General features: G+C 60.4%; 55 protein-coding genes (1 of these 55 running past the window's edge). 24 read left to right on the plus strand and 31 right to left on the minus strand.

Annotated elements, in window-relative coordinates:
- Positions 1 to 93: 93 nt before the first annotated feature.
- The 6 genes from Q666_RS38270 to Q666_RS38295 all read right to left on the minus strand — a co-directional run bounded on the left by Q666_RS38270 (position 94) and on the right by Q666_RS38295 (position 6392).
- Positions 94 to 1293, minus strand: a complete 1200-nt coding sequence (locus tag Q666_RS38270; protein WP_023002281.1) for a thiolase family protein — start codon at positions 1291 to 1293, stop codon at positions 94 to 96.
- Positions 1290 to 2744 carry an AMP-binding protein gene (locus Q666_RS38275; protein WP_023002282.1) on the minus strand — a complete coding sequence of 485 codons (1455 nt, stop codon included), beginning with the start codon at positions 2742 to 2744 and terminating at the stop codon, positions 1290 to 1292. Before Q666_RS38275 ends, Q666_RS38270 begins: the two co-directional genes overlap by 4 nt.
- A gap of 26 nt (positions 2745 to 2770) precedes the next feature.
- On the minus strand, positions 2771 to 3325 hold the full coding sequence (locus Q666_RS38280) for a BioY family transporter (RefSeq protein ID WP_031269905.1): 555 nt from the start codon (positions 3323 to 3325) through the stop codon (positions 2771 to 2773).
- Positions 3326 to 3470: 145 nt separating this feature from the next.
- Positions 3471 to 4079 carry an energy-coupling factor transporter transmembrane protein EcfT gene (locus Q666_RS38285; RefSeq protein ID WP_023002284.1) on the minus strand — a complete coding sequence of 203 codons (609 nt, stop codon included), beginning with the start codon at positions 4077 to 4079 and terminating at the stop codon, positions 3471 to 3473.
- The gene (locus Q666_RS38290; RefSeq protein ID WP_023002285.1) at positions 4076 to 4855 is read right to left on the minus strand and encodes an ABC transporter ATP-binding protein; all 780 of its coding nucleotides are present in this window, start codon (positions 4853 to 4855) and stop codon (positions 4076 to 4078) included. Before Q666_RS38290 ends, Q666_RS38285 begins: the two co-directional genes overlap by 4 nt.
- A gap of 127 nt (positions 4856 to 4982) precedes the next feature.
- Positions 4983 to 6392 (minus strand): PLP-dependent aminotransferase family protein, encoded by a 1410-nt coding sequence (locus Q666_RS38295; protein ID WP_208993968.1) that lies wholly within the window; start codon positions 6390 to 6392, stop codon positions 4983 to 4985.
- Positions 6393 to 6498: 106 nt separating this feature from the next.
- On the opposite strand from Q666_RS38295, the gene Q666_RS38300 reads away from it, so the two are divergent.
- The gene (locus Q666_RS38300) at positions 6499 to 7095 is read left to right on the plus strand and encodes a LysE family translocator (protein ID WP_023002287.1); all 597 of its coding nucleotides are present in this window, start codon (positions 6499 to 6501) and stop codon (positions 7093 to 7095) included.
- 13 nt (positions 7096 to 7108) lie between these two features.
- Here the strand turns inward: Q666_RS38300 and Q666_RS38305 are convergent, their stop codons facing one another.
- Positions 7109 to 7981 (minus strand): DUF1295 domain-containing protein, encoded by an 873-nt coding sequence (locus Q666_RS38305; RefSeq protein ID WP_208993969.1) that lies wholly within the window; start codon positions 7979 to 7981, stop codon positions 7109 to 7111.
- Here Q666_RS38305 and Q666_RS38310 point away from each other — a divergent pair.
- Positions 7961 to 8488 (plus strand): TetR/AcrR family transcriptional regulator, encoded by a 528-nt coding sequence (locus tag Q666_RS38310; protein WP_051990070.1) that lies wholly within the window; start codon positions 7961 to 7963, stop codon positions 8486 to 8488. The genes Q666_RS38305 and Q666_RS38310 overlap by 21 nt on opposite strands.
- Before the next feature lie 111 nt (positions 8489 to 8599).
- Here the strand turns inward: Q666_RS38310 and Q666_RS65845 are convergent, their stop codons facing one another.
- Entirely contained in the window at positions 8600 to 8836 is a 237-nt protein-coding gene (locus Q666_RS65845; protein ID WP_152533273.1) for a hypothetical protein, read from the minus strand.
- 95 nt (positions 8837 to 8931) lie between these two features.
- Here Q666_RS65845 and Q666_RS38315 point away from each other — a divergent pair, with 95 nt between their 5' ends.
- Positions 8932 to 9858, plus strand: coding sequence for a LysR family transcriptional regulator (locus Q666_RS38315; RefSeq protein WP_023002291.1), 927 nt, complete (start codon positions 8932 to 8934; stop codon positions 9856 to 9858).
- A 100-nt stretch (positions 9859 to 9958) separates the two neighbouring features.
- On the opposite strand, the gene purU is transcribed toward Q666_RS38315, so the two are convergent.
- From purU to Q666_RS38330, 3 genes are all read right to left on the minus strand, one after another.
- Positions 9959 to 10816 carry a formyltetrahydrofolate deformylase gene (gene purU, locus Q666_RS38320; protein ID WP_023002292.1) on the minus strand — a complete coding sequence of 286 codons (858 nt, stop codon included), beginning with the start codon at positions 10814 to 10816 and terminating at the stop codon, positions 9959 to 9961.
- A 72-nt stretch (positions 10817 to 10888) separates the two neighbouring features.
- Positions 10889 to 11698, minus strand: a complete 810-nt coding sequence (locus Q666_RS38325) for a 3-keto-5-aminohexanoate cleavage protein (protein WP_023002293.1) — start codon at positions 11696 to 11698, stop codon at positions 10889 to 10891.
- A gap of 2 nt (positions 11699 to 11700) precedes the next feature.
- The gene (locus tag Q666_RS38330) at positions 11701 to 13017 is read right to left on the minus strand and encodes an aspartate aminotransferase family protein (RefSeq protein ID WP_031269910.1); all 1317 of its coding nucleotides are present in this window, start codon (positions 13015 to 13017) and stop codon (positions 11701 to 11703) included.
- A 188-nt stretch (positions 13018 to 13205) separates the two neighbouring features.
- Between Q666_RS38330 and Q666_RS38335 the strand changes: the two genes are divergently transcribed.
- Positions 13206 to 13622, plus strand: a complete 417-nt coding sequence (locus tag Q666_RS38335; protein WP_023002295.1) for a D-Ala-D-Ala carboxypeptidase family metallohydrolase — start codon at positions 13206 to 13208, stop codon at positions 13620 to 13622.
- 64 nt (positions 13623 to 13686) lie between these two features.
- Here Q666_RS38335 and Q666_RS38340 read toward each other — a convergent pair whose 3' ends face one another.
- A complete protein-coding gene (locus Q666_RS38340; RefSeq protein WP_023002296.1) occupies positions 13687 to 14046 on the minus strand; it encodes an ArsC family reductase in 360 nt (119 codons plus the stop codon).
- A 273-nt stretch (positions 14047 to 14319) separates the two neighbouring features.
- Here Q666_RS38340 and Q666_RS38345 point away from each other — a divergent pair, with 273 nt between their 5' ends.
- The 9 genes from Q666_RS38345 to Q666_RS38385 all read left to right on the plus strand — a co-directional run bounded on the left by Q666_RS38345 (position 14320) and on the right by Q666_RS38385 (position 27438).
- A complete protein-coding gene (locus Q666_RS38345; RefSeq protein ID WP_031269912.1) occupies positions 14320 to 16098 on the plus strand; it encodes an adenylate/guanylate cyclase domain-containing protein in 1779 nt (592 codons plus the stop codon).
- Positions 16099 to 16135: 37 nt separating this feature from the next.
- Positions 16136 to 17305: an acetylornithine deacetylase gene (gene argE / locus Q666_RS38350; RefSeq protein ID WP_031269914.1), complete on the plus strand. Its 1170-nt coding sequence runs from the start codon at positions 16136 to 16138 to the stop codon at positions 17303 to 17305.
- Positions 17306 to 17421: 116 nt separating this feature from the next.
- Positions 17422 to 19005 carry an ABC transporter substrate-binding protein gene (locus Q666_RS38355; protein WP_031269916.1) on the plus strand — a complete coding sequence of 528 codons (1584 nt, stop codon included), beginning with the start codon at positions 17422 to 17424 and terminating at the stop codon, positions 19003 to 19005.
- A gap of 79 nt (positions 19006 to 19084) precedes the next feature.
- Positions 19085 to 20059, plus strand: coding sequence for an ABC transporter permease (locus Q666_RS38360; RefSeq protein WP_023002301.1), 975 nt, complete (start codon positions 19085 to 19087; stop codon positions 20057 to 20059).
- A gap of 14 nt (positions 20060 to 20073) precedes the next feature.
- Positions 20074 to 21051, plus strand: coding sequence for an ABC transporter permease (locus Q666_RS38365; protein WP_023002302.1), 978 nt, complete (start codon positions 20074 to 20076; stop codon positions 21049 to 21051).
- Positions 21052 to 21058: 7 nt separating this feature from the next.
- Positions 21059 to 22780: an ABC transporter ATP-binding protein gene (locus tag Q666_RS38370; RefSeq protein WP_023002303.1), complete on the plus strand. Its 1722-nt coding sequence runs from the start codon at positions 21059 to 21061 to the stop codon at positions 22778 to 22780.
- A 774-nt stretch (positions 22781 to 23554) separates the two neighbouring features.
- Positions 23555 to 24958 (plus strand): HAD family hydrolase, encoded by a 1404-nt coding sequence (locus Q666_RS38375; RefSeq protein ID WP_031269917.1) that lies wholly within the window; start codon positions 23555 to 23557, stop codon positions 24956 to 24958.
- A gap of 115 nt (positions 24959 to 25073) precedes the next feature.
- Positions 25074 to 26873, plus strand: coding sequence for an IlvD/Edd family dehydratase (locus tag Q666_RS38380; protein WP_023002305.1), 1800 nt, complete (start codon positions 25074 to 25076; stop codon positions 26871 to 26873).
- Positions 26874 to 27156: 283 nt separating this feature from the next.
- Complete coding sequence (locus Q666_RS38385; RefSeq protein WP_023002307.1) at positions 27157 to 27438, plus strand: SCP2 sterol-binding domain-containing protein; 282 nt, start codon at positions 27157 to 27159, stop codon at positions 27436 to 27438.
- A 306-nt stretch (positions 27439 to 27744) separates the two neighbouring features.
- On the opposite strand, the gene Q666_RS38390 is transcribed toward Q666_RS38385, so the two are convergent.
- From Q666_RS38390 to modB, 9 genes are all read right to left on the minus strand, one after another.
- Positions 27745 to 29349 (minus strand): TRAP transporter large permease, encoded by a 1605-nt coding sequence (locus Q666_RS38390; protein ID WP_023002308.1) that lies wholly within the window; start codon positions 29347 to 29349, stop codon positions 27745 to 27747.
- A gap of 10 nt (positions 29350 to 29359) precedes the next feature.
- Entirely contained in the window at positions 29360 to 29980 is a 621-nt protein-coding gene (locus Q666_RS38395) for a TRAP transporter small permease (RefSeq protein WP_023002309.1), read from the minus strand.
- Positions 29981 to 30105: 125 nt separating this feature from the next.
- Positions 30106 to 31113 (minus strand): DctP family TRAP transporter solute-binding subunit, encoded by a 1008-nt coding sequence (locus Q666_RS38400; RefSeq protein WP_023002310.1) that lies wholly within the window; start codon positions 31111 to 31113, stop codon positions 30106 to 30108.
- Positions 31114 to 31386: 273 nt separating this feature from the next.
- Entirely contained in the window at positions 31387 to 32301 is a 915-nt protein-coding gene (sigJ, locus tag Q666_RS38405) for an RNA polymerase sigma factor SigJ (RefSeq protein ID WP_023002311.1), read from the minus strand.
- 1 nt (position 32302) lies between these two features.
- Positions 32303 to 32734 carry a carboxymuconolactone decarboxylase family protein gene (locus tag Q666_RS38410; RefSeq protein WP_031269919.1) on the minus strand — a complete coding sequence of 144 codons (432 nt, stop codon included), beginning with the start codon at positions 32732 to 32734 and terminating at the stop codon, positions 32303 to 32305.
- A 147-nt stretch (positions 32735 to 32881) separates the two neighbouring features.
- Positions 32882 to 34216 (minus strand): sigma-54 dependent transcriptional regulator, encoded by a 1335-nt coding sequence (locus Q666_RS38415; protein ID WP_023002313.1) that lies wholly within the window; start codon positions 34214 to 34216, stop codon positions 32882 to 32884.
- 16 nt (positions 34217 to 34232) lie between these two features.
- On the minus strand, positions 34233 to 36029 hold the full coding sequence (locus Q666_RS38420) for an ATP-binding protein (RefSeq protein WP_023002314.1): 1797 nt from the start codon (positions 36027 to 36029) through the stop codon (positions 34233 to 34235).
- A 43-nt stretch (positions 36030 to 36072) separates the two neighbouring features.
- Entirely contained in the window at positions 36073 to 37194 is a 1122-nt protein-coding gene (gene modC / locus Q666_RS38425; protein ID WP_023002315.1) for a molybdenum ABC transporter ATP-binding protein, read from the minus strand.
- The gene (gene modB / locus Q666_RS38430; RefSeq protein WP_023002316.1) at positions 37187 to 37894 is read right to left on the minus strand and encodes a molybdate ABC transporter permease subunit; all 708 of its coding nucleotides are present in this window, start codon (positions 37892 to 37894) and stop codon (positions 37187 to 37189) included. The genes modC and modB overlap by 8 nt, the downstream gene beginning before the upstream one ends.
- Positions 37895 to 38130: 236 nt before the next feature.
- Between modB and Q666_RS38435 the strand changes: the two genes are divergently transcribed.
- A complete protein-coding gene (locus tag Q666_RS38435) occupies positions 38131 to 38553 on the plus strand; it encodes a GNAT family N-acetyltransferase (protein WP_023002317.1) in 423 nt (140 codons plus the stop codon).
- A 100-nt stretch (positions 38554 to 38653) separates the two neighbouring features.
- Positions 38654 to 39121: a DUF1203 domain-containing protein gene (locus tag Q666_RS38440; protein WP_023002318.1), complete on the plus strand. Its 468-nt coding sequence runs from the start codon at positions 38654 to 38656 to the stop codon at positions 39119 to 39121.
- On the opposite strand, the gene Q666_RS38445 is transcribed toward Q666_RS38440, so the two are convergent.
- Positions 39122 to 39769 carry a pyridoxamine 5'-phosphate oxidase family protein gene (locus tag Q666_RS38445; RefSeq protein ID WP_035907901.1) on the minus strand — a complete coding sequence of 216 codons (648 nt, stop codon included), beginning with the start codon at positions 39767 to 39769 and terminating at the stop codon, positions 39122 to 39124.
- On the opposite strand from Q666_RS38445, the gene Q666_RS66350 reads away from it, so the two are divergent.
- Genes Q666_RS66350 through Q666_RS38455 form a run of 3 tightly spaced genes read left to right on the plus strand, consistent with a single transcriptional unit; the run spans position 39768 to position 41311 of the window.
- Positions 39768 to 39947: a hypothetical protein gene (locus tag Q666_RS66350; RefSeq protein ID WP_187306622.1), complete on the plus strand. Its 180-nt coding sequence runs from the start codon at positions 39768 to 39770 to the stop codon at positions 39945 to 39947. The genes Q666_RS38445 and Q666_RS66350 overlap by 2 nt on opposite strands.
- A gap of 47 nt (positions 39948 to 39994) precedes the next feature.
- On the plus strand, positions 39995 to 40840 hold the full coding sequence (locus Q666_RS38450; RefSeq protein ID WP_023002320.1) for an isocitrate lyase/phosphoenolpyruvate mutase family protein: 846 nt from the start codon (positions 39995 to 39997) through the stop codon (positions 40838 to 40840).
- 6 nt (positions 40841 to 40846) lie between these two features.
- Positions 40847 to 41311 (plus strand): GNAT family N-acetyltransferase, encoded by a 465-nt coding sequence (locus Q666_RS38455; protein ID WP_023002321.1) that lies wholly within the window; start codon positions 40847 to 40849, stop codon positions 41309 to 41311.
- Positions 41312 to 41418: 107 nt separating this feature from the next.
- Here Q666_RS38455 and rsgA read toward each other — a convergent pair whose 3' ends face one another.
- Both rsgA and Q666_RS38465 read right to left on the minus strand, forming a co-directional pair.
- Entirely contained in the window at positions 41419 to 42513 is a 1095-nt protein-coding gene (gene rsgA / locus Q666_RS38460) for a ribosome small subunit-dependent GTPase A (RefSeq protein WP_023002322.1), read from the minus strand.
- 199 nt (positions 42514 to 42712) lie between these two features.
- Positions 42713 to 43882 (minus strand): citrate/2-methylcitrate synthase, encoded by a 1170-nt coding sequence (locus tag Q666_RS38465; RefSeq protein WP_023002323.1) that lies wholly within the window; start codon positions 43880 to 43882, stop codon positions 42713 to 42715.
- Positions 43883 to 43958: 76 nt separating this feature from the next.
- Here Q666_RS38465 and Q666_RS38470 point away from each other — a divergent pair, with 76 nt between their 5' ends.
- Entirely contained in the window at positions 43959 to 45062 is a 1104-nt protein-coding gene (locus Q666_RS38470) for a citrate synthase/methylcitrate synthase (protein WP_031269921.1), read from the plus strand.
- A gap of 21 nt (positions 45063 to 45083) precedes the next feature.
- Here the strand turns inward: Q666_RS38470 and Q666_RS38475 are convergent, their stop codons facing one another.
- On the minus strand, positions 45084 to 46022 hold the full coding sequence (locus tag Q666_RS38475) for a LysR family transcriptional regulator (RefSeq protein WP_023002325.1): 939 nt from the start codon (positions 46020 to 46022) through the stop codon (positions 45084 to 45086).
- A 149-nt stretch (positions 46023 to 46171) separates the two neighbouring features.
- Here Q666_RS38475 and Q666_RS38480 point away from each other — a divergent pair, with 149 nt between their 5' ends.
- Genes Q666_RS38480 through Q666_RS38490 form a run of 3 tightly spaced genes read left to right on the plus strand, consistent with a single transcriptional unit; the run spans position 46172 to position 48818 of the window.
- The gene (locus tag Q666_RS38480) at positions 46172 to 47347 is read left to right on the plus strand and encodes a cytochrome P450 (RefSeq protein WP_023002326.1); all 1176 of its coding nucleotides are present in this window, start codon (positions 46172 to 46174) and stop codon (positions 47345 to 47347) included.
- A 50-nt stretch (positions 47348 to 47397) separates the two neighbouring features.
- On the plus strand, positions 47398 to 47721 hold the full coding sequence (locus tag Q666_RS38485; RefSeq protein ID WP_023002327.1) for a 2Fe-2S iron-sulfur cluster-binding protein: 324 nt from the start codon (positions 47398 to 47400) through the stop codon (positions 47719 to 47721).
- A 29-nt stretch (positions 47722 to 47750) separates the two neighbouring features.
- Positions 47751 to 48818: a TRAP transporter substrate-binding protein gene (locus Q666_RS38490; RefSeq protein WP_228148085.1), complete on the plus strand. Its 1068-nt coding sequence runs from the start codon at positions 47751 to 47753 to the stop codon at positions 48816 to 48818.
- A 159-nt stretch (positions 48819 to 48977) separates the two neighbouring features.
- Here the strand turns inward: Q666_RS38490 and Q666_RS38495 are convergent, their stop codons facing one another.
- Positions 48978 to 49721, minus strand: coding sequence for a tellurite resistance TerB family protein (locus tag Q666_RS38495; protein ID WP_023002329.1), 744 nt, complete (start codon positions 49719 to 49721; stop codon positions 48978 to 48980).
- Positions 49722 to 49872: 151 nt separating this feature from the next.
- Here Q666_RS38495 and Q666_RS38500 point away from each other — a divergent pair, with 151 nt between their 5' ends.
- The gene (locus Q666_RS38500) at positions 49873 to 50412 is read left to right on the plus strand and encodes a hypothetical protein (RefSeq protein ID WP_145903837.1); all 540 of its coding nucleotides are present in this window, start codon (positions 49873 to 49875) and stop codon (positions 50410 to 50412) included.
- A 4-nt stretch (positions 50413 to 50416) separates the two neighbouring features.
- Here the strand turns inward: Q666_RS38500 and Q666_RS38505 are convergent, their stop codons facing one another.
- Entirely contained in the window at positions 50417 to 50884 is a 468-nt protein-coding gene (locus Q666_RS38505) for an Lrp/AsnC family transcriptional regulator (RefSeq protein ID WP_023002331.1), read from the minus strand.
- Positions 50885 to 51011: 127 nt separating this feature from the next.
- Between Q666_RS38505 and hppD the strand changes: the two genes are divergently transcribed.
- Complete coding sequence (gene hppD / locus Q666_RS38510) at positions 51012 to 52124, plus strand: 4-hydroxyphenylpyruvate dioxygenase (protein ID WP_023002332.1); 1113 nt, start codon at positions 51012 to 51014, stop codon at positions 52122 to 52124.
- Positions 52125 to 52665: 541 nt separating this feature from the next.
- Here the strand turns inward: hppD and Q666_RS38515 are convergent.
- The 4 genes from Q666_RS38515 to rsmI form a co-directional block, all read right to left on the minus strand.
- A complete protein-coding gene (locus Q666_RS38515; protein ID WP_023002333.1) occupies positions 52666 to 52995 on the minus strand; it encodes a hypothetical protein in 330 nt (109 codons plus the stop codon).
- Between the two features lie 97 nt (positions 52996 to 53092).
- Entirely contained in the window at positions 53093 to 54037 is a 945-nt protein-coding gene (gene gshB, locus Q666_RS38520; protein ID WP_023002334.1) for a glutathione synthase, read from the minus strand.
- 368 nt (positions 54038 to 54405) lie between these two features.
- Complete coding sequence (locus Q666_RS38525; protein ID WP_023002335.1) at positions 54406 to 54810, minus strand: YraN family protein; 405 nt, start codon at positions 54808 to 54810, stop codon at positions 54406 to 54408.
- Positions 54810 to 55529, minus strand: partial view of a 16S rRNA (cytidine(1402)-2'-O)-methyltransferase gene (rsmI, locus tag Q666_RS38530; RefSeq protein ID WP_031269925.1) — the 3' portion only. The gene runs 195 nt beyond the window's last position; the window shows 720 of its 915 coding nt (coding positions 196-915); the start codon falls outside the window, past its right edge; its stop codon occupies positions 54810 to 54812. Before rsmI ends, Q666_RS38525 begins: the two co-directional genes overlap by 1 nt.

Genomic DNA, 55529 nt, shown 5'->3' on the forward strand with positions numbered 1-55529 from the left:
CAACCCGTCAACACCGGTTTTCGAAAAAAATCAAAAAAAGCGAAAAAACTTTCATCAAACTCGAAAAGACATAATATTTCAGATACTTAATAGTTATCCACCTTTGCGCACAGCAGGCGAAACCACTATCCCAGAGCCCAGTCCACCAGCTGCCGCAATGAGCGCCATGCCCACGTTCCGGGCACCTTCCGCAGGGGTCTCCTTGCGTGTCAGCACTTCAAACAGGTGCACAGCCAGAATTGCTCCTGATGCGCCGATCGGATGCCCCCTTGCAAGTGCGCCGCCCATCCGGTTCAGACCTTCAGATTCAAGACCCAGGTGCGCTGCTGTCACCTTTGCCTGAACCGCATAGGCTTCCATGAGTTCTGTTGCAGCCAGCTCCGTCGCATCCATACCCAGTTCTGCGAACATGGCCTTCGCCACCTCTATCGGAACCAGAGCCGGTTCGGCGGGGTTACCGCCGGCACTTCGGCTCGCAAGTATTTTCAGGCCTGTCATCCGGCTCTCACTTGATTTCAGATGAAAGCGTTCTTGAAAGGCCCCCTCGGACATCAGCAATACGGCGGCAGCGCCGTCTGCCTCGCAGGCAATCGTTGCGGCACTGAGACCGGTTTCCTGATCGCCGTTCAGAAGCGGTGCCCTGAGGGCTGTCTTGAGCGAAAGGTGTCTCGTGAACCCGTCCTCTTCCGGAAGTTTCCCTCCGGCATTGACCAGACGTCCGCGAAGGTAGTCCCTTGCCGACCTCGCCTTGTCGTGTGAGGTGACAGCAAAGACCGCCTGATCTTCTCGTGACGTTCCCGTTTCAGCGGCGAGCCTTGCAGCTGCATCTGCAAGATCCGGGTCGCCGAATGGCGCGGGCGCGAAAGCAGGACGGTCGTAAGCAACGGGTGGAGCTGCCGGATCGACAGGTCTGGTCATCCGGATCGGCGACCGGCTGAAGCTTTCCGCTCCTCCTGCCAGAACAATGTCCGCCGCACCTGCCTCGATCAATCTTGCGCCCATGACGATCGCATCAAGTCCCGAGCAGCACTGCGTATCGATGGTGAGAGCGGGAACCGTTTGAGGCAACCCGGCGCGAAGCGCGGCAAGGCGGGCCGGATTGCCGCCACCATAAAGAGCATTGCCCAGAAAGACGCAGTCGACCTCTTCTGGCTCTATTCCGGCGTCAACGACGAGCTGTGCAAGAACGGGTGCGGCAAGCTCGTCGGCCTGAAACAAGGCAAGTGCGCCACCGCGCGGGCAAACCGCCGTCCGCCGTGCTGCTGCGATCACTGCCTTGCGTGTCTGCGTCACCCGCTGCCTCCGGTTTTCGCCAAATCGGCCACGACCTTCCGAATATCCGGCTTGCCCCCTGGCGTCAGCGGCATCTTTGCCCTGATGTGAATATGCCTCGGCACCTTGCCGGGTGCGAGACGTTCGCGGCAATGGCGCAGCAAGATCTGCTCTGACCCCGCCAAAGGCGCACCCAGCTCAACCACCGCCTCCAGCCGGTGACCGCGCACCTGATCCGCTACCCCTGCGACGACTGCAAGGGCAACGGAGGGATGCTCGGCCAATACGGCCTCAACCTCTTCCGGATAGACATTCAGCCCGGAAGTGATGACCATGCGGTTTTCCCGTCCTGTCAGAAACAGGAAGCCTCGCTCATCGAGAAAACCGTGATCGCCGACGGTGAGCCAACCGTCCCGCCAGAGCGTGTCCGGGGATGTGCCGCTTATATAGTGCGAAAACAGCAGTCCGCTCCGCACCCAGACCGGCCCGGCCCGGCCAGGGGCAGCGGGGGACGAAGGGTCACCGATCACGATATCGACCCCTTGCGCGGCACACCCGACCGAGCCTGCAGGGACATTGTCCTCAGGTGAGGACAGCGTGATGAAGCTGGTTTCCGAAGCCCCGTAGAATTCGAAAAGGCGTGCCTCGGGGAAAACCGACTTCAAGGCCTGCCGGTCGGCTTCACGCCATTTGGCCCCGCTCGCAAGAACCTGTTTCACCGCAGCGATGGGACCGCTGCGCCGGGCAGCCTCGGCCAGAAAGTGCAGCTGGGTCGGCGTTGCATAAAGGACAGAGCCTTCGGGGGCGCTGCCAAGCTCTCTCAGGACGACGCGCGGATCGAACCGCGGCGTGAGCACCACCTGCTGGCCGCAGGCGAGGCCGCAGACAGCGCCATAAAGGTGAAGTGAATGCGTGAGCTGCCCGGGCAGGACGACGCGGCTGCCTTTCGAAATACCGAAGGCCTGTGCCGACAGTTTGAAGCTTTCGAGCCACGATCTGTGAGAGCGCACATAGCCCTTGGGGACACCGCTGGAACCGGAGGTGAAGCCTGCATAAAAGAGGTCGTCTTCGTCCGGCAGGATCTCAGGTGGAGTTTCCGGTGATCTTCGTGTTTCAGTGGAACCGGTACCAGCCGTCAGCAACACCGGCAGTGACTGGTCATCGATGACGAGATCTGGCCCGATCGCTTCCAGAACTGCTGATGCCTGGGCCGAAGGCCAGTCCGGGTCCATGACCGTGGCGACACGCCCGGTGCGGGCGCAGGCAAAGAAGCAGACGACCAGGTCCGCAGGGTCCCGAAGACGCAGAACCACATAGCTTGCATGGTCGGTCCGATCACAAAGCACTGCCTCGATCCGGTTGATCCGGACTGCAAGCTCCTGCCAGGAGAGAGAATTCGGACCGCATGTGAGTGCGGCCCCAGTGGCTTTCTCACTGGCAAACCGGTCGAGACTGTCGCCGACGAAGGCCATGATGTGGCCTTGCTGGATCTTCGGACTTAAGACCGGGACAACACGGCACCCGGCAGGCCGCGTGCGACGGTCTGAACGATGAGCGCCGTAAGTGCGACCTTGACCAGGTCACCGGGAATATAGATTGCGCTGCCAAGCGCGGCTTTCGGAAGAGAAAGTCCGGCCATGATGGCAACGCCCGGGATGCCGAAAGCGTAGACCACCAGAATGCCGCCGACCGCAGCCGCTATTGCCGAAGACACCAGAATGTTCAGCTCGCGGGTCGACTGCATGATCAAGCCGGCCACGAGAGCTCCGACCGGCCAGCCGATCAGAAAACCGACCGACGGACCCATGAAGACGCCAAGACCACCGCGGCCGCCGGACAGGAACGGCAAGCCCAGCGCGACGAGAAACAGGAATAGCAGCACGGCAAGCGCACCGCGGATGGGGCCGAGCATGACACCGGCCAGCATGACACCGAGGGTCTGCGCCGTGATCGGCACACCGCCGAGAAAGGCGATCGCCACCGGCGGAACCAGCCCCAGGGCGGCAATCAGCGCGGCATAGAAAGCAACGTGCACAAGAGACCTGTCAGCCATGATGAAATCGACCTTCTTCTCGTTAACAAGGGCGCTGCCGTTCAACCTCGCGCGGATCTTACCACATGAGGGTCAGGCAACGTCATCTGTGGGCGGGATATCCCAGTTTTTGGCCGAATGCCAGCCATATGGAGCTTCTTTTCGGTCATCTTGACAAGCCTTCCGAGCCGCCGCGCGCCTTCAATGCCTCGGCAACGTGATCCGACATGCTCAGGGACTGAATGGCGAAAGGCGCCAGCAGACGCCACGAATTTCGCGTGCCTGTTCGCGCCTGCCAGGCTTCGCGTAGTTGACCGAAAACGACGAGCATGTAGGGCGCGAAGCGAAGCACCAGTGCAACGCCCAGCGCCGGTTTGCGAGGAGAGAAACCGAGGAACTCGAGCGGCCTGAACAGCGGCTGGACGGCATTCAGCATATCGTCCATGCGGGTGGTCACCGAAACGAAGTTTGCAGCCAGGATCATGATCGCAAGCCGCAGGATGATCGTAACCCCTTCCAGAAGGCTTCCGGACACCCAGTGAAGCGCCAGCAGCACGGCAAGCAGAAACGACATTGCCCGCAGGAGCTTCAGTTGCGCCAGTCCCTCGCGCCCGAGGGAGGCATAACACAGGAGAACACCTGCAAGAGCCGGCAGCAGAACCCAAAATGATGTGTATCGCAGCAGCAGCAGGCTGGCGACGGCAACAGCCAGAAGCTTCAGGCCCGCGGGCATCCGGTGGGCCCAGCTGTTGCCCTGGAGATAGACCGACATCATAGCTCGGCAACCTCCACATTCATGCCCTGCCGCGAGACGACGTCTTCCTGAAAGGCCGCCCGAACCGCATCCGGCGCGCCATCCATGCGCAAACGTCCGTCCTCCAGCCAGAGCAGTCTGTCGAAACCGTCGAACTGGCTGAGATCGTGACTGACGAGAACGATCTTCTGCGGCAGTGACAGGATTTTCTGGCGGATCCGCACTGTCGTCAGTGCATCGAGGCTGGCCATCGGCTCGTCCAGCACCAATAGGCGCGGCTCCATGACCAGAACCGCCAGGATGCAGACGAGCTGTTTCTGACCGCCTGAAAGTTCCGTGATCGGTTTGCCGGCCAGCCCCTCACAGCCATGCAGGGCGAGGAACGCCCGCGCGCGGCTGCGGCTTTCTTCCTTGCCGGCCCCGAGTTGGGTGAGGCCAAAGGCGATCTCTTCTTCCACCGTGGGAAAAATGGCCTGATGATCCGGGTTCTGGAACACGAAGCCGACATGACGCGGCAACTCCAGTTCCGCCTCGGCGGAGGGGGCTCCAAAAAGCGTGAGGTCGCCGCTCGTCGGCGTACGCAACCCGTTCAACAGGCGTACAAGAGAGCTCTTGCCGGACCCGTTCAGGCCGATGATGCCGATCCGGTCTTCGGCAAGCTGCAAGGTGAGATCCTGCAGGATATGCTCCTTGCCGACACTCAGGCCAACCCGATCGAAGACCGCGTAGGGACTGGCGTCGGGATTACAGACACTGGGCCTGTCCTTGAGTTTCCTGCTTTTGGGCCAGAATGCCATGTCACCTCGTCGCGGACGGCACTCCTTGCAAGGGCCGGTCCTGTTTTGCGCGCAGCTTATCGGTCGGATCTGCCGGCTTGTCAAAGACTGACAGGTGCCTGGCAAAATCACACATTACCGCAAGGCCTTACCCTACCGGGCGGGTGAGATCGGGCAATTCGGCCAATTGGCCGATGGTGGATCTGATGCGCTGGAGGGCCCAGCGGAAACGGTCGTCGGACTGTTCGGATCCGAAGGTCAGGCGCAGATAGGGCGCCGGCAGGTGGTCCTTCGCCTGAAAATACCGGGATGACAAGACCGAAATGCCCTGGTGTCCGAGCGCGTTCTGAAGCGCGTCGGGATCGACGGTTTCCGGCAGGCGCAGCCAGCCGAACACCTTGTTGACGTCGCTCTGCAGGAAATGCGGCGCGAGCAATTCACGCGCTGCCAGGAACCTTGTGCGGTTTGCCTTGCGCTTCAGGCGCAGCGTCTTGAACAGATGTCCCTCGCGCACCCAGCCGGCAATCAGTTCTGCCGTGATGGGGGAGGCCATCCAGGTGCTTTCACCGATCTTGTTGCGAATGCTGTCACCGAAAGGCCCGGGCACATGGACGAAGCCAATCCGGCTTCCGGGTGAACAGACCTTGGAGATACTGGCGATTGAGGCCGTGCGCTCCGGCGCCAGCGCACCGAAGGCGGGCAGGGCTTCCGGCAGAAAAGGCGTATAGGGATCGTCCTCGACGATCTTCAGGTCGAATTGCCGGGCAACCGCCACCAGATCCTGCCGTTCTTCGACAGACATGGTGTGGGTGGTCGGGTTCTGCATGTTCGGCATCAGGAACACGCCCTTGACACCATGCGTCTTCGCAGCCTGGGCAAGCGCTGCCGGATCCATGGCACCGAAGCCGCCATCGGCCCGTATCAATGCGGGCAAAGGCACCGGCTTCAGGCCGATGCTGGCAAAGGAACTGAAGATTGACGGATAGGTGAACCGGTCGACGGCAACCGCATCGCCCGGGCGGAACAGGGCCTGGCAGGTGACCTGAATTCCGTGCTGCGCGCCACAGGTAACCGCGACCCGGTCCGGATCGGCTTCCAGACCGTAGTCCTTGAAGACGAGAGCCCCGGTTTCGCGATGCGCCTTCAGCCCTTCAGACGGTACGAACCCGTTCAACCGGTCGATCCCCACCGTGCGCGCCATCCGCGTCAGCCCGTCGGAAAGACTCGGGTTGAGATGCGGATAGGCAAAGTTTCGCGCCAGATCGCAGGTTTCCGGCTCGTCTTCCTTCGGGGCAAGGGGCGAAACCTTCTGGGTTTCAGAGGCAATGTAGGTGCCCCGTCCGGTTTCTCCCTTCACCAGCCTGCGCCGCTCCGCTTCGCCGTAGGCTCGGGTAATGGTGCCGAGCGTCACGCCAAGCTGATAGGCGAGTTCGCGCTGCGGCGGCAGCCTGTCGCCCTGGGCAAGCGCCCCGGTCTTGATGTCGGCTTCCAACGCGTCCGCGATCGCCAGATAGATCGGGCCACCGGCCGCTTCGATGTTCGGGATCCACATTGTCATGAGAACAATGTTATCATTGACTGATACAATACCTCAAGACAATTAGTATCTCCGCTATTTTGTATCGATTGTATCGAAACACTCGATACTGTGTCTGGAGATACCCATGGATTACGCCACGTTCCTCGCCTTCGCGGTGTTCGTCATCGTCATGACCGGGACACCCGGTCCGGGCAACCTGACCTTTCTGGCCATCGGCGCATCCGCAGGGTACCGCACCGCCTTTCCCGTGATTGTCGCCTCGCAGATCGGATCTTTGCCGCTCAAGCTCAGCGTTGCCTATGGCCTTGGCCATGTGATGGCCGGAGGCGGCACGGTGGTGACTGTCTTCAAGGTGCTGAGCATGGCCTATATGACCTATCTTGCCTGGCGGATCGTTTGCCTCAGCGTCAAGCCGAAGGGCGAGGTCGCGCTGCCCAGTTTCTGGGAAGGGTTGCTGATACACCCGCTCAGCCCGAAAACCTGGGCCATGAACCTGGTTGCCTTTTCAACCTTCCTGGCCGGCAACGGGCTCGGGATACACGAAAACGCGATGATCCTGGTGGCGGGCTTTACCCTTGGCGGGATGGTGTTTCATTCCCTTTGGGCCCTGGTTGGCGTGTCGATTCTCGCCCTGATCGGCGAAGGCCCGCTCATGCGAGCCATTACGGTGACCATGGCAATCGCCATGTTGGCGGCGACTGTTTGGGCATTGCTGATCTGAGGCTGCATGTCAGTCAATAAACAAACGGGATGAACTTGCGCGTGCTGGCTGCATAGGCGTCGAATTGCGGGCCATATCTCCGCGAAAGATAGGCATCGAGCGCCGGGATATGAAAGACCACGAAGGAAACCGCCATGAATGCCGGCACGGCAAGTGCCGCAAGATTGTGGGTGAGCAGAGCCCAGCCTGTGAACAGCACCGTGTCGCCGAAATAGTTGATATGCATCGATGAGGCGAAAAGGCCCCCGGTGTAGCATTGACCGTGATGGGCGGGATTACGTTTCCACCACTTGCGCTGCAGTTCCGACCAGCTGTTGAGAAGCGAACCGCCGACCACCATTGCAAGCGCCACACCATCGAGAACAGAGAAGGGTACGGCGGCCTGCCGAAAGGCGCCGCTGCCGAGCAACAAAAAGCCGATTTCGAAGAAGGCGATGAAGGCCCCCAGTCCAAAGACCTCCGGAAAAGCCACCTTCCGGGCAAGCAGGTAGAACAGGGTCAACATATGGCGGGCAAAATAGAGCAGAGTGCAGGCAAGCAGGAGCAGACCACGCTGCGGATCGGCGAGGGTGAGTTCCAGCCCGAACCAGGCACCGACCCGTACCCATCCACCGCCCAGAAGAAGCCAGATGCTTAAGAGCACACAGATGAGGTGAAGTGCTGCGAAGACACATTTTTGCAGCAGGGACCTTTCGTGCTCGCGGCTCACGCCTCCAGATTGCGCCATGAATACTCCTTCGATCCGACAGCTCGATTTTTTGAGCTTGTGGACCGTCAATTTATTTTCGTCCAACTGGACTAAAAAGAGATCTAGACGACGCACCTTCAGGTGGTCAATATGTTTATCGACCAACTGGACGAAATAATGCCGAAACAGATCGATCACGAGGCCTACCGGCTGGAACTTGCGCGCAGGGCTGCGCCGCTTTTTTCCGAACTCGGCTACTCCGGCCTTGGCATGCGCCGCGTTGCGGAAGCCCTGGGATTGTCGAAAAGCGCGCTCTATCACTACTTTCCAAACAAGAAGAGCCTGTTCCTGGCCTGCACCGAAACAGTCATGGCGCAGATGACGTCAGAGGCCGGCGCGAATGATGCTTCACAGGTGCCCGCGTCAGCACTGGTTGACTTTGCCCGGAGCCTGGAGCCTGGATTTGCAGCCGAAATCTCGCTGCTGTTCGACTACCTGCGCGGCAAGACGGGGGAAGAAATCGCCAGTGACCCGGCAATGAAGCTCGCCAACGACCAGCTGCGCGGGCACGTTCGAAGCCTGGCGGGGAGCGAGGCGGCCGACAGCGTGCTGTGCCTTTTAATGGGCACCTTGCTGATGCGCCATTTCACCGGCGGCACGCTGGATTATGAGACCATTCTGCCGGCGCTCAAGAAACTGACCTGACCGGAGGCACTGCGTGAAGCGAGACAGATCCGGCAGCATGCGCCTGCCGGATCTGCCCGACCGGCCACAGGGGAGACCGCGGCCGGGTGAAGGTCAGGCAGCGGGTAAACTCTACCGCTGCAGGTCCTTCAGTTCCTTTTGCCAACGCGCCTCGAACGACGTTTCATGCGGGTTGGGGCCAAGCCCGATATCCCGGCGCAGCTCGTCCGGCAGATGAGCCACGTTCACACGCTTGCGGCCACGGGTTGCCATCTTTGCGAACAGAGAACCGATAAGCGACCTTAATGAAAAGCCCAAGTCTTGCTGATGGGTCGCGCAGCCCGATTTCGTCTGGGAGAGCCTGAACACGTCTATAACTCCTGTTTCTTGTGAGTTACATATCGGCGGGTTCCGGTTGTCTTACCAACGAAAATTCGATAGACACGCATAAGGGAGACTTATGCATGTCAGTGAATTTGCCACCACTTTCCGCAATCCGGGCCTTTGAAGCTGCAAGTCGGCACCTGAGTTTTACCAAGGCCGGCGACGAGTTGGGCATGACCCAGGCGGCTGTCAGCTACCAGATCAAGATCCTGGAAGATCGTCTCGGCTTTCAGCTGTTCACCCGCAAGGCCCGCAAGATCGAGCTGACTGACAATGGCGGGCAACTGGCGGCGCGGGTGGTGGATGCGTTCTCCTCGCTTCGCAGTGCCTTCGAGGATATTTCCGAAAAGAATGCCGGCCAGCTTGTCGTCTCCAGCAACACCACGTTTGCGGTCAACTGGCTGTCAAATCGCCTGTTCGAGTTCCAGATGCAGAACCCGGACGTGGGCGTGCGCATCGTTCCCTATGGCCCGCATGCTGAACCGGAGTTCAACGAATCCGACGTCGTGATCTCCGCCTGCAAGGCCCCTCCGAAAAACTGGCTCGCCCATGAAATCGTGCGCGCGGACTTTACACCGATGCTGAGCCCGAAGCTTGCGGACACGATCGGCGGCGTCAAAAAGCCCGAGGACATTCTGAAATTGCCGCTGGTCGATCCTCAGGACCCGTGGTGGCAGATGTGGTTCGAGGCAGCGGGACTGCCGAATGTCGACCTGAGCGGTCACCCTAGCTCGCGCATGGGGTCACAGGCGCTCGAGGCCAACCGGGCGATCGCAGGACAGGGCGTCGCGATCCTGACCCCTTATTTCTGCAAGACCGCCCTTGAAAACGGCCAGCTGATCCAGCCGTTCAAGCTGACCTGCCATGCCGATGACGAAAGCTGGTACATGAGTTACCCGCCCGCCCTGCGCACCAGCCGCAAGGTCCGCCTGTTCCGCGACTGGGTTCATGCGGAACTGAAGCGCGACGGCATGCCTGTCACCGCGCCGATGGCAGTGGTTGCCTGAGGACACTCGTCCTCCCAACCCAAGCTTCCGGATTATGAAAAAGCCCCGGCCATCCATCGGACGACCGGGGCCAATTGCTTTTCGGGCACCAAGGCCTGCCTTACGGCGTAAACACGATGGTCTTGTTGCCGACGATCATCACCCGGTTTTCCAGGTGGTATTTGACGGCACGGGCCAGCACGCGGGATTCGATGTCGCGGCCACGGGCGACGAAATCGTCCGCGGAGAGCGCATGGCTTACCCGTTCGGCGTCCTGCTCGATGATCGGGCCTTCATCGAGATCCGGCGTCACATAGTGAGCGGTGGCCCCGATCATCTTGACGCCGCGAGCATGCGCCTGGTGATAGGGCTTAGCGCCCTTGAAGCTCGGCAGGAAGGAGTGGTGGATGTTGATGATCTTGCCGAACAGACGCTTGGAAAGGCTGTCGGAAAGCACCTGCATGTAGCGGGCGAGAACCACCAGATCGGCTCCGGTTTCCTTGACCAGCTTCAGCAGTTTCTCTTCCTGCTCGGCCTTGTTTTCCTTGTTCACCGGCCAATGGTGGTACGGAATGCCTTCGTGCTCGGCCGTGCGCTGGCTGTCGGTGTGGTTGGAAACGATCGCGACCACTTCGGCATCCATCCAGCCGACGCGGATCTGGTAGAGAAGGTGCAACATGGCATGGTCGAATTTGGACACCATGACGATGACCTTCGGCCGTTTGGCCGTGTCGACCAGTTTGGCCTTCATGTCGAAACGGCTGATGACCGGGTCAAGCGCCCTCTGAACGCTTTCCAGGGTCACGCCTTCCGGAGCCAGAATGGCAATACGCAGGAAGAACTGGTTGGTTACCCGGTCCCAGAACTGGTCACTTTCGGCAATATTGGCACCAAAATCCGCCAGTTCCGTCGTGACTGCCGCCACAATGCCAGGCTTGTCCGCGCAGGACAGCGTCAGAACGTAAAGGCTATCCGCCATGATTTTCCAGTCTCCAACCTTGAGGGCCGCAGCCCGCTGATTTTGCTTCGTGCCGGATGCCGGCCCGAACGATCAGGCAGGCATCAGACTGTGTTCCTTCAGGGCCGATACCAGATCGCTGACCCGGTCGGCATTGTCTATCGCGCGTTCTCCGGTCCTGTTCCACAGGCCGTTTTCAAAACCGATCCTGGTCTTGCCGCCCCGCCGGACCGCCTCCACCAGACACTCCGTCTCGCGGTGTCCGAAAGCGCAGACCGCCCAGTCCAGCGACTGCCCCTTGCCGCGTTCCGCGAGCTTTTCCAGAAACGGCACCAGATCTTCCGGTGCGCTTTCCTGGCCTGCCGCATAGCGCCCCAGAACGAACAGCAGCTGATGGCTTTCCCCTGCCAGGGTGCCGGCTGCCGCCAGGTCGAAAAACCGGTCCAGATCATCCGCGCTGTAGACGATATGCTGGACCGCACATTCATGGTCGAACGCCCAGTGGTAAAAGGCTTTTGCCTGGTCTTCCCCGCCTTCCGGAACCATCTCGCGGATCGCGACGGAGACCGCATCCGGCTTGACCCTGTAGACCAGTTCGCGTTGCTCTTCCGGAGTGTATTTTCCAACAGCTTCCGTGGTGATTTGAACCTGCATTTGCGGCACCGCAACACGCATTTCCGACAAGAGTTCACGATAAAGCCCGGCGTCAAGCACATGGGCACCGGTAAGGTCGCGTACGTGGGCATGAAGCGCACCGGCTCCAACCTCAAGACACGCCTTTGCCGCCACCACCGTTTCAGCGATGGTCATCGGCAGGGCGGAATGATCCGCCTTGGTCCGGCGGGCACCGTTGGGAGCCACCATGATCAATGACAAAGGAGGCGGAACAAAAAGCGCACTCATGTTCAGAAGACCGCCTTGAACGCCTGGTTGAGCTTGTCGGTGATCTCTCCGACATGGGTGTCCTGAAGAATGAAAGGCGGCGCCAGCAGGATATGGTCGCCGCTCACCCCATCAATCGTCCCGCCCATCGGGTAGCAGATTAGACCGGCCTCGAATGCTGCCTTCTTGAGCGCCTTGTTGACGCCCTTCTTCGGATCAAACGGCGCCTTGCTGGCCCGGTCCTCGACGATTTCGATGCCCCGGAAAAGTCCGCGGCCGCGAATATCACCAACATGCGGGTGCTGACCGAAAGCATCGTTAAGCGCCGTCGTCAGTTTCTCGCCCATCGGCATCACCTGGTCGGCAACGCCGCCGGTCAGTTTCCTGAACACGGCGAGCGCGGCGGCGCAGGCGGTCGGATGGCCGATGTATGTGTGGCCATGCTGGAAAAAGCCCGATCCGGTCTCGATGGCTTCGTAAATGGCAGCGGTGCACAGCATGGCACCGACCGGCTGATAGCCGGCTCCGAGCCCTTTCGCGATGCATAGAATATCCGGCGCGACACCATCCTGCTCACAGGCGAACAGGGTGCCGGTGCGGCCCATGCCGCACATGACCTCGTCCAGGATCAGAAGCACGCCGTAATTATCGCAAATCTCCCGGATCCGCTTGAAATAACCTTCGACCGGCGGCAGGGCACCCGCCGTCGCACCGACAACCGGTTCTGCAACGAAAGCCATGACGTTTTCCGGCCCGAGCCGAAGGATTTCCGCCTCCAGTTCGTTGGCGATCCGCTGACCGTAGTCGAAGGCGGTTTCCCCCTCGCGGCGATCCCGATACTCGTAACAGGGGGCAATATGGGTGGTATCGATCATCAACGGTGCAAAAGGCTCCCGCCGCCACTGGTTGCCGCCGGTTGCCAGCGCACCAAGCGTATTGCCGTGGTAGCTCTGCCTGCGGGCAATTACCCGGTGCCGCGACGCTTCACCCTTCTCCAGGAAATACTGACGCGCCAGCTTCAGCGCCGCCTCCATGGCTTCCGATCCACCGGAGACGAAATAGACGCGGTCCAGATTGCCCGGTGCTTTTCCGATCAGGAGATCCGCCAGTTCCTCTGCAGGTTCGCTGGTGAAAAAGCCTGTATGGGCGAAGGCGATCCGGTCCACCTGGGCCTTGATGGCAGCGATCACATCCGGATCGCTGTGCCCGAGACAGGAGACCGCGGCGCCGCCGGATCCATCGAAATATTTCTTTCCGGACCGATCGAGAATGTAGCAACCATCCCCTGTTACTGCGACGGGGAGATCGGCTTTGGTGTGGCGGGGAAAAACATGAGACATCGCAAACGCATCCGACAACTGACGGGACAGCCCGCATTGGGTTGACGCATTTGTATCAGAAAATGTTAGTTCCTGAAACATTTGTTTCGAAAGCGCGTTAACCACGTTTTTCATTAGAATTTTAATAAAATTCAATCAGCCTGCGCGCGGGGGACGAGATTGTAATCAGTAACCGAAGGCCGCCCGTCATGCGTCAGCGCCTCACCGCCTGGATCGTATTCCTAGGATTGACAGTCACACTTGCCGGCTGCGGAACCGTCGCCGGTGTTACCGGCATGGGCTGGATGACCGCATCCCACAATTCCATCGACTATAACGACAGTTCCTGGTGCGTGCCGCGCAAGCTGAAGAAGGTTCTAAACCGGGTTGCATCCCGCTATGGCAAAGTGACTGTCAGCTCGACCAAGCGCTGGTGGCTTGAGAACTGGTGGAAGGGTGGCGCCAGGGATTCCTATCACCTCAACTGCCGGGCGGTCGATTTTTCGGTCCGTGGCAACCCGTCGTCCGTCATTGCCTTCTTGAAATCACAGCCGGAAGTTGGCGGATACAAGCACTATTCTTCCGGCCACTACCACATCGACACCGGCCCGCGCCGGACCTGGTAACCGCCTGGCAGGCAAAAGCCCGGCCCGGTATCTACCGGGCCTGATTGGCCAGTGGCGGCAAACGCTACTTCAGTTCGCCCAGTTCCAGTGCCATTTCCCAGGCGACAGGGTCAAAGCCGACGAAATTCTTGGTTTCGCCTGCCACGATCGGCCTTTTGATAACGGACGGGTTCTCGATCATCACGTCGAGCGCGCTCTTGGCGTCGACAACGCTGTCCTGTGTTGCTTCGTCCAGGCGCCGCCACGTGGTGCCGCGCTTGTTCAGGATAGACTCCCATCCGAATTCACCGACAAAGCCGGCAAGTCGATCGGCATCGACGCCATCCTTCTTGTAGTCGTGGAACTCATAAGGCACGCCGGCCTCTTCCAGAAACTTCCGCGCCTTCTTGACGGTGTCGCAGTTCTTGATGCCGTAGACCTTCATCGCCTCTTCCCGGTTGTTGGATGTCCGGCCCGGAATGTGCCGACTGACGCCCGGGATGCAAGGTCATAGCCGAAGAAAACCCGAAATTTTGCGAAATTTGACCTGACAGTGCTCGCATGCCGAGGAGTTTTCCACGTTGCGCGTGCCTTCACGGGCAGTTCACCGCATTTCCTTTTTGCCTCCTTGACCTCGGCTGCCCCCCGCGCTTCAAGTGGCAATTGACAGGGCAGACCGGCAGAAGGCCGGAACGGCCAGACCGGAGACTGAAAATACATGCAGGAAGAGGCCCCCGGCACAAGCCGGCCAAACAGGCCCGCGACGGCCGCCAAATCTTCTGAAAAGTCCGCTTCGGCTGCAAGACCGGGCAAGAAGTCCGACAGTGTCATGGTCGCCGGAGGGAACTGGCGTCAGCGGCTCCGGCTGTGGAGCGGCCTGATCCTGTTCACTTTCTGCCTCAGCCATTTTTCAAATCACGCCCTCGGCATCATTTCCTTCCAGGCCATGGACCAGGCCTCGGTCTGGCACTACTGGGTCTGGAGAAGCCCGCTTGGCGAAACTATCCTCATCCTCGCCGCGCTGACCCATGTGCTGCTCGCCTTGTGGCGGACAAGCAAACGGCGAACGTTGAAGATGTCCCGTTGGGAGCTTCTGCAGCTCGCCCTCGGTCTTTACATTCCCTGGCTCCTGATACCGCATGTCACCACGACCATGGGCGTTGCCAAGGAGTTCGGCTTCCTGCCGCTCTACGAGCAGATGCTGACGCTGCTGTGGCCGAATGCGGCGGTCAATCAGTCTATTCTGCTGCTCATGGTGTGGACCCACGCCATGATCGGCCTGCACTTCTTCCTGCGCCTTTATCCAGTTTACCAGAAGCTGAAGCCGTTGGCGGCCGGGTTTGCCTTTGCGATGCCGGTGCTTGCCATCTGGGGCTGGATTGAAGGTGCCCGCCGGCTGGCCCTCAGCCGTGAGGTAACTCTCCGAATCACTCCGGACCAGCAATTGTGGGCCAGCGAGGTCGTCGTTCAGTTCCGGGCGGTCGTGTTCGGCCTGATTGCCGTCAGCCTGTTGGCCATCCTGATCCGTTACCTTCTCAGCCTGAAAGCGCGCAGCCTGACCGTGGTCTATCCAGGCGGACTGACGGTGAAGGCGCAACCGGGCGCAACGCTGCTGGAAATCAGCCGCATGAACGACATACCGATCGCATCGGTGTGCGGCGGGCGGGCCAGATGCTCCACCTGCCGAGTAAAAATTCTGGAGGGCGGCGAAACCTTGCCGAAACCGAGTGTTGCCGAAGCTGCGGTACTGACGCGGATCGGCGCGGGAAGCGACATTCGGCTGGCCTGCCAGGCGCGCCCGGAAAGCAACGTGGAAGTGCAGCCCCTTGTACCGGTCAAGGCCAGTGCAATTATCGGCGAACACCTGAAGGACGCCTATTACTGGGGCGTCGAGCAGGATGTGGTGGTCATGTTCGTGGACCTGCGCAATTTCACCGGCATCACCGAAAGCCAGCTCGCCTATGACGTGGTTTATCTGCTCAACAGCTATCTGGACCAGGCCTCCGCCGCGATCCGGGAGGAGGGCGGCTATGTCGACAAGTTCATTGGTGACGGCATCATGGCCATCTTCGGCATGGACAGCAACGCGGAAACCGGCGCCCGGCAGGCTCTTGCCGCCTGCCGCCGTATCGAGAAGGTCATGAAATCACTCGACAAGGAGAAGGGTCCGCAGTTTCGCGATCCGATCCGGCTCGGCATTGGCCTGCATCTGGGGCCCGCGATTCTTGGCCGCATCGGCGCCGCCGGAACAGCAGGCAAGCGCGGTGGGCTGACTGCGCTTGGCGACGTGGTCAACACCGCAAGCCGGCTGGAAACGGAGAACAAGAACCACGGCAGCTTCATGGTTGTTTCCAAAGCTGTTGTCGATGCCGCAGGCGCGCGGATTGACGGTGCCGAAGAGGCCGAGATCAAGGTGCGCGGCAAGGAAATCCCCTTGCAAATCCTTGCGGTGAAAAGCTTAGATGGTCTCCATCTCGCTGACGCCGTTCCCGCCTGAGACCAATCCTCCCTGTCACAAAACCTCTGGAGACCACGTGAGCCGGACCTACACGCCTCGGGAAATGCTGGAGAAGCTGATCTCCTTCAACACCGTTTCGGATCGAAGCAACCTCGATCTGATCACCTTCGTCGAAGACTATCTCAGCCAATGGGGTGTCGCTTCAGGGCGGGCGCTGGATGAAACGGGCCAAAAGGCCGCTCTTTATGCCCTCATCGGTCCGGATATCGACGGCGGAACGGTCCTGTCCGCCCACACCGATGTCGTTCCGGTGGCGGGTCAGAACTGGTCTCAAGATCCTTTTTCCGCCTGGGAGGAAAACGGCCGCCTCTACGGCCGTGGCGCGGCAGATATGAAAGGCTTCGCGGCAACTGTGCTTGCCAAGGTCCCGGATTTTCTGAATGCACCGCTCAGACGGCCCATCCATATCGCGCTGTCCTATGACGAGGAAACCGGCTGCGACGGGGCCAGGGTGCTGATCCCTGAAATGCTGGCAAACGGCCCGCGCCCTTCGGTGGTGATTGTGGGCGAACCGACCAGCATGAAGGTCGTTACGGGCCACAAGGGCATTACGGTACTGAAGACGCGCATCCAGGGTCACCCGGTCCATTCCAGCCAGTTGCACCGGGGTGTTTCGGCGATTTCGGCAGCGGCCAGGCTGATCGGATGGCTGGATGCCAGAACCGCGGAGAACCGGGCCAAGGCCGATCCGGACTGCCCGTTCGAACCGCCCTACACCACCTTGCATTGCGGCACCATTTCCGGCGGCCAGGCGCACAACATCACGGCCCAGCACTGCGAATTCGTGACTGATATCCGTCTGCTGCCGGGTGAACACGCGAAGGACTGGGTCGCCGCCTACCGGGCGTTCATCGAAAATGAGGTTCTGCCGGGAATGAATGCGATCTCGCCGGACTGCGCCATCGAAGTAAGAGAACTTGCCTATGTGCCCGGGCTGGGAGAGGAACCGGACGGACTGGCGGAAACGACCGCCAGGCGTCTGACCGGCGACAACAGCCGCAACGTCGTGGTCTATGCCACCGAAGGCGGGATCTTCCAGGATCACGGACTTTCGACCGTGGTCTGCGGTCCCGGATCCATCGATCAGGCCCATCAGCCCGACGAATTTATCGAGCTTTCCGAACTCGACCGCTGCGCCGCCTTCCTCGACAAGCTGATTGACAGAATGTCGCAATTTGACAGCTAAACGGGTTTGAACACAGAGATTTACGATGTCATAGTCGTTTTTGACAACATGGCCGCATGGTCCTGGCAGGGGGGTGCGGCCGTGGAGCAAAGCCGAAACCGGAAAACGAGGGGACTATGAACAAAAGAAAAATTGTCATCGCCGCAGCGCTGTTTGCGGCGGGAACGGGGACTGCTGTTCATGCTGAAACGCTGAAATTTGCCTTTCAGGGTGCACTGAACGCGCTTGATCCCTACAGTCTCAACGAGACCTTCACCCTGTCGTCGCTCGGCAATACCTATGAAGGCCTGACGCGCCGTGGTCCGGATCTGGCCATTGAACCGGCCCTGGCCGAGAGCTGGGAAATCGTCGATCCGAACCGCTGGCGTTTCCACCTGCGCAAGGGCGTAAAGTTTCACAACGGCAGCGATTTCACTGCCGAAGACGTTGCCTTTTCCGTCGACCGCGTGCGCTCGGAAGGGTCTGACCTGACCACCCGCGTCCCGGCTGATGCCAAGGTCGAGATTGTTGACGACTACACGGTCGATTTCGTTCTCACCGGTCCGAACCCGATCCTGCATTACGAGTGGGACACGTTCTACATCATGGACAAGGAGTGGACGACGGAGAACGACGCGGTGAAAGTCACCTCGGCGTCCGACACTTCTGCGAACCATGCCGCGCTCAATGCAAATGGTACCGGCCCGTTCAAGATCGTCAGCCATGAAGCCGGCGTGAAGACCGTCTATGAAAAATACGACGGCTGGTGGGACGAAGCCAAGCACAACATCGACACGGTGGAATTCACGCCGATCGGTTCCGATGCAACGCGCGTTGCCGCGCTGCTGTCCGGCGAGATGGACATGGTCTACCCGATCCCGGTGCAGGACATCAAACGCATCAACGACAATGCGGGAACCAAGGCGCTGACCGGCCCGGAACTACGCACGATCTTCCTTGGCATGGACCAGATGCGCGACGAGCTGCTCTATTCCGACGTCAAGGGCAAGAACCCGCTCAAGGATGCCCGGGTGCGCAAGGCCTTCTACCAGGCGATCGACATCGAGGGGATCAAGAAGAAGGTCATGCGGGACCTGTCCAACCCGTCTGCCCTGATGGTTTCGCCGCTGCTGTTCTCCAAGTCGGCCGATTTCGAGCGTTATCCCTATGACCCGGAAGCCGCCAAAGCACTGCTGGCCGAAGCCGGCTATGCAGACGGCTTTTCCATCGGCATGGATTGCCCGAATGACCGCTACGTCAACGACGAGGCAATCTGCCAGGCGGTTGCCGCCATGCTGGCCCGTATCGGCGTGAAGGTGAACCTCAACGCCCAGCCAAAGGCGAAATACTTCGCCAAGATCCTTGCTTCCGGTGGTTACGATACGTCGTTCTACCTGCTTGGCTGGACCCCCGGATCCTTCGACAGCTGGAACGTTCTGGACAACCTGATGAACTGCCGCGACGAATCCGGCAAAGGTTCGCCGTTCAACAACGGTGGCTTCTGCGACGAGAAGATCGACCAGCTGACCGATGAAATCCTGGTCGAGATCGATCCGGAAAAGCGTGACGCCATGATTGCTGAAGCTTTCCGCATCAGCCACGAGAACGCCTACTACCTCCCGCTGCACCAGCAGAGCCTGGCATGGGGCGTTTCCGACAAGCTGGACCTTGTCCAGCGTGCCGACAACCAGTTCCAGTTCCGCTTCGTGACCAAGAACTGATCCTGAAGCACAGCAAATGACGCTCCCGGCAACTCCGCCGGGGGCGTATTTTCATGACTAAAGCATTCAAAGAGCCGAAATGATTGGATTTGCAACGCGCCGCATCGTGCAGGCGATGATTGTCATGCTGGTGGTCGCCCTTCTCGCGTTCACCATGTTCCGCTTTGTCGGCGATCCCATCAACCAGATGGTCGGCATCGAAACCTCGATCGAAGAACGGGAGGCCCTGCGCGAGCGCCTGGGTCTGAACGACCCGGTTCCGGTCCAGTTCTTCCGTTTCGTCACCAAGGCCGCGCAATTCGATTTCGGCACGTCCTACCAGTTCCGTCAGCCGGTTTCCGAGCTTTTCGCCAAGCGCATCCCAGCCACACTCGAACTCAGCTTCGCGTCTGCGGTGTTTGCGCTCGTTGTCGGCATTCCCATGGGCATCTACGCCGGGCTCAATCGGGAATCGCCCGTTTCCAAGCTGTTTCTGTCAGTTTCGCTGATCGGCATTTCGCTGCCGACGTTCTTCATCGGTATCCTGCTGATCTTCCTGTTTTCCGTTACGCTGCAGTGGCTGCCGAGCTTCGGACGCGGCGAGACCGTGCAGATCGGATCCTGGTGGACGACCGGCTTTCTGACCATCTCCGGCCTGAAGGCGCTGATCCTGCCCTCCATCACGCTCGGCCTCTACCAGATGACCCTGATCATGCGGTTGATCCGAGCCGAGATGCTGGAAGTCATCCGGACCGATTACATCAAGTTCGCCCGGGCGCGCGGTCTGCCGGACCGGCTGGTGAACTTCCGGCATGCCCTCAAGAACACGCTCGTTCCGGTCATCACCATCACCGGGCTGCAGCTTGGCGCGATCATCGCTTTCGCGACCATCACCGAGACCGTTTTCCAGTGGCCCGGCATGGGCCTGATGTTCCTGCAGGCCGTGCAGAACGTCGATATTCCGATCATGTCCGCCTATTTGCTGCTGACTGCCTTCCTGTTCGTGACGATCAATTTCATCGTCGACATCCTTTACTTCTTCATCGATCCGCGTCTGCGGGTCGGTCGGCCATAAGGGAGACCGACGCCATGCCTTTCGTCACCAACGAAGAAGCAAAATCCAGCGTCCAGGACAGGGCGGCGCCGGTCAAGGAACCGGGGCGAATGGCCCGCGCTCTCGACAGCGACCTCTTTCATTCGTTCCTGAAATCGAAGGTCACCGTTGTCGCTGCCACCGGCACGGCAATCCTGTTCCTCCTTGCGTTCCTGGCGCCGTGGATCGCTCCACATGATCCGTTCGACCTGGCATCGATTTCCATCATGGACGCCCGCGTTCCGCCGGTCTGGATGGAATATGCCGATCCCCGTTTCCTCCTGGGAACGGACGATCAGGGCCGCGATATGCTCTCCGGCATCTTCTACGGCATGCGAATTTCGCTGATCGTTGGCTTCTGCTCTGTTGTCGTCGCCGCCTTCATCGGCATCTCGCTGGGGCTGGTCGCGGGCTACATGGGTGGGCGGGTAGATGCGATCATCATGCGGATTGCCGACGTTCAGCTGACGTTTCCGGCCATTCTGATCGCCCTTCTGATCGACGGTGTCGCGCATGGCATTTTCGGCGCGATCGACCGGGAGGTCTTCGCCTTCTACATTCTGATCGTGTCGCTGGCGCTGTCCTTCTGGGTGCAATATGCGCGCACGGTTCGCGGTTCCACCATGGTGGAGAAGAACAAGGAATATGTTCAGGCCGCCCGCGTGATCGGCATTCCCTCGGTCATCATCATGGTGCGCCATATCCTGCCGAACGTCACCGGACCGGTGCTGGTGATCGCGACCATCAACCTGGCACTTGCCATCGTGACCGAAGCGACGCTCTCGTTCCTGGGTGTCGGCATGCCGCCTACACAGCCGTCCCTCGGCACATTGATCGCCATCGGCAACGATTTCCTCTATTCGGGGGAGTGGTGGATCGCGATCTTCCCGGGCCTTGCACTGGCCCTGCTGGTGCTGAACGTCAACCTTCTGGGCGACTGGCTGCGCGACGCCCTCAACCCGAAACTCAGGTGAGGCCGGTATGAGCGTTCTCGATATCAAGGACCTGAGGGTCGAGTTTCCGGGCCGAAAATCCGTCTTCGTCGCCGTCGATGACGTTACCTTGAGCGTCGATGCCGGCAAGGTTCTCGGCGTCGTCGGAGAATCGGGTGCAGGCAAGTCGACAGTCGGCAACGCGGTGATCGGGCTGCTGCAGGAACCCGGACACATAGCCGGCGGTGAAGTCTATCTTCACGGCAAGCGCATCGACCAATTGCCTTACAAGGAAAAGCGTCGTTTGCGCGGCCGAAAGATCGGCATGATTTTCCAGGATCCACTGACGTCTCTCGATCCGCTGCAGACGGTGGAAAGCCAGCTTGTGGAGACGATCCGCACCCATTTGCCGCTCTCAGGATCGCAGGCCCGCCAGCGCGCGATCGAACTGATTGAGGCCGTGGGCATTCCAGATGCGCCCGAACGCATCAAGCAGTATCCGCATCAGTTTTCCGGCGGCATGCGCCAAAGGGTGGTCATCGCGCTTGCGCTGTGTGCGGAACCTGAACTGGTGATCGCGGACGAGCCGACAACCGCGCTCGACGTTTCCATCCAGGCGCAGATCCTTGAACTGATGAGGAAGCTTTGCCGGGAGCGTAACGTCGCCATGCTGGTGATCACCCATGACATGGGCGTGATTGCCGACATCACGGACCATGTGGCGGTGATGTACCACGGTGAACTGGTGGAATACGGCGAGACGACCCAGGTGCTGGGCGCTCCGGAACACCCCTACACCCAGAGCCTGATTTCCGCCGTGCCACGCCCTGATATCAAGGTCGAGCGGTTTCCCGTGGTCAACTACATCGAAAAGGCCGGCACGCCACAGAAGCAGATCGACATCGCCACACACTGGCTCGGCAAGGCACGTGACTATGAAAAAGTGTCCGGCCCGCTGGTCAAGGCAACGGACCTCGACATGCGGTTCGAGACCCGTGGCTCGATCTTCCCGTCCAAGCGCAAATACTTCCAGGCGGTCAAGAAGGTCAGTTTCGACATCAACGAAGGCGAGACCTTCGGTCTTGTCGGCGAGAGCGGGTCGGGCAAATCGACCATCGCGCGCCTGATCACCGGCCTCTACCAGCCGACCGGAGGGTCGATCCTGTTCGGCAAGACCGAGCTGACGTCGCTCAAGAATCGCAAGGACGTCCTGGCGATGCGCCGCCAGATGCAGATGATCTTTCAGGATCCCTATTCCTCGCTGAATGCCCGCATGCGCGTCAGCGACATCATCGCGGAACCGATCAAGTTCCACCGTCTGGCGTCAAGCAATGCGGAAGTGCGCCAGATCGTCGATGACCTGCTCGATCATGTCGGTCTGGGCGCGGCGGCCGGCAGGAAATTTCCGCACGAGTTTTCCGGCGGTCAGCGCCAGCGCATCTCCATCGCGCGAGCGCTCGCGACGCGGCCCAGGTTCCTGATCTGTGACGAGCCCACCTCGGCACTCGACGTGTCGATCCAGGCACAGATCCTGAACCTTTTGAAGGATCTTCAGGAAGAACTTGGGCTGACCATGCTGTTCATCAGCCACGATCTGGCCGTGATCCGGCAGATGTGCAGCCGCATCGGCGTCATGCGCCATGGCGAGTTGTGCGAGGTGGCAGACTGCGACCAGCTCTTCGAAGCGCCGCAACACCCCTATACACGCGAACTCCTGAACCTGATGCCGTCACTGGAGTTGCTGTCGCGGGCAAACCTCGCAACGGCCTGAAATGTCCGGCGGCGTTGTCGCCGGCCTTCCCAAGTCTTTGTAGATGAGTCTTTTTTCGGATTCGGCCGAGTCGCTGACTTGACTCCAAGCCCCACCCCGATTCTCCGGTGACCGCAAAACGTTAGTCACAATCCAGTCCGAACCGGGCAGTTTTTGCCGCCCAGAGCGCCACTACGATCTGCACCCAAATAGATTCATTCTGATTTTCAGTCCGGACCCGATTGTTAACAGATGTTAACCATGTTTTTCCGGCGCACCAAAACGTAAAAGGGAGAGCCTTTCGGCTCTCCCATTAATATACCACACCCCGAAATAATCTTCGTCCAGAGGACTATTAAATACAGGCCCTCAATACTTGCAGGCCGTTTAAAAAATTACCCTTTTATACTACCTGCAATTCAGTTTCGCTCAAGTTCCACGCTGCACAAATGGTCAGCACCCATTCCGATGCACTGCGACTGGGACAGGCAACATGCTTACCGAACTGACTCTGCGGCATTGCCTGTCTCCGGCCGCTCCCGCATTTTCAGACGGTCCCCAGGGCGTGCCGTTTGTATCTCCAGTTGGCCCACGACCCGGTTCCAGCAGAAGAATTCCAGATACGAGAGCCGACCGGCTATGCCGAAAACATCATTGATTTCAGTTCTTTGGGCGTTTTTTCTTATCATTGCCGTAGTGTGCCTTGTTCTGGCTCTGGCAACAGCAGGCGGAGAACCCTCTGACGCCGCAACGTCAGTTTTGGTTTTCGGTTCCTACAGCGCCTTAATTTTCAGCATGTTTTCCGCGATTTTTTCGCTTCTCGGCCTCTCTTTTTCGCTCAACACCTCTGTCGGCCGGCCCTTGACGCTTTTCACGGCGCTGGTCAGCACCGGATTGCTTGCCGTTTCGACCGGCCTCCTCCTGTCCGGTCCGACATCGCCCCAGTCCAATGCACCTGCCCTTGCCGCAGCTTTCCTGATGGTGCTGCGGGCGTTCGGTGTGGTTCTGCTGCCACCAAGGGGTGACCTCAGCGGAGTGCCACAAGCGGCATGGTCTGTCTTGTTGGCGCTGCTGGCTGCCGGTACCTGGTGGTGGGTCCTCGACAGGACCGAGGCCCCGGCCGCTCTTGCAGCCGCGCTGCTTCTTTCCTGGCCGCAACTGATCGACGGAATCAACGCATTCGCGGACAAGGTCTTTCACAAGGCAGCACTGGCGGCAGGCGCCCGTGACATTGCCCCCGGCGCCTTCACCAAGGTCGCTCATGCCCGCGATATCCTCATCGACAAGGCTGCCGTGATGTCAGGACCCAACCTGATGGTCACCAATGTCATGGCCTTCAACAACGAGCCGAAAACGCTCCTGGCCGTTGCCGCCTCCGCTGAGGCCGGATCATCCCATCCGGTCGCCCAGGCCCTGCGCGAACTGGCCAGCCAGTGGCAAGTCGCCCTCAAGATGCCGGACCGGTTCGAACCGACACCTGGTTTGGGTGTTGTTGCGCTGCTCGGCGGACAGACCGTGGTGATCGGCACGACGGACCTCCTGAAGCGCCTCAAGATCGACAGTTTTACCGCCGACGCCATTGCCCGGTCGCTGGAAGCAGACGGCAAGACGGTGCTGCGTGTCGCTGTCGGGGGACGCGTCGTGGGTGTTTTAGGTCTGGAAGGCACATTGCGTCAGGACGCCGGCGTTGCGGGGATGGCCCTGCGCAAAGAGGGCCTCGTGCCGTGGTTGTTCAGTGGTGACAGCCCCAACACACGCAGCGCGCTGGCGGGCATGCTTGGCCTAGAGCTGACCAACGATCCGAAGCCGGGAGAAACCGCGCCCGAGGCCGCCTCCCGCTGCTTTCCGGACATGCCTCCCCTTGTCCTGACCCTGTCGCAGGACCGTATGGCGCTGGAACTGCGCGAAGGCGCCACGCCCGGAAAGGACGGGACGGATGCAAGGCATTCCCCCCTTGCTGTCAGCGATACCGACGACATTGGTGCCTTCCCTGCCCTGAAGGCGCTGGCCATGCGCCGCAATCTGCTGGCCGTGCACGCCCGCCGGCTGCTGTCAGGTCTCTGGCTTTTCGCCGGCCTGTGCGGTGCCTTGACCCTCCTTCCGCTGTCGGCCGCACCCGTTCTTTTCGCTGTCTGTCTTGCCGTTCTTTGGACATTTGCCCGATTTTCCATTGCAGATACGCTGCACCGGAATACATGACGCGCGCATTCTCAGATTGTGGAACCGAAATCGGGTTTCAGCGCCTTTACAGCCTCATGGAGCTGGTGTTTATCGGCTTTTGACACTTTGTGAGTGCATTGAGGGATGAGGCGACATGAGCGACACCAAAACACCGAAACTGCGGTCCGCCGCCTGGTTCGACAATCCCGACAATCCGGGCATGACCGCGCTCTATATCGAGCGATACCTGAATTTCGGCATCACGCGTGAAGAGCTGCAGTCGGGCAAACCGATTATCGGCATCGCCCAGACCGGCTCTGACCTTTCACCCTGCAACCGCCACCATCTGGAGCTGGCAAAGCGTGTGCGCGAAGGTATTCGCGATGCCGGTGGTATTGCCTTCGAATTTCCGGTTCACCCGATCCAGGAGACCGGCAAGCGCCCGACCGCAACACTGGACCGGAACCTGGCCTATCTTGGTCTCGTCGAACTGCTGTATGGCTACCCCATCGACGGCGTGGTGCTGACAATCGGCTGTGACAAGACCACACCTGCCTGCCTGATGGCCGCCGCAACGGTGAATATTCCGGCCATCGCGCTGTCCGTCGGTCCGATGCTGAACGGCTGGTACAAGGGCGAGCGCACGGGCTCCGGCACCATCGTCTGGAAGGCCCGCCAGATGCTTGCCGCAGGCGAGATCGACTACAAGGGCTTCATGGACCTCGTCGCCTCCTCCGCGCCGTCCGTCGGCTTCTGCAACACCATGGGCACGGCAACGACCATGAACTCGCTGGCCGAAGCCCTTGGCATGCAGCTTCCGGGGGCGGCCGCCATTCCGGCGCCTTACCGTGAGCGCGGTGCAATTTCCTACGAGACCGGCAAACGCATTGTCGACATGGTACGCGAGGATCTGAAACCCTCCGACATCATGACCCGCGAAGCATTTGAGAACGCCATTGTCGTCAACTCGGCCATCGGCGGTTCGACCAATGCACCGATCCACCTGAACGGCATTGCCCGCCATCTGGGTGTGGAGCTGGACAACGACGACTGGCAGGAGATCGGCCATGACGTGCCGCTGCTGGTCAATCTGCAGCCAGCCGGAGAATATCTCGGCGAGGATTACTTCCACGCAGGCGGCGTGCCTGCTGTCGTGGCGGAGCTGATGCGAAACGGCAAGCTGCCGCATCCGGGCGCGCTCACCGTCAACGGCAAGGGCATCGGCGACAATTGCGACGGTGTCGTCACAGACCTGCCGGATGTCATCAAGCCCTTCAACAATCCGATGAAAGACAAGGCCGGTTTCATCAACCTGAAGGGCAACCTGTTCGACAGCGCCATCATGAAGACCAGCGTCATCTCGGAAGAGTTCCGCGACCGCTATCTCTCCAATCCGGACGATCCGGAAGCGTTCGAGGGCCGTGCCGTTGTGTTCGAAGGGCCGGAGGATTACCACGACAACATCGACAATCCGGACCTTGAGATCGATGAGCACTGCATGCTGTTCATCCGGGGCACCGGCCCGATCGGTTATCCGGGCGGTGCCGAGGTGGTCAACATGCAGCCACCCGCAGCCCTGATCAAACGCGGGATTACATCCCTGCCCTGCATCGGCGACGGCCGTCAGTCGGGCACATCCGGTTCGCCGTCGATCCTGAACGCATCACCGGAAGCTGCCGCCATGGGTGGACTCGCGCTTCTGAAAAGCGGGGACCGTGTGCGCATCGATCTGAGGAAAGGCACTGCCGACATCCTGATTTCCGATGAGGAGCTTGCACAACGTCGCACGGACCTTGAAGCGGCGGGCGGCTTCAAGATTGCGGAGAGCCAGACACCCTGGCAGGAGATCCAGCGCGCCATGATCGGACAGTTCGACAAGGGCATGGTTCTGGAGCCGGCGGTTAAATACCAGGACGTCGCGCATACCAAGGGGCTGCCACGGGACAATCATTGATCTGACGATCCTGTCAGTTGGATTGCCTCTGGCACCGCGAAATGTTGAAATTCTCTGTCATTACCGGACTTGATCCGGCAATCCATGCGATGATCACGGCGGCCGCACTGCCGGTGAAACGACATGGATCCCATGGTGAAGCCATGGGATGACGGAGCGTGTGGCGAAACGCTCCCGGCGGCGTATCTCTTTCGACACAGATTTCTACTTGACGATTACGTAAACGTCATGCTTCAAGAGGGCAAAGACGGGCTCCGGCCCAATTCAAACGGGAGAAAACGACATGTCCTTGGAACAGCTTACCGAAGGTGTCCGCGCTAAGGTTGCCGATGGCGGCATTGAAGAATCCGTCAAGTTCGATCTTGGGGAAACGGGTATCATCTTCCTGCAAGGCTCCAGCGTTTCCAACGAAGATGACGAGGCAGACTGCACCATCAAGATGTCCGCCGAAGACCTCGGTGACCTTCTCTCGGGTGATTTGAACCCGACTGCTGCCTTCATGGGCGGCAAGATGCAGGTGGAAGGTGACATGAGCGTTGCCATGAAACTCGGCAGCATCGTCTAAGCAAGCCTTTACAGCAGACCTTTTCAAGCCGGTCCCAACAGGGCCGGCTTTTTTTGTTCCACGATCACCACTCCCCCATTCCCATCAGCTTCATCCTGAGGAGCCCGGTACAGCCGGGTGTCTCGAAGGATGGGCCGCTTGTTTCGGAGTGTGCCGCCCATCCTTCGAGACAGGCCTTTGGCCTTCCTCAGGATGAGGTGGCGGGGATGAGGCCCGGTGAAGGACGTGAAGGCTTCCTCCCGGGCACGGCAAACAAAAAAACGGCGGGCAAGGCCCGCCGTTCGAGTTTCTGGATGGTCCGGGTCGTTACCGGTTTGTGATGATTTCCGGTCCCATCAGGCTGTAGGGCAGCCAGGTGGACAGGGCCGGGACGTAGGTGACGAGGATGAGGAACAGGAGCAGGATGAGCACGAACGGCGCTGCCGCCTTGACCACCTGCACCAGACTCATTCCCGTTATCCCCGATGTGACGAACAGATTGAGCCCGATTGGCGGCGTGATCATGCCGATTTCCATGTTCACGACCATGATGATGCCGAGGTGAACCGGATCGACGCCAAGTTCCATGCCGATCGGGAAGACCACCGGCGCCACGATCAGAAGCAGGCCCGACGGTTCCATGAACTGACCACCAAGCAGCAGCAGCAGGTTGACCGCGATCAGGAAGGTGAACCAGTTGAAACCGGCTCCGACCATCCAGTCGGTGATTGCCTGCGGAATCCGCTCCGATGTCAGCACGTGGGCAAACAGCAGGGCGTTGACGATGATGAACATCAGCATGATGGTCGTCTTCGCCGCATCCACCATCACCTTCTTGGTGTCCTTGTGGAACATGGCCGGAAGAAACTTCCAGACGATCAGTCCGATATTCCGACCCCAGATCTTTGCGCCGATACCATAGATGGACGGCAGCTCGGCAGGGCTGACACGGCCACGCAGAAGCGGATAGCCAATCAGCGCAGCCAGCAGGACAATGGCACTATCGATGCCGTAGAAACCCTGTCTGTCCGTGACCATGCCGGCGATGCTCGACCAGGCGAACATTGCGGCAAACCCGTAGGTGATGGTCTTGAAACCGGCCAGTCCCAGAGGGCCGTCCTGTTCCTGCACCCAGCGAATGCCACTGAGCGGGCCCATGTCGCGATAGACGAAGAGTGCCACCAGACAGGCGTAAACGGCCGCCACTGCCGCAGCTTCGGTCGGGGTGAAGATACCGCCGTAGATGCCGCCCAGGATGATAACCATCAGGAACAGGCCGACGGCCGCTTCCATCATGGCATGCCAGATTTCCTTGAAGCCCGGCCACGGCTGGGCCGGCAGGTTCTTGACGCGTGCCATGACATAGATGGCGATCATCAGCATCAGACCGGCGATCAGCCCTGGAACCACACCGGCAAGGAACATGCGGCCAACGGAAACGTTGGTTGCAGCCGCATAGACCACCATGACGATGGAAGGCGGGATCAGGATGCCGAGCGTACCGGCATTGGCAATGACGCCCGCGGCAAACTCCTTCGTGTAGCCTGCCTGCCGCATGCCGGCGATGGCGATGGTACCGATCGCGACCACGGTTGCGGGCGACGAGCCTGACAGAGCTGCAAACAGCATGCAGGCGAAGACGCCGGCGATCGCCAGACCGCCCCGGATCGCACCGACGGACGCGATCGAGAAACGGATGATGCGCTTGGCAACACCGCCCGTCGACATGAAGGCCGACGCCAGAATGAAGAAGGGAATCGCCAGGAGTGTGTAGTTCTGCGACGCCGTGAACAGCTGCAGCGCCACCGACGAGATGGAATCGTTGGAGAAGATGGCAATCGCCAGAACGCTGGACAAGCCGAGCGAAATGGAGATCGGAACGCCCAGGAACAAGAAGCCGAGGACGAGAATGAAGAGAATAGCTGCTTCCATTGCCCCGGCCTCAGTCCTTCAAGACGTCTTTGTTTTCAGCGACGAGGTCTTCCGCCTCATGCGCGGCGATCATCATCTCGCGCTCGCCGGTAATGATCTGCCAGGCCGCCTGGATGCAGCGGAACATGAACAGGAACAGGCCGATGGGCAGGATCAGATAGGCGATCCAGCGTTGAACACGCTCTTTCGTGCCGAAGGTTTCAATGATCGCGTCGGGATAGCGCAGGTCGTCGAGACCGATGCCGATCTTGTACATCTTGGACCAATAGTCGATCGCGCCGCCTCTGGTATCGAGACCGAAGATGTGCAGCCATTCCGACCAGAGCAGCGTCAGCGCATAGACAACGCCGCAGAGCGCACCGAATACGGCAACAGCCCGGAACACCGGCTTGGGAAACAGGCGGATGACCGCATCGACGCCCAGATGCGAGCCGATTTTGACGCCATAGCTCATGCCGAACAGGATCAGCCAGGCGAACAGGATACGTGTGAATTCCAGGGCACCGGTCCAGCCGGAATTAAAGCCGTATCGCGCCACCACCTGGGTGAAGGATACGATGGTCATGGCGGCCAGGAGAAAGGCGAGTACACCTTCCTCGAAGCGCGTGACCCAATTGTCGACGCGTTGCATGCGTTTCCCCCGAATTGGCCTCTTGGTTATCAGCGTGTCCGCCGGCATGGTTGCGCGGGCGGCCGCGAGACCTTGGCAGAAGGGCCGGACGATCCGGCCCTTCCAGGAGTTGTTTCAGGTCAGCCTTAGCTGGCGTTGTTGGAAGCGACGGCGGAGTCGATCAGGTCCTTACCGATATCGCCTTCAAACTTGTCCCAAACCGGCTTCATGGCGCCAACCCATGCCTTGCGCTGCTCCGGGGTCAGTTCACGAATGGTGGAACCGGCATCCAGAACGTTCTGGCGGTTCTGGGCTTCAGCAGCTGCCACGTTACCGTTTGCGGTTGCAGTGACTTCTTCCACGATGGTCAGGAACTGGTCACGAACTTCCGGATCCAGGCTGTCCAGCCACTCGTCGGAAGTGACGAGCAGGTAAGCAAGCAGCTGGTGGTTGGTTTCGGTGATGCCGTCCTGCACTTCGAAGAACTTCTGGGTGTAGATGTTGGACCAGGAGTTTTCCTGACCGTCCACAACACCGGTCTGCAGTGCGCCGTAGACTTCCTTGAAGGCCAGCTTCTGAGCGTTGGCGCCCATGGCTTCGATCATGGCAACAGCCACGTCAGAGGTCTGCACGCGGAACTTCAGGCCTTTTGCGTCGTCCGGAACCAGCAGCGGCTTGTTGGCGGAGAACTGCTTCAGGCCGGAGCTCCAGTAGCCGAGGCCCTGGAAACCGTAGTCGGTCATGGAGTTCAGGAGTTCCTTGCCGTTTTCACCGGTGGTGAAGCGCTCGACGGCGTCCAGATCCTGGAACAGGAACGGCAGGTCGAACAGGCGGAACTTCAGCGTGTAGGCTTCGAACTTGGAAAGCGACGGCGCAGCAAGCTGAACATCGCCGAGCAGAAGGGCTTCCATTACCTTGTCGTCGTCGAACAGCTGAGAGTTCGGGAACACCTGCATGCAGGCCTTGCCGTTCATCTCGTCGTTGACGCGTTCCGCCAGCAGCGTGGCAGCGTCGCCTTTCGGGTGGCCGGTTGCGGCAACCACGTGGCTGAACTTGATGACGATTTCACCGTCATTGCAGTCGTCAGCCGCATAAGCGTTCGCAGACAGGGCCAGAGACGCCGCGGTAGCTGCGGCGAGAGCGAATTTTTTCATCGGATGTCCTCCCAGACATTTCAGTATGACGGCCATTCGGGCCGGACAGCGTGGTGGCTGGTCGGCACCCTATTGGCAAAGTCCGTGCCAAGTGCCGGAAGAACAACAAAAAGCGCCGATTTCTGCAGGTTAACAAAAAGTTTCAAATGAACCTGGTCGGGAGAGACTTTCGTTTATGGGTCGAGTCAGACACATGGCATCAAACCAGATGTGTCGAAACCGACACATTTCAGGCCTGCTACATCATATTTTAAGCCGTAAAGCGCCGAATTATCAGTGCCAGATAGCGCCTGAAGACCGGTCGTGTCGAAGCTTGACCTTCAGGCGTGCCAGCTTGTCCGGATTGCGCATGTTGTAGATACGCTCCAGCCGTCCATCGGCGTCATAGGCGAACATCACGGCTGTCACGATCTCATCGCCGTAGAACATGACGAGGCCACGCGTTCCATTCAGATCCAGTATCTTGATCTGGCAGGGCTCCCAGAGGCGGCCAAGAATAAGAACCGCGTAGCGAGCGACTTCGTCCGCGCCTTCCAGGATCCGGCTCATGGCCGTTGCCTTGCCGCCACCATCGGACTGGAGTTGTACGGTTTCGGCGAGAAGGCCCGTCAGGTGGTCCGTGGATCCTGTTTCAATTGCGGTGAGAAAGGCAGACAGGATCCGGTCCTGATGATCGGCTGGAGGAACAAAACGGGAGGTCGGACCCTGCACATGTCTGCTTGCGCGGGACACCAACTGGCGGCAGGCCTGTTCGGTAACCCCCAGAGTTTCGGCAACTTCGTCATACGGCTTTGCGAAAATCTCGCGCAGCAGGTAGGCGGCGCGCTCCTTCGGGCTGAGGCGCTCCAGCAGCAGGAGGAACGCTGTCGTCAGGGATTGTGCCCTGTCCAGGTCGGTCTCCGGGTCCGAGCCACTTTCGAACTGAAGCGGTTCGGGGATCCACGGGCCGACATAGTCGACCCGTTTCCTGTGAGCGGCCTTGAGAGTGTCCAGGCAGCAATTGGTGCAGACCGTGGTGAGGAATGCTTCAGGATTCAGGATGCCAGCACGGTCCGTGGATTGCCACTTCAGGTATGTGTCCTGAACCGCATCCTCGGCATCCGCCATGGAGCTGAGCATGCGATAGGCCAGCCCCATCAGCTTCGGGCGTACCGTCTCGAAAACATCGATGCCTGGAGCGTCACTCATGTCAGTGGTTCGATACCTGTACCCGGTTCCACAGATTGATCATCGCGACCGCGGCGGTGATCGCACTGATCTCGGCGTCATCGAAGTGGCGGCGCAATTCACCGCGCAATGCCTCATAGTTCGTATCGACCTGAAGACTGGTCAAGGCTTCCGTCCAGGCAAAGGCAGCCTTCTCCGCCGGCGTGTAGTCATCAACGTGCCGCCAGACCGTCAGGCGCTGCAAACGCTCCTGGGTCTCGCCCGCGTCGAGCGCTTCCTGGGTGTGCATCTTCACGCAATAGGCACACTGGTTGATCTGCGATGCACGCAGATCGATCAGGTGCCGCAGTTTCGGCTCCAGCCCTGCCTTGCCGATCTCACCGCTGGCAGCGACGAAACGCTTCACGATATCGGGGACATTTTCGTAGTGATTGATGGCATTAGAGGTCGTCATTGGCGTGTCTTCCATTCAGGTTTCAGGGTGTGACACAGGGTTGACGACCAGGTGCAGCGATTTGTGACACCGGCCCGAAACTTTTTTCGGCCATTCGTTTTGCCAACCCGCCCAGCGAGCCGGGATGGCAAGGAAATCAGGTCATTGTCAGACGGAAAGCGCTTCGTCCTTGCCGAGACCGTATTTGCGCATCTTCTCGTAAAGCGCCTTTCGCGAGAGCCCAAGGTTCTCGTAAGTGGGCTTGATGGCACCGTCGTTGCGCTTGAGTTCGGCGACGATCAACGCCCGTTCATATGTCGCGACCTGTTCGAACAAGGTGGATCCGGCCCCGCTGCTGGGCGCGTTGACCAGCTCGACACCGAGCACGAAACGGTCGGCGACATTGCGCAACTCGCGGACGTTGCCCGGCCAGTCCCGCGCCATCAGCTCGGCGAGATATTCCTCGTTGATGTCCGGGATCTCGCGCCGGTAGCGTGCCCGGGCTTCCACCGCCAGATGCCGGAACAAGAGAGGGATATCCTCCAGCCGGTCGCGCAACGGTGGAATGGCAACGTTGACGACATTGAGCCGGTAGAACAGGTCCAGCCGGAACCGGCCTTCCTTGCCGGCGGCCTCAAGGTCTTCCTTGGTGGCCGCGATGAAGCGCACATCCAGTTCGATCGCCTTGTTGGAGCCGAGCCGTTCGATTGTCCGGGTCTCGATCACGCGCAGCAGCTTGACCTGCAGTTCCAGCGGCATGGATTCGATTTCGTCCAGAAACACGGTGCCCCCATGGGCATGTTCCAGCTTGCCGATGCGCTGTCCGCTGGCACCGGTAAAGGCGCCCTTCTCGTGGCCGAAGAGTTCAGATTCGATGATTTCGGCGGGAAGCGCCCCGCAATTGAGGGCGACGAAAGGCTTTTCCTTGCGGGGGCCTTCGTCATGCAGTGCCCGGGCGACCACCTCCTTGCCGGAGCCGGTCTCCCCCAGGATCAGCACATCGGCATCGGTTGCCGCCAGGGCCGTGACATTGCGGCGAAGCAGTTCCATGGCGGCGGTGCGCCCCACGAGACGGCTTTCCAGGCCCGTTCGGTCTGCCAGTTCCTCGCGCAGCTTTCGGTTTTCCAGCACCAGCCGGCGCTTGTCGAGCGCGCGTTCCACCACGGAGGCAAGGCGCGAAACGGAAAAGGGCTTTTCCATGAAATCATAGGCACCGGCGCGCATGGCCTCGACCGCCAGTGGCACATCGCCATGGCCGGTGATCAGCACCACGGGCAGGGCGGGATCGATCTCGAAGGCCCGCTTCATGACCTGAAACCCGTCCGTCCCGGGCATGCGAATATCTGTAACAAGCACGCCGTAGAACCCGCGGTTGACCCGTTCCAGGGCTTCTTCCGGTTCACCGGTTGCAAACACAGCCTGACCGGACAACTCCAGCCCCTGGCTCAAGGAGCCACGCAGGTCCGCTTCATCGTCAATCAGTAGGACGGTCGCCTGGTCCATTAACGCCTATCTCATTTCATTCCGCTGCAAGGACATGCTCATCGGCCACCGGCAGGCGCATGGTGAACACCGCACCGCCACCGTCGCGATTCGCCGCTTTCAGCGATCCGGAAAAGTCATGAACGATCTTGTAGGCAATCGACAAGCCCAGCCCGAGCCCGGCGCCGACATCCTTGGTGGTGAAAAACGGGTCGAAGATCTGCGGCAGCACATCGGCATCAATGCCTGTGCCGTTGTCACTGACGGTCAGAACCGCTTCGCTGCCTTCCTGCCTCAGTTCCAGGCGCACTTCGGGCATGGCAAGCGATGCGGCATTGCCACTGACGGCATCCAGAGCGTTGGACAGGAGATTGATGACCACCTGCTCCAGGCGGATGCGCCCGCCCTTGACGATGATATCCTCCGTCGGCAGCGCCAGATCGAGACGCACCTTGCTCTGCTTGATATGTGGCTGCAGCAGAAGCGTTGCCTCGTCGATCACCTGACGCAGGGACACGGGCTTGATGTCGGTGCCCGACTTGCGCGTGAAGCCTTTCAGCGTCTTGGCGATTTCGGCCATGCGGCTGACCATGCCTTCGATTCGCGAGAGATTGCCGAGGGCCTCGTCCGCACGCCCCCGCTCGATCAGCATGCCTGCCACTTCGGCATCGGAACGGATAGCTGCCAGTGGCTGGTTGTACTCGTGACTGAGAGCCGCAGACATCCGGCCGAGCGTTGCCAGCTTGGCTGCCTGCACGAGTTCGGCCTGGGCCAAACGCAAATCGGCTTCAGCCTGTTCGCGCTCGCGCACTTCCTGTTCCAGAAGGACGTTGGTGCGGCGAAGATCCGCAGTCCGTGATTGCACACGGCGCTCCAGGCGCAGTGCGCTCGCCCGGTTGCGCCGTTCCTGGCGCACGAATTCTTCCCGCCTGACAATCAGGATGGCGATACCTCCGGCGGCGATCACACAGACCAGAAGCGCGACCAGCATGGCCCAGCCGGATCGCTGGCGGGCATCCTCGATCGTCACAAGCGTTCTGACCTGCCAACCGAGAACGGCCAAGTTCTCGGTCAATTGCAGGTAATAGTAGGGAGACGGCGTTGCCGGCAGCAGGACCTCGATGCGTTCCGCCACCGACATGTCGGCGATATCCCGGCCGACAGAAAGCTCGTCCATCCGCTTGCCGCGCCATGCGGGAACATTGGTGACCACAATCCGGCCACTGCCATCCAGCGCGACCAGCGGTTCCTTGCTGAGTGCCCAGGCTTGCTCGACGTCTTCCAGACTGACCCGGACGGCAATCACGCCGACGATGGAGCTGCCACGACGCAAGGGCGAGGCGAAGACATAGTTCGATGCGGCCTCTGGCGTACCGGGGATGAGCTGCCGGCCGAGCTGGCCCTGAAGGGCCTGTTCGAAGGCATGTCCGATGCGTTCCGCCCCGCCGAAGGAGCCCGTCGGCACACCATCCTGGCTGGAGACCACGACATTGCCTTGCCTGTCCATCAGCCAGATCTCTTCCGCGCCCGACATACCGGCAGCGATCGCGGCGATGCCAGGGTCTCCAGATCTGCCCGTGCTCATCAGCAACTGACCGATATCCGGACCACGTGCCAACAGCGGCGACAGCAGGCGGAACTTGTCGAGAAGTCTTTCGAGAACGGCGGTCTGAACCGCAAGATTGGCCCGCGCACCGGTTTCCACCTCCGCAAGCGTGATCCGCAAGCTGGCAAGCCCGGTCAGCCACATCAATGCGACCGTCGACAGGATCGCCGCCGCTCCGATACCGATCTTCAGCCTGCGCCAGGTCCGGCGCTTGGTCTTGCGCAACATCGCGTCAGTATAAACAAGCCGCGCGCCGCGTGAAGCGGGAGCCTTATCCAGCGAAATCCTCCCCGGTAGCCGTGTCCGACAGGGCCGGTGCGCGCTGGCGCCGGTCAATGGCAACGCTCTTGATCAGAACCGTGACGTCCTTGCCTGTGTGGAGATCAAGGTCGGCAACGGACGCGCGGGTGATGCGGGCACGCAGCACCTGTCCGCTGACGGAGCAAAGGATTTCCGCATAGGGACCGCTTTCACTTGAAATACTGCGGATTGTCGCCGCGAAGGCATTGCGGATGGACAGGCCCTCCGGCGGTTTGACTGCCAGGGCAACGTCCCTGGCCCGGATGCGCAGGCGCACCGCATCGCCCGGCACGGCTGCCATATCCGGTATCTGCAGTGTGGCTCCGCCGATATCGACATCGGTCAGGCCCCAGTCCGGGTCACATCTGGTGACGGTACCTTCCAGCAGCGCACTGGCCTCGTGACGGCCGGTTGCCCGGCCCAGATCGGTCCTCGCGAGCATGTCGGCCACTGGTCCGAAGGCGGGCGTGCGTCCATCCGACAGGATCACGAGCGTGTTGGACAGGCGCGCCACTTCCTCGATGGAATGGCTGACATAGAGGATCGGGATTCCCGCTTCCACGCACAGACGGTCCAGATAGGGAAGAATGTCGTTTCGCCGCGCCTGATCGAGATTGGCCAGCGGCTCGTCCATGATCAGGAGCCGCGGGTCCGACAAAAGCGCCCGCCCGATGGCCACCCGTTGCCTCTCGCCGCCAGAAAGAGTTCCGGGCTTTCGCTCCAGGAGGCCGCCCAACCCCAACAGATCGACCACTTCGGCCATGTCCCGGGTTCCAGGCCTGCGGCCCGCCCAGCGCGCATAGGTGAGGTTCGAGGCAACGCTGAGATGCGGAAACAGCCGGGCGTCCTGAAAGACGTGACCGATCCTGCGTGCCTGAACCGAGAGGTTGATATTCTTGTTCGCGTCGAAAAGGGTCGTGCCGTTGACGGTGATATGTCCGCTGAGCGGCTTGATCAGCCCGGCGATCATGTTGGTGAGCGTTGTCTTGCCGGCCCCCGACTGGCCGAAAAGCGATGTCACCCCGCCACGGCTGTTGAACCGGGCTTCAAGATCGAGCTGACCGACACGGCCGGTGATGTCGACATCAAGCATGACCGCCCCCCATGCGCGCGCGCAATCGGCGCGCCAGTGCTTCCGAGGCGATCAGCGCCGCGAAGGCGACAAAGGCCGCAATCAGTGTCAGGCGGAAGGCAGCCAGTTCTCCACCCGGGGTCTGGGTAGCGGTATAGAGCGCCAGAGACAGGGTTCTTGTCTCCCCCGGAATGTTGGAGACGAAGGTTATGGTCGCACCGAATTCGCCCATGGCCTTTGCAAAACCCAGGATCGCGCCACCGAGAATTCCCGGCAGGGCAAGAGGCAGGGTGACCGTCAGAAAGACGGTCAGGCGATGGGCACCGAGAGACTTGGCCGCTTCTTCCAGTTTCGGGTCCACGGCTTCGAAGGAAATACGGATCGGCCTGACCATCAACGGAAAAGCCATCACACCGGCAGCAAGCGCTGCACCGGTCCAATTGAAGGCGAAGGTGACACCGAAGACACTGTCCAGAAACGATCCGACCGGCCCCTTGCGGCCAAAGGTCAGCAGCAGCACGTAGCCCGTGACCACTGGTGGCAAGACGAGCGGCAGATGCACAAGAGCATTGACGGCGCCATGGCCGGCGAACCGGTAGCGGGCAAGTACGAAGGCCATCAGAACGGCAAGCGGCAGCGCGACAGCGAGGGCGGCAGACGCGACCTTGAGGGTCAAGAGAAGGGCCTGCCATTCCCCGGGCTGGAGATTGAAAAAATCCACGTCTGCTCAGTCTTCTCGTTCCGGTACGTGGCCGAATTTTGTCAGCCACCTGCCGTTATCGGTTAGAACACCGCAGGAACGCAAGATGTCGTTTGTCTTGAGCCTTCGATGCAAAGCAGCGTGCCTGGGGTCAAAAGCCCCTGTCCGGCTAGAGCATGTCTATTCCGATGGCCAGCGCCGGTGCGATCGGCTAGGCTCGCGTTCCCTCCTTGTTGCAGCCGATTCCAGGACACTGCATGACAATCTCGCTGAAGACCCAGGTCCCCGACATCGATACCTATTTGCGCCTGCGGGTCGATTCCGGGCTGAGCGGCTACGGCAGGGACGCGGCGGAAATCGGGCTGAAGAACAGCCTGTTTTGCGTGATGCTATATGACGGTGATGAAGCGATCGGCATGGGGCGTCTCATCGGTGACGGCGGCTGTTTTGTCCAGGTGACGGATATCGCGGTTTTGCCCGCCTACCAGGGGCAGGGCCTTGGCAAGCGCATCATGGCAGCCCTGACTGCCCATATCGAAAGCGCATTCCCGCCCTCGACCTATGTCAGCCTGATCGCCGATGTTCCGGCCAATGCGCTTTATGCCCAATTCGGCTTTGAAGAAACCGCGCCGGTTTCCCTGGGTATGGCACGCCGGGCAGGTGTCAAAAACCCGGCCTGAAAGACCGGCAGCGGGAAAATATTTTCCCGCTCGCAAATCGGGTCGTTTGGGCGTTTTGAGCCGCCTAGGGTCTTCTCACAACCATTGAGGAGACAACACCATGTTTCAGATCGAGCCTCTTCCCGCCACCGAGTTTGCACATTTGAGCAGCCTGAGTGACACGGAACTCGCGCAGAAGGGCATTCAGGTGCACATTTCGGACGGCGCGTTTCCCTGTCGTGTGTCACTTGCCGATGCAGCCCCGGGAACCCGGGTTTACCTGCTCAATTTCGAACATCAACCAGGCGAAACGCCCTACCGCTCCCGGCATGCGATCTTTGTCGCCGATGGCGCGAAGGAAAACCATCCGGCCCCGGACACGATCCCGGAAGTCGTGGCAAAGCGCCTGCTGTCTGCACGAGCCTTCAACCGGGCCCACGAGATGATCGACGCGGAAGTCGTTGAAGGCCGTGAGCTGGAAGGTGTCATCCGGACGTTCTTCGACAATCCGCAAGTCGACTATATTCACCTGCATTTTGCTCGCCGCGGCTGCTACGCGGCAAGGGTTTCACGCACCGCATGGACCTGATCAATAAAGCCTGAGCAAGCCTTCGGAGGTGGCTTCTTCCAAAAGCGCCTCCGGGGTCTGTTTCAGCTTGCCATGCCGGATCATCGCATCGCCGATGTCGCCCAGATCATCAGCGTTGCGCCAGCTTTCCGGTTGCCAGATCTTCGAGCGGACCATGGCCTTCGGGCAATGCATGAATGCCCGGGTGATCTCCACTGCCAGCGCCATCGACGGCTGTTTGCCCTCCACCTGCATCCGCTCCAGCAACCAGGCATCCCCGACGATGCGGGCTCTGCCCGACACCCTCAAGGTCTCGCCCTTGCCCGGGATCAGGAAAATAAGTCCGACGCGCGGGTCCTTCAGCAGATTGTGGTAGCTGTCGAGGCGGCGGTTTCCGGGGCGGTCGGGGATCGCCAGCACTGTGTCGCTCAAGACGGTGACAAAACCGGCCGGGTCCCCCTTGGGACTCACATCGATCACACCCTCCGGATCAACCGTCGCGATCAGGCAGAAGGGGGATCGTGCAATGAACTGCCTGCACAGGTCGTCCAGTGCCTTGATCTCCTTTACCCTCACCTTTTCGGGCGCGGTTCCGGCATGGGCTTCGAGCTGGTCAACCGTTGTTATCGGGTCGTTGAAATCTGCAAGTGTCGTGGGATCTTCCGGCATGGCAACCTCCCTGGATCTGCCTGCTGGCGCTTTCACCATCAAACGGCGCCGCGAACGCAAAGACAAGGCGTTTCGCTGGAATCACGGTTTTTCCAAACTGGCGCCCCGATTATGGCTAAACTGGATCTTACCTGAGCAACATCGCACCCATCATAAAGGGATCGCATTGCCGATTTAAACTTTAACGGTAATCTTTGCGAAATACACCTCAAGGGAGATCCGGCCATGCCAACCGCAGCCAAACGCCGTGCCGCCTTCAAAGCTCTTCACGAAAAAGGGCGTGCTTTCCTGATGCCGAACCCCTTCGATATCGGCACAGCCCGCATCCTGGACGGGTTGCGGTTTGACGCGATGGCCACGTCCAGCGCCGGATATGCCTGGACGCAAGGCGTGAAGGATGCCGAAGGGCTGATCTCACGCGACGATGCGCTCGGACATGCCGCCGACATCATTGCCGCGACCAGCGTGCCGGTGAACGGTGACCTGGAGAACGGGTTCGGCGACAGCCCGGACGATGTGGTGGCAACGGTCAAGGGGGCGATCGAGGTCGGCCTCGCCGGCTGCTCAATCGAGGATTACACGACCGATCCGAAACGTCCCTACTACGATCTGGAGCTGGCGGTGGAGCGGATCAAGGCGGCGGTGGATGCCAAGAACCGGCTGGCCCCGGATTTCGTTCTCACTGCCCGCAGTGAAGGGCCCGTCCAGACGCAGCATGAACTTGACGAGACGATCAAGCGCCTTAACGCCTTTGCAGAGGCGGGTGCCGATTGCGTCTATGCACCGGAGCTGAAGGACAAGGAACAGATTGCCGCCGTTCTGGCCGCCGTGAAAGCGCCGATGAACGTCCTGGCCGGGCGCAAGAACTTCCACCTGACCCGCAAGGAACTGGGCGACATGGGCGTTACGCGTGTCTCCATCGGGGCAGGTCTGGCACGGCTTGCCTACCGCGCCTTCATTGCTGCTGCCGAAGACATGAAAGACGGTGGCACGTTCGGCTGTTTCGACAGGACCGAAACCATGCCGGAAGGAATTCCCGATTTCGAATCCTTCATGAAAACAAGGCCCTGATCCGTAATGGACGCCCAACAAGTTTCCGAAGGCCTTGACCAGGCAAACCCGGGTGATGCAGTCGCAATGACCGAACTCGCCCGGCGGGCCTATGCGCATTATATCCCGGTCATCAACGCCGTGCCCGTGCCAATGACCGCCGATTATGCCGCGCATATACGGCAGGACGACGTCTGGGTGCTCCGCTCCGGCACCTCTCTTGCCGCCAGCCTCGTTCTGATCCGGCATCCGGACCATCTCCTGATCGAAAGCATTGCCGTTGATCCGGAAGAGCAGGGCAAGGGCCGTGGCAGGCAGCTGCTCGACTGGGCGCGGCGGCGGGCAGCGGACATCGGGCTGAGCGAAATCCGGCTCTATACCAACGTGCTCATGACCGAAAACCGGGCCTGGTACCAGCGTGCGGGCTTCGCGGAAACCCATGAGGAACAGCGCGGCGACAAGCGGATCGTCCACATGCGGCTGACACTGTGACCAAGCTGCTTGCCAACTCCGGGTGCGCTGGAAAGCATTGATCCGGGGCCGGGCACAGCCCGGCTCCGGATGTCAGCAACTACGTAAGCCTTGGCCTTCCAGACCCGCTACTCCGGACCCCAGGTTTTCTGCTTCTTCTGCTTCATGACGCTTCGGACCATCTTGCCGAATGCCCGGTCCTTGGATCTGCGCTCCGCCAGACTTGCAGAGTTGAAGGCTTCTTCCGCCTTCAGCTTTCGCCACCTGTTCAGCCGGCCAGGTTCCAGGGTGCCGTCCGCCAGCGCGGCCTGAACGGCGCAACCGGGCTCCGTCTCGTGCCGGCAGTCATTGAAACGGCAACGGGATGCCAGTTCGTTCAGATCCGAGAACAGATCATCGATACCGGCTGCCACATCCGTCAGCTGCAGTTCACGCATGCCCGGTGTATCCAGCACCAGACAGCTGCCTGGAACCACGTGAAGTTGCCGGTGGGTCGTCGTGTGACGGCCCTTGGCATCGTCTTCGCGAATAGCCTGAGTGGCTATGTCCTCGGTGCCTGAAAGCGCGTTGGTTAGCGTCGACTTGCCGACGCCCGAAGAGCCAAGGAAGGCAACTGTTTTGCCCGGCTTGCACCAGGCCGCGAGTTTCAAACCCGGCTCATCGCCGCGCGCGTCCAGCGTCACGACCGGAACCGAGTTCGAAATCGTCCGAGCCTGATCGACATAGTTTTCCGGATCGCTCGCCAGATCCGACTTGGTCAGGACGATCACCGGATCGATACCGGCTTCGAACGCAAGCGCGATGTACCGCTCCAGCCGGGCAATATTGAAGTCCTGATTGCAGGAAGACACCACGAACACCGTGTCGATGTTGGCTGCGATCAGCTGGATCTGTCGATCGGTTCCGGGTGCACGGCGCTTGAGCAGGCTCTGCCGCTCCAGCACCCGGCTTGATGGCGGATGAGCGCGGTCCAGCAGCAACCAGTCGCCTACCGTGGCGTTCCTGACAGGCAGGATCACTTCGTCAAGCCCTTCGCCGACCACGTGAAACGCGTTTCGATGGACCTCGACAACACGGACGGGCGGTGTTGCCGTCAGCTCGTCGGAGCTGATCTGTTGTGCAAAATAGGGCCGCCAGCCAAGTGAAAGAAGCCGTGAAGTGTTTTTGTCCGGCCCATCGTTTCCGGGGCGTGCGGGAAAAAAGTCGGAATAGTTCCGTACCATTGGATTGTCTCGTGAATTAAACACACGTCATCAGGCGCCCGCCAAGGCACCGGTTCATGTATTCAAGGCTCTCTGATCTTCAGAGAGCCTGCTCACGCAATCTCTGACATCCAATCTCCATGGGACGCACCTCGAAGGTGCCCGTTACAAGTAGTCGCAAAGACGCCCCGATACAAGCATCCCGCAGATGTGACCAGGCTTATTCCGGTCGCTCGCCGACATAGGCGGCCCGAGGCCGGATCTGTTCCGGCGCCGCATATTGCTCCAGTGCATGAGCGATCCATCCGGTCATGCGGGCAGCGCAGAAGATGATCTTGCCGGCGTCCTTCGGCAGGTCATAGGTCTTTTGTGTGGCCGCCAGGGCAAGATCGATGTTCGGCGCTTCGCCAAACAGGTCACGCGCAACCGTAATCAAACCCGGCAGACGCTGAACGAAGGGATGCGCGGGCTCGCTGCGGTAAAGCACGTCGAGCAGGCAAGCGGCGCGCGGATCCGGACCGCGGTAGATTGTGTGACCGAAGCCGGGCAGGGGCTCGCCCCGGCTCAACCGGTCCGAAAGCAGGGTTTCTATGTCGGTGTCCGGCCCGACATCGGACAGCCATGCCGTTGTCCTGTCGGATGCAGCACCGTGGCGCGGACCGGCAAAGGCCCCCAGACCGGAAATGAGCGCCGCGTGAAGGGGCGCCCGGGTGGAGGCAGCGCAGCGCGTCGCGAAGGCACTGGTGTTGAGCTCGTGGTCGGCACACAGGATCAGCGCCGCCCGGATCACGTTCTTCGCCGAAGACGACACGCCGAAAGCATTGGCAATCTGCGTGTGGATCGGCACGTCGACCGGATCTGCGTTGAGGAGAGCTGCAACCGCGTAGCGCAGCAGGGCAGCGCCTTTCACCTGCAGAAGCTTGGGTGCCTGCGTGTAGGCGGCCTTGTCCTGCAGCGGCCAGGCGGCAAGGGCGACCATCAGCCGGTCCAGAGGCGCAAGTCCCTCCGGCAGGTCGGGCGGGGGCAATGGAGCGCTTTCGGCAAACGGGTCTTCCTGCGACGCCCAGAGTAGGGTCGCAACGGTTTCAAGCGTGGAGGTTTGCGCCAGATCGACCGCCGGCCGGCCACGATAGACCGGACCGGCTTCCGAAATCAGCGTCAGTTCGGTTTCCAGCACCGGGTCGCCGGTCAAGGGCCGGGCACCGGAGTAGTCGTCGGCAGCCTTGCGGCCTTTCATGCGGCGCACATCCACCGCGTCGTAGCGGCGCTGCTTGCCTGGGCCGGCAACGGAATTGATCAGCCCCCGGCTGACGTAGGCGTAGAGAGTCGCGGGCTGAACACCAAGTTCGGCAGCGGCTTCACGGGCGGACAGGTAGATCGGCTTACTCATACATTGATTTTAATTATCAACATTGATCAATGCAATCTTCTCTTTCTATCTGACCGGGAAAGAAAAGGAGATAGCCATGACCGAAGCGCCGAACCCCGCCCGGATGACGCCGGACCCGATAGCCGGTTTGGAGGGCGTTGTTGCCGCCACCACCATGCTCAGCCATGTCGACGGCCAAAAGGGTGTCCTCATCCTCTATGGCCGCCATATCGAAGATCTGGCCGGCAAGCTGAGCTTCGAGGAAGCCGTCCGGCATCTGTGGCAGGATTTCCAGATGCCTGAGGCCTCGTCCCTGCGTGAGGCTTTCGGTGAAGCCCGGAGGGCCGCCTTTGCCGTCATGCCGGTTCTTGAAGCTGCCCCTTCCAGCCTCGGCGTTTATGAACGCATGCAGCTGGGCCTGGCTGCCTTGCCGATGTCCACCGGCCTGCCCGACGCGATCGCGATCAGCGGCGCATTGCCCGTCTTTCTGGCTGCGTCTCACCGGATTGCCAGGGGACAGACGCCGATCGCACCGGACAGCACCCTGGAGACCGCAACCGATCTTCTGCGCATGCTGACCGGCGAGCTGCCACCTGCCGACCATGCCGCCGCGCTCAACCGCTATCTGGTGACAATCCTGGATCACGGGCTGAACGCTTCCACCTTCACGGCGCGCGTGATTGGCTCGACCCAGGCGAACCTGAAACAGGCCGTTCTCGGTGCGATGGGCGCCCTCAGCGGGCCGCTGCATGGCGGCGCGCCGGGCCCTGTGCTGGACATGATCGATGCTATCGGCAGTCCGGAAAACGCAGCTGCCTGGATCGGCGAAGCCTTGGCACGCAAGGAGCGGCTGATGGGTTTCGGTCACCGGATCTACAGGACAAGGGATCCGCGCGCGGACGTCCTGAAGGCAGGGCTGCGCCTGCTTGGGCCTGAGAACCCGAAAGTGCGTCTGGCGGAGGAGATCGAACAGGCAGCGCTTGCCGCACTGAAAACTGCCAAGCCCGACCGGCCGCTGGAAACCAACGTGGAGTTCTATACCGCCGTCCTGCTGGACGCGATCGGCATCGACCGGACCCTGTTCACGCCGCTGTTTGCCGTCGGCCGGACACCGGGCTGGTGCGCCCATGTCCTGGAACAGCAGGAAACCGGCAAGTTGATCCGGCCATCGTCGCATTATGTCGGGCCGAACCCCGCGTGACGGAGACCGGCTGAAAGCCTGTTACCGCGAGATACCCAGCCCGGAAGACGGATCATCCGCCTTCCGGGCGCGTGTGTTCAGCCGGTAGACCATGTCGCGCACCCACATATGCAGCGGTGCGCGGTGGTTGAGCGTGGTCCACACAAGGCTGATCGTCACCGACGTCTCCACCGGGCAGGGAACCACATGAAGTCCATCCGCAACTGATCTGGACAACCGTTCCGGCACCGTGGCGACGAGGTTCGATCCCGCGACCAGACGCTCCAGCCCGGCCGGGCTCGGCACGCGCAGGGCGACTTTCAAGTCCTTGTTCATGCGCTCAAGCTCGATGATGTAGCGTGACCGCCACTGACCGCCGTAGGTGACGAGCACGTGGTCGAGATCCAGATAATCGTCCAGGCTCAGTGCCGCTCCGGCTTTCGGATGCTCCGGATCGAGCAGGCAGACGTAGCGATCCTGATAGAGGTCGCGCCTGTAGAAATGCGGGTCCGACCGTTCGAACGGACCAAGCAGGAGATCCGCCTCATTGCGCAGCAGGCGCTCGTGACCGATCCCCGACGCATCGATGATCTCCAGGTCCAGGTTGGGCGCTTCGCGCTTCAGAAAATGAACGATTTCCGGAATGATCAGCACGCGTTCATAGAAGTTGCAGGCGATGGTGAAGGTCTGAGCCGCCGTCTTCGGATCAAAATCCGGCGGAGCGACCAGTTGCCGGAACTCGGCCGTCAACCGTTTGGCCTGATGGACGATATCTTCGCAGCGTTGTGTCGGCTGGAGCCGACGAGCCTGGCGGACGAACAGCGGATCCTGAAACACGTCCCGCAGCTTGTTGATCGTGTAGCTGACCGCTGACTGATTGACGCCGAGTTCTTCCGCCGCACGCGTGAACGAACGGAGCTGGTGCACCCAGACCAAGACCTGCAGCGCCCGAAAATCGACCTCCAACGGATCGCCCGGCATCGGCAATTTCCCCCCGGATCCGGCAAGAACACTTGCCACAATTTGTAAAATCAAAAAATTCGATGACAACTATAAAGTCAATCGTATTGCCTGATTTTATTCTGCCCGCTTAACCTGCCGTCAGTGCCGGATTTGGGAGGAGAAGGCAGATGGCGGTCGCACCTGTCGACGAAACGCTGACGCTTGCGGACCTGACGCGCGACCCCTATCCGATCTACAAGCGGATGCGGGCCGAAACGCCGATCGTTCAGGTTCCGGCGGCAAACCGTATCTTTCTGACCAAGGCGAAACACACCAAGATGGTGAAGGACGACCCCGAACTTTACAGTTCGGACGATCCTGTCACACCGATGCGGCGCGCCTTTCTGGCCCACACGCTGATGCGCAAGGACGGAGAGGAACACCGGCGCGAGCGCATGGCCATGCAGCCGGCATTCTCGCCCAAGGTCATCAAGACAGACTGGGCCGATCTCTACCGCAAGATTGCCGCGGAGTATCTCGACCGGCTGCCACGAGGCGAAACGGTTGACCTTTTCACCGACCTGTGCGGACCGGTGGCGGCACGGATCCTGGCTCACATCCTGGGTCTCGACGAAGTCGGCGACGCCGACATGCAGCGCTGGTCGCAGGTGCTGATCGACGGCGCCGGCAATTTCGGCTTCGCGGACGAACCGTTTGCCCGGTCCGATGCGGCCAATGCCGAAATGGATGCCGTGTTCGACAGCCTGATTGCCCGGCATCTGGCAGAGCCCAACAACTCCGCGTTCTCCGTCATGCTGAATGCCCGCGACCCGATCCCCAGAAGCCAGATCTACGCCAACATCAAGATTGCCATCGGTGGCGGCATCAACGAGCCGCGCGATGCGCTGGCAACCATCATCTATGGCCTGCTGACCAATCCGGACCAGCTTGAGGAAGTGAAGCGGCAGGACGCCTGGGCGGATGCATTCGAGGAAGGTGTCCGCTGGGTCGCGCCGATCCAGGCGTCGTCTCGCCGGGCGACGCGGGACCTGGAAATCGACGGCATCGACATTCCCGAAGGCGTGACGCTGATGACCATCCAGGCCTCGGCGAATCGCGACGAGGATCTCTACGAAGACGGCGAAACCTTCAACGTCTTTCGAAAGAAAGCGCCCCATCAGGCCTTCGGCAGCGGCCCGCACCATTGTGCCGGCGCCCATATCTCACGGCGGACTGTCGGGGAAATCATGCTGCCGATGCTGTTCGAACGGTTCCCCGGCATGACGCTGGACAAGCCCGAAGACGTTGTCTGGAGCGGTTTCGGTTTTCGTGGCCCCTTGAACCTGCCCGTCAAACTGAACTGACAAAAAGAAACCAACCGGGCCGGGTTAGAGCCGGCTGAAAGGAAAACCGCATGGTGCAGATCACCTTCGTCCAGCCGAACGGCAGCCGGAAGACCATAAAAGCGAGCGAAGGGGCGAGCGTCATGGAAACGGCTGTCAGCCACGGGGTCGATGGCATCTTTGCCGAATGCGGCGGGGCCATGATGTGCGCCACCTGCCATTGCTACGTGGACGAGGCGTGGAGCGACAAGACCGGCGCGCGCACGGACGGCGAGGAAATCATGCTGGAATGCGCAGCCGCAGACTTGCGCGAAACATCCCGCCTGTCCTGCCAGATCAGGCTGACCGGTGCGCTCGACGGACTGGTGGTGCATCTGCCGGACGAGCAGGCGTGAGGAAACGATTTCGAACAAGGGAGGAAACCATGTCGAAGTACCGGATGATGAGATCGGTGGCCGCAGGTGCGTTCACCGCGGGAGCGGTTGCCGTAGCCGCGCTTTCGCTAAGCCTTACGGCGGGCCAGGCCGTGGCAGCGGAGGTCACGCTGCGGCTGCACCAGATGCTGCCGGCGCAAGCCAGTGTGCCGAAGAACATCCTTGAACCGTGGATGGCCAGGATCGAGGAAGAATCGGGCGGGCGGATCGAGTTCCAGCATTTCCCCGCCATGCAGCTTGGCGGCAAGCCGCCGGAACTGGTCGACCAGGCCATCGACGGCATCGCCGACATCGTCTGGACCTTGCCTGGCTATACGCCCGGCCGCTTTCCAAGGACGGAAGTCTTCGAACTGCCCTTCGTCATGACCAATGCCGAGGCCGTGTCGCGTGCCTTCTGGCAACTGGCGGAAGAAACCATGCTGGACCAGGACTTCAAGGACATGAAGGTTCTGGGGCTCTGGGTGCATGGACCCGGGCTGATCCACTCCAAGGACCCGATCGACTCGCTCGACGACCTGAACGGCGTAAAGCTGCGGGCCCCGACGCGGGTGACCAACGACATGTTCAGTTCACTCGGGGCAACACCTGTCGGCATGCCTGTGCCGGCGGTTCCGGAAGCCCTGTCCAAGGGCGTTATCGATGCCACCGTGGTGCCGTGGGAGGTGACCGGCGCGCTCAAGATCAACGAACTCGTCAGCAACCACACGGACTTCGGTGACGATGCTCTTTACACGGCAACCTTCGTGCTGGGCATGAACCGGGCAGCCTATGACGGACTGCCCGACGACCTGAAGGCGATCATCGACAAGAACTCCGGTCTTGAACTGTCCGGATTCGCAGGTGGCCAGATGCAGCGGGACGATGCCAAACCTCGCGACGAAGCGATCGAGAAGGGGGCGACTATGATTGTCCTTCCACCGGAAGAAGTTGCCCGCTGGAAGGAAGCCTCGGCACCGACGATTGAAAAATGGGTGGCCGAAATGGACGAAAAAGGCATGGACGGCACAGGGCTTTACAAGCGCGCCATCGAGCTGATCGAGGAGAACACCGGGAAATAGCCGGCAGTGGTGGTGTGCAGCTCCCCCACAGGGCTGCGTGCCTTTAGGCTCGCTTCGCGGCTTGCCTTTTCGACGGCCGCGCGGCATGTGCCGGTTATTCAGGGCGTCCCGTGATCTGTGGTCACGGGACGCCCGATTTTATTTACGCTTTACTGATGGTCATCCCGCCATCTGCGCTTCGCGAACGGCGTATTCGATCTCCTGAACGAGGCCGTCCTCCAGACCAAGCCGGGCAGCGAGCATCTGCAGGTAGGCCTTTTCCGCCGGATGATCCGGATCGATGGCAAGACGCGACGCGGCGTATATTTCGGCCGCAGTCTCCTCACAGGTTGCACTGGCCACGACCTTGTCCAGATCAAGCGGCGAGCGCAATTCGTCCATCAGGAACGCCTTCGCCTCGCTGTCCAGTCCGGCCTCGTCGATCTTGTCGAAAATCCGGTCCTGTTCGTCGCGATCAATATGACCGTCGGCCTTTGCGGCGGAGATCATTGCCGTCAACAAAGCGATTGCGGCCTGATGTTCGCCGCCCGGATGCTCACACGGATCGAAGGCGGTGCCGCGCGGTGCTTCCAGCGGGATCGGATCATCGGCCGGATACTGTGGACGCGGTGCATTCTGCTGATTGGCCTTGTGGCCCTGGTATGCCTTGTAGGCAAGGCCGGCAACCAGTGCGAGGCCGCCGTAGGTGACTGCCTTCTTGCCGAGCTTGCGTCCGCTCTTGCTGCCAAGCATGAGACCGGCCAGGCTGCCGAGTGCCAGACCGCCACCCTGGGACGACAGAAAATCCTTGCCCTGGGACAGGAGATCACCGGATCCACCCTTGCGGGCAGTCCCGCGCTGGCCGGATTGACCACCGCCCTGGGTCCCCAGAAACTGATCCAGCAAGGATTTTGCGTCGAACATATTCGGCTCCTTAAAATTGCCGCGTGAAGCGGCTTAAATCACGGTTGCACTATCAAATGGGATTTTCTGCAAGGGACGCAAGTTTGCGTTACACTCGGTCACACTTCTCCAATCCACAATGCTTGTCTTCCAGGCAACAACGAGAACAATCTTGAACTTCCTCGCCTCAGTCCGCAGTCTTTCCCTACGATGCTGCCTCATCGCCGGGACCTTGGGGAGCGGGAGTGCGCATGCCCTGTCGCTGAACGACGAGGCCGATACCTACCGCAAGATCTGGCAGGAGGATCTGCTGAGCGCCTATTCGCGCACGCTTGCCGATGCAGGCGAAAGCACGACCGGTAATCTTTATGCCTTCAACATCAAGGGCTGCTCGCGTGAAGACGCGCCCGGAAGCCTGCTGTACATCCATGCGATCCAGGACCGTGGCCAGCCGCGCGGCAGCGAGTTTCCGACCTATGTGTTCACCTCGGGAACAAGGCAGGACAAACCGGAACTCGCATTCAAGACCTTTGCGGGAAAACGGATCTATCTCTCCGACACGATCACCTGTGAACCGGAGCGATGTCTTCTCTCGGGCAAGACCGGGTTTTCCGATGTCTGCCTGGCGGACCCGTACGGCAACCCGGCACCGGATCTCAAAGGCCTGCGCAAGGATTTCTGGACCGATCTCATGGGCTGGCTGGGGCTTTGAGCGGTCATTTCAGCGGCAGCAGATTGTCGTCCTTCAGTGTTTCCATGGCAATGGACGAGCGCACATGATGGACCGCCTCCTGAGGCAGTAGCTCGTCGTTGATGATGTGGCTGAGCGCCTTCAGGTCCGGCACCACGATCTTCAGCATGTAATCGACATCGCCGGTCAGCGTGTGGGCCTCCTGCACTTCCGGCATGGCGGTCACCATGTTGCGAAACTTGCGGGCGTTTTCCCTGGAATGCGCGCCAAGTGTCACGCCGACATAGGCCGTCACCATCAGTCCCAGGGCTTCCGGATCCAGTGCCGCCCGGTACCGGCGGATGATACCCGCTTCTTCCAGTTTCTGCCGCCGCCTGGAAACCTGGCTTGCGGACAGGCCGATCACGTCACCCAACTCGGCATTGGTGAGGGCGGCATTGTTCTGCAAGGCGGCAAGCAACTTCACATCAAAGCCATCCAGCGCAATCGTCATGCGTCACTCCGAAATATCCTGCATGTTTCGTGCATCATCTTACGCGAAAACACGTGGATTGCACACACACTGCGCGCCCTTCACGGCATTCTGGCTGCAATGACCCGTTTTACCGAGGAGGACTTTCATGGGACCGTTCCCGCACGACGCGCCGCCGGCACAGATCACGTCTGAAAATCCGGCAGGGACCGATGGCTTCGAATTTGTCGAATTCGCCCATCCGGAACCGGAAAAGCTGGACGAACTGTTCCGCAAGATGGGCTACCTCCCCGTTGCAAAGCACAAGAGCAAGAACATCACGCTCTATCGCCAGGGTGACGTCACATACGTGCTGAATGCCGAACCGGGCAGCTTCGGCATGAAGTTCGTGGACACGCACGGCCCGTGCGCGCCTGCCATGGCCTGGCGCGTCGTCGATGCGCAAAAGGCGTTCGAGCATGCGGTTGCCAAAGGTGCGACGCCTTATGAAGGCGACGACAAGACCCTGGACGTTCCGGCAATTGTCGGCATCGGCGGCTCGCTGCTTTATTTCGTGGATACCTACGGCGCCAAAGGCTCGGCCTATTCCAGGGAATTCAACTGGCTGGGCGAATTCGACCCCAAGCCGCAGGGCGTCGGTTTCTATTATCTCGACCACCTCACCCACAACGTCTATCGCGGCAACATGGACAAGTGGTGGGACTTCTACCGCGACCTGTTCAACTTCAAGCAGATCCATTTCTTCGACATCGACGGTCGGATCACCGGTCTCGTCAGCCGCGCGATCACCAGCCCTTGCGGCAAGATCCGTATTCCGCTGAACGAATCCAAGGACGATACCAGCCAGATCGAGGAATACCTGAAGAAGTACAACGGCGAAGGCATCCAGCACATTGCTGTCGGCACGGACAACATCTACCAGAGCACGGACCTTCTGGCGGACAACGGCCTGAAATTCATGCCCGGCCCGCCGGAAACCTATTACGAGATGTCCCATGCCCGGGTGAACGGCCATGACGAGCCGATCGAGCGGATGAAGCGCCACGGCATCCTGATCGATGGTGAGGGTGTGATCGACGGCGGCATGACCAAGATCCTGCTGCAGATCTTCTCCAAGACCGTGATCGGCCCGATCTTCTTCGAGTTCATCCAGCGCAAGGGTGACGAAGGATTTGGCGAAGGCAATTTCCGCGCCCTGTTCGAATCGATCGAGGAAGACCAGATCCGCCGCGGCGTCATCAAGACTGAAGCAGCCGAATAATCCCACTTGCAGGTTGCTTCTGAAAGGCCGCTGTCCTTCGGGAAAGCGGCCTTTGTTTTGCCCTGCGGGCCAGATTATTCTTTTTCCGATGCAGCAAAGCCCGGACCCGGCTCAGGACTTGATCTTGTTTGCACGGCCCGAAGGAGTGGCCGCCCTGCCAAGCGACATGCCCCAGGGGAACACGAAAAGTCACGCCATTTCCGGGTGTTGCGCCTCGCTGACAGCGCGATCCGGGGTTTCAGCGGGTATCAATGGAAAAAAATCTTGAGCGTCCTTGGCCGGATTAATCCCGTCTTTTCAATACGATAACGACACCCTGAAGTAGAAACTTGAAAAATTTCACGTGAATCACGTTTTTCCAAGGAACGATTCCATGCGGAACGGGTTTTACATACAGAGGCTGCCGAGTAGGCCCTCTGTTGCATTGTCTAAGCACAAACTCTTTATACCTCCGCACCCCCATGCGGAGGTTTTTTTTGCCTTGGCGCGGGCTGTGTGCGCGACCTCCGCAGGCGGGTATTCCCGTTCGTACCGTCAGACATCAGACAGCGTTCATGTTCGCCATGACCGCCTTTGCGCCGATTTGCTTCAGGAAGGCCTGCGGATCGAACGCGACCTTGCGGTATTCGTCTGCAATCCGGGCTTTTGCCTCCAGAAAGACCTCTTCGTTCTGCCATTCGACAAAGGTGACGAATTTTGCCATCCCCTCGCCGGAAGGCTGCTCAAGCACAAGGTTCTGGCGGCACCCTTCAATGTTCTGAAGCAGGCCGCGAATGACATTGAGCCGTTCCAGCAGAACGTCGCGCGCCTCAAGCGGCACTTCAAAGCGGTCAACGCGGTAGATAGGCCGGGATTCCGTGTCCGATTTCATGCTTTTCTCCTTGGGATTTGAAAGGAGAAAAAGCTCTACAACCTCAACTTAAATTGAGGTCAAGCGGATATTCGAACTGGCTGGCGGGAAGGGCAGCTCAGCCCTTCACCTTCGCTTCCAGCACGTCCCAGACCATGCCAGCCACATCCGGTCCGCCGAGATTGCGGATGGCGCGGATGCCGGTGGGGGCGGTGACGTTGATTTCTGTCAGGTTGCCGTCGATGACATCGATCCCCACCAGGATCAGGCCCTTCTCCTTCAGCGAAGGCCCGAGGCGCGCACAGATCTCGCGTTCGCGCTCGGTCAGCTCACTGTCGGTCGGCGCACCGCCGCGCACCATGTTGGAGCGCAGGTCGCCCGCGGCCGGAACGCGGTTGACCGCACCGGCGAACTGGCCATCAACCAGCAGGATGCGTTTGTCGCCGTGCTTCACATTGGGCAGGAACTGCTGGATGACCCAGGGCTCGCGGAAGGTCGCGGCAAAGAAGTCGTAGAGCGAACCGTAGTTGAGGTCATCCTGGGTGATGCGGAAGACAGCCGCGCCACCATGGCCGAACAGCGGCTTCATGACGATGTCGCCGTATTCCTTCCGGAACAGATCGATTTCCGACTTGTCCTTGGTGATCAGGGTCGGCGGCATCAGGTCGGCGAATTCGGTCACGAACAGCTTTTCCGGCGCGTTGCGAACGGCTGCAGGATCGTTGACCACCAGAGTGTCCGGATGGATCTTTTCCAGAATATGGGTCGCGGCGATGTAGGAGAGGTCAAACGGCGGATCCTGGCGCATCAGCACCACGTCCATCTCGCGCATGTTGAACCGGCTCTTTTCACCCAATGTGAAGTGATCACCCTTCACATCGCGCACTTCGATCGGCTCCAGTGCGCAGAACACTTCGTCACCGCGCATCGCCAGACGGTCGGGCGTGTAGTGATAAAGTTCATGTCCGCGAGACTGTGCTTCCAGCATCATTGCGAAGGCGCTGTCGCCGGCAATGTTGATGGACGAAACATGGTCCATCTGGACCGCAACTTTCAAAGCCATGAGGCAACTCCCGGCGGGCGGCGCCGCTTGAGCGCCTTTGGGATTTTCAGAACGATTGGTCCAGATATGCGGTGCGCAGTCGGCTTTGTCCAGAGGGGGAGGTCAGAAGGATCCGAGTTCGGTTCCTGTGGCTCCGGGCACCGGCAAATGAGGTGAAGTCTCTCGGCCATAGTCAGCGTCACCCCGGCGACCGACGGGAGACCCGGGGCCTGCTCGTTTCAAGAGCGCTCGCAAGGTGGCGCAAACATCCGGGGCATTGAGACCACTGTGAGCAAGCAGGGCAGCGAGCACGCCCCGGATCCGCGCTGCGCTTGTCCGGCGTGACGCCGAAGGTGAATATCTCGGCAGCCGAAAAATTGCGCCCCGAACTACTCCCAGGCCTGAAACGCATTCACGATCCGCTCGGGCAACGCGCGGGGCCGGACGACGATAATATCGAAGCGCAGGGTGAAGAACCCGGCCTTCGGGTGTTCCGTGACGAAGATCTTCGCGGCACGCGAGATGCGCTTCTGGCTGGCGGGCGTGACGGCTTCCAGCGCCGCCTGCCGCGATTTGCGGGCCTTGACCTCGATGAAGGCGACTGTCTTGCGCCGCTTGGCGATGAGGTCGATCTCGCCAGCCTTTGTCTTGTATCGGCGCTTGAGAATGCGCCAGCCGGTGAGGCGCAGGTACCAGGCGGCAAGGGTTTCGGCAGAAAGGCCCAGGGCATGTGCCCGGCGGCGGCGATCGGTTTCTGCCGGTTGCCTTCCGGCTCCGCCGGGACGACGTGCCATCAGGCGTCGTCCGCCTTCAGTTCCAGCGCGCGTTTATAGACCTCGTTGCGGTCAAGCCCCGTCGCTTTCGAGATTTTCTTGGCCGCGGCACTGACCGGCATTTCGGTGAGCGCCTCACTCAGCAAGGCATCCAGATCGTCCACCTCGGCTTCCGGCTTGTCTTCCGGCGGACCGACGAGAATGACGATTTCACCCTTGACCTGCCGGCCCTCGAACCGGGTGCCCAGATCTTCCAGAGTGCCACGCTCGAAGGTTTCGAACCGCTTGGTCAGCTCGCGCGCAACGACGGCTTCGCGGCCGGGGCCGAGCAGTTCCGCCATCAGCGCCAGGGTCGCGGCGGTGCGGTGGGGCGATTCAAAGAAAATCAGCGTCGAAGGCACCTTGGCCAGCTCTTCCAGCCGCCGGGACTTCGGGCCTCCCTTTTGAGGCAGGAAGCCGGCGAAAAGCACCGTGTCGCTCGGCAGACCCGCGGCGACAAGGCCAGCCAGCGGCGCCGACGCACCGGGGATCGGGATGACTTTATGCCCTTCTGCGACCACATCACGCACCAGCCGGTAGCCCGGGTCGGAAACCAGAGGCGTGCCAGCATCGGACACCAGCGCCACGGCGCGGCCGTCAGCCAGAGCTTCCAGGATCTTCGGCCGCTGCTTGTCGGCATTGTGTTCGTGATAGGGGAGAAGCGGCGTCTTCAGCGAAAACCGCTGGGTGAGCGTTGCCGT

Origin of the sequence: Labrenzia sp. C1B70 (assembly GCF_000475395.1) — a bacterium.
GTDB classification, from domain to species: Bacteria; Pseudomonadota; Alphaproteobacteria; order Rhizobiales; family Stappiaceae; genus Roseibium; species Roseibium algicola.

What these genes read in the sequence shown, in the direction of transcription:
- Q666_RS38275 (WP_023002282.1), bottom strand. Translation starts at nt 2,744, where the DNA reads ATGGCCTTCGTCGGCGACAGTCTCGACCGGTTTGCCAGTGAGAAAGCC.
- Q666_RS38280 (WP_031269905.1), bottom strand. Translation starts at nt 3,325, where the DNA reads ATGGCTGACAGGTCTCTTGTGCACGTTGCTTTCTATGCCGCGCTGATT.
- Q666_RS38285 (WP_023002284.1), bottom strand. Translation starts at nt 4,079, where the DNA reads ATGATGTCGGTCTATCTCCAGGGCAACAGCTGGGCCCACCGGATGCCC.
- Q666_RS38290 (WP_023002285.1), bottom strand. Translation starts at nt 4,855, where the DNA reads ATGGCATTCTGGCCCAAAAGCAGGAAACTCAAGGACAGGCCCAGTGTC.
- Q666_RS38295 (WP_208993968.1), bottom strand. Translation starts at nt 6,392, where the DNA reads ATGACAATGTGGATCCCGAACATCGAAGCGGCCGGTGGCCCGATCTAT.
- Q666_RS38300 (WP_023002287.1), top strand. Translation starts at nt 6,499, where the DNA reads ATGGATTACGCCACGTTCCTCGCCTTCGCGGTGTTCGTCATCGTCATG.
- Q666_RS38310 (WP_051990070.1), top strand. Translation starts at nt 7,961, where the DNA reads ATGCCGAAACAGATCGATCACGAGGCCTACCGGCTGGAACTTGCGCGC.
- Q666_RS38315 (WP_023002291.1), top strand. Translation starts at nt 8,932, where the DNA reads ATGTCAGTGAATTTGCCACCACTTTCCGCAATCCGGGCCTTTGAAGCT.
- purU (WP_023002292.1), bottom strand. Translation starts at nt 10,816, where the DNA reads ATGGCGGATAGCCTTTACGTTCTGACGCTGTCCTGCGCGGACAAGCCT.
- Q666_RS38325 (WP_023002293.1), bottom strand. Translation starts at nt 11,698, where the DNA reads ATGAGTGCGCTTTTTGTTCCGCCTCCTTTGTCATTGATCATGGTGGCT.
- Q666_RS38330 (WP_031269910.1), bottom strand. Translation starts at nt 13,017, where the DNA reads ATGTCTCATGTTTTTCCCCGCCACACCAAAGCCGATCTCCCCGTCGCA.
- Q666_RS38335 (WP_023002295.1), top strand. Translation starts at nt 13,206, where the DNA reads ATGCGTCAGCGCCTCACCGCCTGGATCGTATTCCTAGGATTGACAGTC.
- Q666_RS38340 (WP_023002296.1), bottom strand. Translation starts at nt 14,046, where the DNA reads ATGAAGGTCTACGGCATCAAGAACTGCGACACCGTCAAGAAGGCGCGG.
- Q666_RS38345 (WP_031269912.1), top strand. Translation starts at nt 14,320, where the DNA reads ATGCAGGAAGAGGCCCCCGGCACAAGCCGGCCAAACAGGCCCGCGACG.
- Q666_RS38355 (WP_031269916.1), top strand. Translation starts at nt 17,422, where the DNA reads ATGAACAAAAGAAAAATTGTCATCGCCGCAGCGCTGTTTGCGGCGGGA.
- Q666_RS38360 (WP_023002301.1), top strand. Translation starts at nt 19,085, where the DNA reads ATGATTGGATTTGCAACGCGCCGCATCGTGCAGGCGATGATTGTCATG.
- Q666_RS38365 (WP_023002302.1), top strand. Translation starts at nt 20,074, where the DNA reads ATGCCTTTCGTCACCAACGAAGAAGCAAAATCCAGCGTCCAGGACAGG.
- Q666_RS38370 (WP_023002303.1), top strand. Translation starts at nt 21,059, where the DNA reads ATGAGCGTTCTCGATATCAAGGACCTGAGGGTCGAGTTTCCGGGCCGA.
- Q666_RS38375 (WP_031269917.1), top strand. Translation starts at nt 23,555, where the DNA reads ATGTTTTCCGCGATTTTTTCGCTTCTCGGCCTCTCTTTTTCGCTCAAC.
- Q666_RS38380 (WP_023002305.1), top strand. Translation starts at nt 25,074, where the DNA reads ATGAGCGACACCAAAACACCGAAACTGCGGTCCGCCGCCTGGTTCGAC.
- Q666_RS38385 (WP_023002307.1), top strand. Translation starts at nt 27,157, where the DNA reads ATGTCCTTGGAACAGCTTACCGAAGGTGTCCGCGCTAAGGTTGCCGAT.
- Q666_RS38390 (WP_023002308.1), bottom strand. Translation starts at nt 29,349, where the DNA reads ATGGAAGCAGCTATTCTCTTCATTCTCGTCCTCGGCTTCTTGTTCCTG.
- Q666_RS38395 (WP_023002309.1), bottom strand. Translation starts at nt 29,980, where the DNA reads ATGCAACGCGTCGACAATTGGGTCACGCGCTTCGAGGAAGGTGTACTC.
- Q666_RS38400 (WP_023002310.1), bottom strand. Translation starts at nt 31,113, where the DNA reads ATGAAAAAATTCGCTCTCGCCGCAGCTACCGCGGCGTCTCTGGCCCTG.
- sigJ (WP_023002311.1), bottom strand. Translation starts at nt 32,301, where the DNA reads ATGAGTGACGCTCCAGGCATCGATGTTTTCGAGACGGTACGCCCGAAG.
- Q666_RS38410 (WP_031269919.1), bottom strand. Translation starts at nt 32,734, where the DNA reads ATGACGACCTCTAATGCCATCAATCACTACGAAAATGTCCCCGATATC.
- Q666_RS38415 (WP_023002313.1), bottom strand. Translation starts at nt 34,216, where the DNA reads ATGGACCAGGCGACCGTCCTACTGATTGACGATGAAGCGGACCTGCGT.
- Q666_RS38420 (WP_023002314.1), bottom strand. Translation starts at nt 36,029, where the DNA reads ATGTTGCGCAAGACCAAGCGCCGGACCTGGCGCAGGCTGAAGATCGGT.
- modC (WP_023002315.1), bottom strand. Translation starts at nt 37,194, where the DNA reads ATGCTTGATGTCGACATCACCGGCCGTGTCGGTCAGCTCGATCTTGAA.
- Q666_RS38435 (WP_023002317.1), top strand. Translation starts at nt 38,131, where the DNA reads ATGACAATCTCGCTGAAGACCCAGGTCCCCGACATCGATACCTATTTG.
- Q666_RS38440 (WP_023002318.1), top strand. Translation starts at nt 38,654, where the DNA reads ATGTTTCAGATCGAGCCTCTTCCCGCCACCGAGTTTGCACATTTGAGC.
- Q666_RS66350 (WP_187306622.1), top strand. Translation starts at nt 39,768, where the DNA reads ATGGCAACCTCCCTGGATCTGCCTGCTGGCGCTTTCACCATCAAACGG.
- Q666_RS38445 (WP_035907901.1), bottom strand. Translation starts at nt 39,769, where the DNA reads ATGCCGGAAGATCCCACGACACTTGCAGATTTCAACGACCCGATAACA.
- Q666_RS38450 (WP_023002320.1), top strand. Translation starts at nt 39,995, where the DNA reads ATGCCAACCGCAGCCAAACGCCGTGCCGCCTTCAAAGCTCTTCACGAA.
- Q666_RS38455 (WP_023002321.1), top strand. Translation starts at nt 40,847, where the DNA reads ATGGACGCCCAACAAGTTTCCGAAGGCCTTGACCAGGCAAACCCGGGT.
- rsgA (WP_023002322.1), bottom strand. Translation starts at nt 42,513, where the DNA reads ATGGTACGGAACTATTCCGACTTTTTTCCCGCACGCCCCGGAAACGAT.
- Q666_RS38465 (WP_023002323.1), bottom strand. Translation starts at nt 43,882, where the DNA reads ATGAGTAAGCCGATCTACCTGTCCGCCCGTGAAGCCGCTGCCGAACTT.
- Q666_RS38470 (WP_031269921.1), top strand. Translation starts at nt 43,959, where the DNA reads ATGACCGAAGCGCCGAACCCCGCCCGGATGACGCCGGACCCGATAGCC.
- Q666_RS38475 (WP_023002325.1), bottom strand. Translation starts at nt 46,022, where the DNA reads ATGCCGGGCGATCCGTTGGAGGTCGATTTTCGGGCGCTGCAGGTCTTG.
- Q666_RS38480 (WP_023002326.1), top strand. Translation starts at nt 46,172, where the DNA reads ATGGCGGTCGCACCTGTCGACGAAACGCTGACGCTTGCGGACCTGACG.
- Q666_RS38485 (WP_023002327.1), top strand. Translation starts at nt 47,398, where the DNA reads ATGGTGCAGATCACCTTCGTCCAGCCGAACGGCAGCCGGAAGACCATA.
- Q666_RS38490 (WP_228148085.1), top strand. Translation starts at nt 47,751, where the DNA reads ATGTCGAAGTACCGGATGATGAGATCGGTGGCCGCAGGTGCGTTCACC.
- Q666_RS38495 (WP_023002329.1), bottom strand. Translation starts at nt 49,721, where the DNA reads ATGTTCGACGCAAAATCCTTGCTGGATCAGTTTCTGGGGACCCAGGGC.
- Q666_RS38505 (WP_023002331.1), bottom strand. Translation starts at nt 50,884, where the DNA reads ATGACGATTGCGCTGGATGGCTTTGATGTGAAGTTGCTTGCCGCCTTG.
- hppD (WP_023002332.1), top strand. Translation starts at nt 51,012, where the DNA reads ATGGGACCGTTCCCGCACGACGCGCCGCCGGCACAGATCACGTCTGAA.
- Q666_RS38515 (WP_023002333.1), bottom strand. Translation starts at nt 52,995, where the DNA reads ATGAAATCGGACACGGAATCCCGGCCTATCTACCGCGTTGACCGCTTT.
- gshB (WP_023002334.1), bottom strand. Translation starts at nt 54,037, where the DNA reads ATGGCTTTGAAAGTTGCGGTCCAGATGGACCATGTTTCGTCCATCAAC.
- Q666_RS38525 (WP_023002335.1), bottom strand. Translation starts at nt 54,810, where the DNA reads ATGGCACGTCGTCCCGGCGGAGCCGGAAGGCAACCGGCAGAAACCGAT.